Origin of the sequence: Bacteroides sp. AN502(2024) (assembly GCF_041227145.1) — a bacterium.
Classification (GTDB): Bacteria; Bacteroidota; Bacteroidia; order Bacteroidales; family Bacteroidaceae; genus Bacteroides.
Window position 1 is genome coordinate 3,460,291 of sequence record NZ_JBGFSP010000003.1, and the last position, 57,671, is coordinate 3,517,961.

The window sequence follows — 57,671 nt, forward strand, 5'->3', positions numbered from 1 at the left end:
ACGAGCATGGTTAACTCTTGATTCGCCGGTCCGGCACTTTCAGTTCGGCCGGCTTTGGAGGAGGTGCAACGGATGGTAGTCATACAGATTATACAGATAGTGGCGATAAATTTTATCATACGGACGGTTCTTATATGGATGTTACTTCTTTAATTGAGGTAGTTTTACCTCTGACACTCCTACCCGGTCACTGCCTAATACAATACGTAAATCGCTGGCGGTAGTCCCTTTGAAACGGAAGTCCAGCAGTTTGTCGTACTCTTTCACACTGCCGGAATATACCGTGAGGAACTGTCCGCCACCACCGGATAGTTGTATCTCAAAGTCTGTCTCCACTCCGTTCTCGCGGGAGAAGGCAATGGATACTCCGTCTATTTTAGCTCCGTTCTGCAAGGCAAAGGTGATGTAGTCGCCTTTATTGCCTTCCCAGGAGGTGGCTAAATTGTTATCCAGTACATTATCTGCCGTTTCGGTGTTGGTACTGGCGCTGACAGGACTGCCGGCTTTGGGGGTGCTTGTAGCGGGAGTTTGCCCCGGTTCGACAACCGTCAGCGTTCCGTTCAGGCGAATATCCGTAGAAGAGGCGCCCAGCATCAATGTGAAATCACCCGGTTCTACTACCCAATGCATATCGGCATTCAGCAGTTCCAGTGCCTTTCGGTCGATGGGGAAAGTGATTTCTTGGGTCTCGCCCGGCTTCAGATGTACCCGTTCGAATCCGGCAAGGTTCTTCTCATAGGTAGTGACGCTGCTCAGTACATCACGTACATAGAGTTGTATCACCTCGTCTCCCGCTCGTTTTCCGGTATTGGTCACTTTACAAGAGACATAAGCCTTCTGGTTGGGAGTGATCACAGCCGGAGAGATTTTCAAGTCGGAATATTCGAAAGTGGTATAACTTAGTCCGTATCCGAAAGGATATAATGCACCGTTGATGCGGGACATGTTACCGTCCGGTCCCGGATTCTTCCCGCCGTCAATCTGGGAAGAGGGTCTGCAAGGGAAGTTGAACGGGATTTGTCCTACTGTTTTCGGGAAAGTGACAGTCAGTTTCCCACCGGGATTATAATCTCCGAAGAGTACATCGGCTACGGCGATCCCACCTTTAGACCCCGGATACCATGCCTCAAGAATAGCCGGGACAAACTTGTCTGCCCAATTGATAGATAATGGGCGGCCGTTGATAAGAACCAGCACAACAGGCTTGCTGGTAGCCACTACCGCTTTTAGTAAATCGAGTTGGCGACCGGGCAGGTCGAGACTGCTGCGGGATTTGTTTTCCCCGCACGTGCGTTGTCCGCCACCTAACACTACAACCGCTACATCTGCCTGTCTGGCCTGACTGACAGCTTTGTCTATCTCCTTTTGTTCTTCATCCGTCAGCGGATGGTCGATGAGTTCCGATTCCGGCCAGTTGGCATCTACCAAGTCGCAGCCTTTCGTATACAATACATCCGCTTTGCCTTTCATCTTATCCTGAATACCTTTCAGGACGGAAGTAACCTCTACTGCCAACGGACCGTAATGGGTCAGCGCATACGAATGTTCATCCGCATTCGGTCCGCAGACTGCTATCTTTCGGATACTTGAAGCGTCCAGCGGCAACAGGTTCTTATCGTTTTTCAAGAGTACGATCGATTCACGGGAAGCTTGCAAAGCGACTTCCTCATTTTCCTTCTTTTCTACTTCTTCATCCGCCCCTTTCAAATCTGTCTGATAAGGATTGTCGAATAAGCCGACCAGAAACTTCACTCTCAGAATATCGCGTACACGGTTATTGATGACTTCTTCGCTCAACCCGCCTTCTTTCACCAACTCCCTTAACGGCAATACATACGAATCCGGCGAACGGAACGTACAACGCACATTCAATCCGGCTTCCACACTTTGGCGAACGGCCTCTTTCATATCTTTGGCAGTCCCGTGCTTGGTATAAAGATATTCTACGGCATCACTGTCCGAAACGACATACCCGCGGAATCCCATTTCACCACGCAAACGGGTAGTCAGCCAATAATAGCTGCTCTGAATCGGGAAACCGTCATAGTCGTTGTAAGAGCTCATCACACCGAGCAATCCCGCTTCACGGATCACTCTTTTAAAAGGATAGGCATGAAGCATCTCCACTTCGCGCGGTGACATCTGCGGGTCGACACGGGCCATTCCTTCGCGTGCACCTTTATTGTTGCTATAAGCGATGAAGTGCTTTCCGGTAGCTGCTACCTGGTGATTATGCTGCATGCCTTTCACCATCTCGATTCCTAATTCCGCAACCAGATAAGGAGATTCTCCATATACCTCTTCATAGCGTCCCCACCGCTGGTCGCGCCCTACGTCAAGTATCGGGGCATATACATTGGTATATCCCAGCATGCGGGCTTCCCGTCCGGTAATCAGTCCTACCCGATGAATAAGCTGCCGGTTCCAGGTATGTCCCAATCCCAGTTGGGTGGGGAAGTTGGTCGCTTTATAACTCTCCACTCCGCGAATCCCTTCGTTGGTAAAGTCGGTAGGAATCCCGAGCCGTGTCTCTTCAATAAAAAAACGTTGCACTTCATTCAGCGCCCAGGCATGTTTGGATGCCGGCCATACATATTCATTGTCCGATGGCGGAAGTCCCCATTGTTGGAAACCGTTCAGATGTTCGTCGATGGCACCGATACCGTCTTTCCAGATTCGGCTTTTCCATTCGGGAGTAGGCAAATCATCTTTCAAGACCCGTTTATATCCGTACAGAGTCACCATCTGGCAGGTTTTCTCCTCCAGTGTCATCTGGCTCAGCAAATCTTCTATGCGTGCATCGATCGGTGCTGTCGGATCTTCGTAAGTATCTTTAACGCCATTCTTATTGAAATCTATCCATCCTTTCTTGTACATTTCCGTACGGACGGGTTTGTAAACAGCAGGTATTCTGGCCGTTTTCTGTGCCGGGAGGATTGCACAACTTCCTAGAAATAAGCCGGTAAGTAAAAGTTTCTTCATGATATCTTTTGTGTTAAGAATAAAATTACCCCGTAAAGATAGTGCTTTGATATAATATTTGCTAACGTCTTCTCGTAATTTCGAAAACATTTTCTATCTTTGCGTCCTCGGAAAGCGTTTTGAACAATCGCTATTCTGCACGAATAAGAATTTGGGGTTGACTGGATTTGACAGCGGGCAGAAATGGTAGGTAAGCATGCAGTGGGTCGGTAATTTCCACTTAAATCTCAGTTATCAAAATTTTATCTGGCGAAACTAATTACGCTCTTGCTGCTTAATCGAATCATAGTAGATTAGCTTAATCCAGGCACAAGGTGCCAGGACGAGACATCACTCGGAAGCTGTTGCTCCGAAGCATTCCGGTTCAGTGGTGCAGTCACATCGGGGATAGTCAAAGGCGGCCTCGCACTTTTGATGAAACTTTAGAGGATAAGGCGGGAATTGATGGCTTTGGTTCTGTTCCCGCACGAAAATTTAGGCAAAGATAAGCATGTAGAAAGCTTATGATTTCCTCGTTTGGACGAGGGTTCGATTCCCTCCAGCTCCACAATTATTAGAAATGGAGAGGCTGTCTAACAGGTTCGGTAATTAGAAGTCACCTCTGCCAAAGCATATCCTGGCAGGGTGAAATCGTTCAATAGGACTTGTTAGACAGCCTCTCTTTTATAATCAATTCTTACAGATAAGCATAACTTGGGCTCGGTAGTAAATTAATGGCGGATAAATTTAATTTTGAAAAACATTCTATCAGATGAAAAACAAACTGTGTACCCGGTATTGTCGAATCGTGAGTTTTTTGTTCTGAAGATGAGTCGGATTACGTTACCGGCTTCCGGTCAGAAGGTGAAATGGATCTGTCTTCATCTACCTGCTTTCCCTTCTTCTGTAAGGGGGCGAAGGATGGAAACAATATGCCTGCATGATATTAATCACATATATATAGTATTGAGTTTATGAGAAAACTGCTGTTTGCTTTGTGTTATCTGTTGGTGGCAAGTTTTACCGTTTCTGCACAAGAAGCTTGTCCTAGTGTTATCCCTGCTTTGCAACAATGGAGTGGGGGGAAAGGAAAACTTTCTATGCCTACTGAAGGAAATATTGTTGTAAACCCTGACAATGAAGCGCAACTTTTGTCCGTTGCCCGGCTATTGGTTGATGATTTGAAAGACTTAATGAACTGGAACTACATCATAAAAACGGGAAAGCCACAAAAGAATGACATCTATCTCTCGTTGATAAATACCGATAAAGAGTTAGGAGAGGAAGGGTATGTATTGGCTGCCAATCACTATGCAAGCATCGAAGCACCTACTGCGAAAGGACTCTTTTGGGGAACACGCAGTCTTTTACAGATATTGTATAATCAGCAAGGTAAATTGCCGAGAGGAACAGCGCGTGATTTTCCGAAATTCCCCTGTCGTGGATTTATGCTGGATGTAGCCCGTAAATTCTTCACATTGGACTATTTGAAGCAGTATGTCAAGATCCTTTCGTTTTACAAGATGAACGAGTTTCAGATTCATTTGAATGACAACGGTTTCCCGCAATTCTTCAATAATGATTGGAACATGACTTATGCCGCTTTTCGTTTGGAAAGTGAACGCTTTCCCGGACTGACAGCTAAGGATGGCTCGTATACCAAACAGGAATTCTCGGATTTACAACGTATGGGGATGGATTATGGAGTGAATGTCATTCCCGAGATAGATATTCCTGCACATTCTCTTGCTTTTACACATTACAAACCGGAAATCGGCAGTAAAGAATACGGAATGGATCATCTTGACCTTTATAAAGAGGAGACTTATCATTTTCTCGACACCTTGTTTGATGAGTATCTTTCCGGTGAGCATCCCGTATTTGTCGGTCCTGACGTGCATATCGGTACGGATGAATACAACAAGAAGGAAGCGGAACAGTACCGTTATTTCACAGACCGTTATCTGAAATATGTTGAGAAATATGGTAAGAATCCCCGGATGTGGGGAGGTTTGAAATGGCTTCCCGGTAAGACTCCCGTCAAGGCGGAAGGGGTGACTGTCAATGCATGGTCGTACGACTGGATAGATCCCGAGGTCTCTTTAAAGGACGGATATCGGTTGATAAATACGTGTGACACCTATCTCTATATTGTGCCGGGAGCCGGTTATTATCGCGAATTTCTGGATCATAAATGGATTTATGAATCCTGGAGTCCCTGGTTGATGAACAGAAACCAGACACTTCCCGAAGGAACTCCGGGCGTATTGGGCGGGATGTTTGCTGTATGGAATGATATGTGCGGCAACGGTATTTCCGAGCAGGACGTACATTTCCGTTCTTTCCCGGCCGTTCAGGTACTGGCGGAAAAGCTTTGGAAAGGAGATACAAAGACGGTTCCTTATGAATCCTTTGAGGCTTTGTGTCAGGTGATGCCGGAAGCTCCGGGAGTAAATCTGCTGGCACGGATTCCCGGAGAGACACGTCTGACTCCTTCGGGAAAGATCTGTTCACTGAATGGTACAGATACCATTCGTACTGTTTTGCAGGAAGTAGGCTATCCCTATGCGGTATCATTCAGCATCTGTCCGGACAAGGATACTAATGTTAGCGGTATTCTATTCGAAAGCCCCCATTCGAAAGTTTATACGAATTGGGAGAATACCGGACGGATTGCTTTTAGCCGTGATGGTTATGTATTCGTTTTCGGCTCTTATCGCCTTCCGACAGAGGAATGGACCGATATCCGTATTGAAGGAGATTACAAAGGAACTTCTCTATACGTCAATGGTAAACTGCAGGAACGTTTGGAAGGACGTAAGATGAAAGCATATCATGAGAAATACAAACGCATGGATTATATGCTTTATCAGGAGACACTGTTTTTCCCTTTACGTCAAATGGGTGATCCGCTGAATGGATTCAAAGGGATGATACGGGATGTAATTGGGATACAGAAGTAAGATGACAGCAGGAGTGATACCTGTTTACCACCCCAAAATGTGGAGGATATCGTGCATGCTTTTCTTGTAAATCCCACCATTCTGAAGCTTCGATTTTCAAAAAAATATCGTAAGTTTGCTCCGCTAATTCCAAAGAATGACGCAGAGAAAGATTATACATATCGACATGGATGCCTTCTATGCCTCTGTGGAGCAGCGTGATCATCCTGAACTTCGTGGCAAACCTTTAGCGGTGGGTCATACCGAAGAGAGGGGAGTTGTAGCTACGGCCAGCTATGAGGCGCGGCGTTACGGTGTCCGTTCCGCCATGGCTTCGCAAAAGGCGAAACGCCTTTGTCCCCAACTTATTTTTGTACCCGGCAGGATGGATGTCTATAAATCTGTCTCCCGTCAGGTGCATGAGATTTTCCACGAATATACCGATAGGATCGAACCTCTGTCTTTGGATGAGGCTTTTCTGGACGTTACAGAGAATAAGAAAGGTATCTCCTTGGCCGTGGATATAGCAAAGGAGATAAAGCAGAAGATTCGTGAACAGCTCAGCCTTGTGGCATCTGCCGGAGTCTCTTATAATAAGTTTCTGGCTAAAATAGCTTCGGACTATCGCAAGCCGGACGGATTATGCACCATTCATCCGGAACAGGCTCTTGATTTTATCGCCCGTCTTCCTATCGAATCTTTCTGGGGAGTGGGTCCTGTGACCGCCAAGAAGATGCATTTGCTGGGCATCCACAATGGACTTCAACTGCGGAAATGCTCTCTTGAAATGCTGACCGCTCATTTCGGGAAAGCCGGCGCACTCTATTATGACTGTTCCCGAGGAATTGACGAACGTCCTGTGGAGGTCACTCATGTCCGTAAATCCATCGGATGCGAACGTACCTTGGAACGGGATATATCGGCCCGTTCATCAGTGATTATCGAACTATACCACGTGGCGCTGGAACTGGTCGAGCGTCTTCAACGAAAAGAGTTCAAAGGAAACACGCTGACTTTGAAAATCAAGTTTCATGATTTTACTCAGATTACCCGAAGCCTTACTCAATCGCAGGAACTGACTACCTTAGACCGGATACTCCCTCTTGCTAAAGAACTGCTTAAAAGTGTCGAATATGAGCAACATCCCATCCGGCTCATCGGACTTTCCGTTTCTAATCCCAAAGAAGAAGCCGATGAACGGCACGGTGTTTGGGAACAGTTGAGCTTTGATTTTGGCGATTGGGAGTAAGACCTGAAAAAGGAAAGAGAACAGAAGGGCAAGATAGAGTCTTTGTTTTTGCTAAAATGGAGCCTTTGCTTTGCTAAAATAGAGCCTCTGTTTTGCTAAAATGAAGCCTCTGTTTTGCTAAAATAGCACCTCTGTTTTCTTAGAACGAAATCTCTGTATTTTGAGAAGAAATCTCAGCTTAGATATAAGTGAAATCGATTATGCTATCCCCAAAAGCTTAAAACGAAGCAAGGATGAATACAAATCTTGAAGTATGTACTATTTTGTCATCAGGTTCGTATGATTTATTCACCTCATTTTTTATCGGATACCCTATCTTTGCCATACTTAAATGAATAAAAATACCATGAATCGAATGAAACATTTGCTTTGTGTTTTGGGGGTAGCGGCTTTGGGAACTCTTTCTCTCAAGGCAAACGCATCTATCGAACGCAATATGCTGCAGAAAGCGGCAGACGAAACTACGTTGAAAAACGTGTTGGTAATGAAACAGGCTTGGGTGCCTTACCCCGCTTATACAGATCGCGCTGCCTGGGATTCGTTGATGGGACCTAACAAACAGCGTCTCATCGAAGCGGGTGAAAAACTGCTCGACTATCAATGGCAACTGATACCTGCCACTGCTTATCTGGAGTACGAACGTAGCGGTAACCGGAAGGTGATGGAAGTGCCTTATGACGCCAATCGCCGGGCACTGAACACCTTGATGCTCGCCGAACTGGTCGAAGGGAAAGGACGATTCATCGACCAACTGCTGAACGGAGCATATATGAGCTGTGAAATGAATTCATGGGTCTTATCCGCACACTTGCCTCGCCAGAGCAGTAAACGTTCACTGCCCGATTTTCGCGAACAGATTATCGACCTCGGTTCAGGCGGATATGGAGCTTTAATGGCATGGGTACACTATTTCTTCCGTAAACCGTTCGACAAAATCAATCCCGTGGTATCCTTACAAATGCGTAGGGCAATCAAAGAACGTATCCTCGATCCGTATATGAACGACGATGAGATGTGGTGGATGGCTTTTAACTGGAAACCGGGGGAAATCATCAATAACTGGAATCCCTGGTGCAACTCGAATGTCCTGCAGTGTTTCTTGCTGATGGAGAACAATAAAGATAAGTTGGCAAAAGCCGTTTACCGCTCCATGCAATCAGTCGACAAATTCATCAATTTCGTGAAGTCCGACGGTGCCTGTGAAGAAGGTACATCCTACTGGGGACATGCTGCCGGAAAACTCTATGACTATCTGCAGATACTCTCCGACGGTACGGGTGGTAAACTGTCTCTGTTCGACGAACCGATGATTCGCCGGATGGGAGAGTATATGTCCCGCTCATACGTGGGCAATGGCTGGGTGGTGAACTTTGCTGATGCATCGGCACAAGGAGGAGGTGATCCCTTGTTGATCTATCGTTTCGGTAAAGCTGTGAACAGCGATGAAATGATGCATTTTGCCGCTTACTTGCTGAATGGGAGAGAGCCGTATGCCACCCTGGGCAACGATGCTTTCCGTTCTCTTCAGTCTCTGCTTTGCTGTAGTGAGCTTGCAAAAGTGGCTCCGAAACATGAGATGTCGGATGTGACCTGGTATCCTGAGACGGAGTTCTGCTATATGAAGAACAAGAATGGCATGTTCGTTGCCGCTAAAGGCGGATTTAATAACGAAAGTCATAATCACAATGATGTGGGTACCTTCTCTTTATACGTGAATACGATTCCTGTGATGATTGATGCCGGTGTGGGTACCTATACCAAACAGACGTTCGGTAAAGACCGCTATACCATCTGGACGATGCAGAGCAATTATCACAACTTGCCGATGATTAACGGGGTGCCGCAGAAATTCGGGCAGGAGTATCAGGCGACAAACACCGTTTGCAATGAGAAGAAACGGACATTCTCCACGGATATAGCTACTGCCTATCCGGCAGAGGCGAAAGTGAGAAGCTGGATTCGCTCGTACGCACTTGATAATCATAAATTAACGGTGAGTGACCGGTACACCTTGGATGAGGTGATTGCTCCGAATCAACTGAATTTCTTAACCTGGGGCAATGTGACTTTCCCGGCTGAAGGGAGAATCCGAATCGAAGTGAAGGGACAAAAGGTGGAAATGCATTATCCGTCGTCATTTAAAGCCGGACTGGAAACCATCGAGTTGGATGATCCGCGCTTGTCTAACGTATGGGGGAAGGAGATTTACCGCATCACCCTCAAGACTGAAGAAAGGAAAGCGACCGGTAAATATGAATTCGTGTTTCAACAAGTGAAGTAGGAGTAAGGAGAGCTTTTAAGCAAGAGAATTTAAGAATAAACTATAAACTATTAAATCACAGTAAGATGAAAAAAGTATTATTTGCCGGCCTTTTGCTCATTGCAGGGGTCAGCGTGAGTGCACAGAACTTGATAAAGAATGAAAAATTTGCTACTGAAGTAAAGGCTAAAGTGACGAATGCCAATAAAGCTACTGCAGGAGAGTGGTTTGTCCTGAATAACGAAGCTGATGGTGTGACCACTATTGCTTGGGAACAAACGGGAGATGCTAAATATCCCAATGCGGTGAAATTCGACAACTCCGGTGCCGATAAGAATATCTCTTGGTATAAGGCTTTCCTGGGACAACGCATGACCGATGGGTTGGAAAAAGGAATCTATGTGCTTACTTTCTATGCTAAAGCGAAAGAAGCCGGTACTCCGATAGGGGTATACATCAAACAGACTCAGGAAGAAAAGGGAGATAATGGTAAGTACAATACTACTTTTTTCATGCGTAGAGACTACGATGCAGATGCTCAACCGAAGGCTTCCGGCGCACAGTACAACTTTAAAATCAAAGATGCCGATAAATGGACTAAAGTAGTGGTTTACTACGATATGGGACAGGTGGTTAATACAATTAGCAGTAAGCAGGCAAATGCTGACTTGGAGGTCTCTGATACTGACGATGATGCCGCTATTCTGAAAGATTGTTATCTGGCTATTCTTTCACAAAACAAAGGGGGCGTGATCGAGATCAGCGACGTGACATTGAGAAAGAAATAAAGGCTAAAGGGGTTGATAATAGGTTAACAAAAAACAGGGCAATGGAGTCAGATACTTCGTTGCCCTGTTGCTTTGTTATATGGATAAAGGATGTATGAAACAATCAGCTCCCGCTTGGAGAGTAGGGATGCCGTGCGGCTTATCGAATGCCGAGTCTCTTTCTCAAATCCTTTGGCAGAGAATCTTTATGTACCATGACACAAATTGTTTTGGCACGTACATAACTTTCAGACATGTTCAGATAACCTCCGGAGGGATTGCTGTCGGCTCCCCAGGAATTCTTGGTGATATAATATTTAGTACCGTTCCGGTCTTTTGCAATGCCTGTGATGTGCATCAGGTGGTCATCGGTCGTTACAAACTGCTCGTAACCCTTCTGGCGGATTTCCGGTGTAACATCGATTTCCGGATAAGGATGCTCGAACTTGAACACTTCATCCATACGCTGATGCTTAGGCAGGGGCTCAAAGCGGGCACGATCGGTCGTTGAGTAATCTTTCATATCCTCTACTTGCGGGTTGATGGCGATTCCGTTCTTGAAAGAGAAACCTTGTTCGCTGACGTCACCATCCCAACATACGGTGTATCCCTTGTTCAATGCATGGTCGATGGCTTCGATCAGTTCGTCCAGCGGAAGATTGTACATCGGCTGATTCTCCCAGTTGTCGGGCACTTCCGGTGAGAAGGTCTCATAATAGGGCTTATGGGTGAAACTGGTCAGCTCGATATAATCCTCCATGTTCAATCCCAAACTTTCTGTGAAAGACTGAGGGGTATATTCCTTTCCTTTGTAGGTAAACTTTTCAGGAAGCTTGCCCAGATAGATATCGAACAGATGGTTGATGAGGGCATCAAACTCCGGAGTACGCTTCTTGGAAGCTATATTGGCGTCGACCAATGCTTTGAGGTAACGTGACAAGGCTCCGTGGTTATGAGCTTTGCTGCCGTTTGGCAGTCCGGTGTATGCTTCTTCCGGAACGATTCCCGTTTGCTTATAAGCATTCTTGAAGGTGTGTGCCAGACTTCCTTCCCCAATGCTTCCTTTGCCACGGCGCAGATAATTGTCTTCGATCTGATTCATGTACTTCTGGCGGACGATAAACATCTCCGAGAGATCATATTCTCCTTTTCCCATACGGAGCAGTTCCGATTCCATAAAAGAAGCGGTGGCAAAGCACCAGCAGGTTCCTGTGGAGCTCTGATCTTTGACGGGTGTTGCTTGGTGAGAGACAACGTTTGTGAATTCATAACCGGGTGTTTGTGCAAAAGAGGTTGCGGCTAGTAGAAACAGCGCAACCGACATACATAGCTTTTTCATCATGTGTGTATTATTTTTTTTCTGCAAATGTATAAAAAAAGCGGGGATACTCGAAAGTTCCTCGCTTTTTTTAGTATAATAGGGTGTTTATTTACATGGCAATCTGCTGTGACAGCAGTTTTTGAAGTTTACCGTTCAAGGTTTGACACATAGTACCATTTCCCATTGCTTGATAGCGTTTGATGCGGTACTGTAACATCATAATTTTTTCATTTACATTCTTTTTCATTGTTTGTTTCCTCTTTTTTGCTCTCCACGTTTTGAAGAGCGGTTTTATATCTTGTTTTCTTTAATAACACTGCAAAGATACGAATTGTTTTTGAATGATGTGCTATAAAACATAGAAATTTTCTTTTTATTTTAAATTTTCTTTTTATAAAGGGCCGAATACGCTCCATGTTACAAACGTGTTACAAAGTCTCTGCAATTCTCCACCGGTGATGATATTGTTCTTATCTATCACATTTTTTATGTATTTATCTAGGCTTTCAGAAAATATTCTTGTATTTTTGTCAGTCAGTAACCTTATTATTTGAATAAACCAACGATTCGTATGAAAACATTTACCCATCTTTTGTGTGTCCTGATTTTGTCAGTTGTGCTGTTTGCATGTAACAATACTCATTTTCTCAAAGAAGAAGCCTACCGGAATCAGGTGGCTCAAGACTTTGAACTGAAGAAACAGGCACTTCCTCATGGAGATTTATTTGCGATTTTTACCGATTCGGTTTTGTCACCCTACGAGCGCGAAGCATTGATGTTTCTCTATGCTTATATGCCTATCGGTGATGTGACGGACTATTCGGGCGATTATTACCTGGAGAATGTCCGGCTGTCAAAGCAGACGCGCAGCGAAATGCCTTGGGGGAAAGAGATTCCCGATGAAGTGTTTCGGCATTTTGTTTTGCCGATCCGGGTGAATAATGAGAACCTGGATGATTCCCGTCGTGTGTTTTATGGCGAACTGAAAGAGAGGGTGAAGGGACTGTCGATGAAAGAGGCTATATTAGAGGTGAATCACTGGTGTCATGAGAAAGTGATCTATCGTCCGAGTGATGCGCGTACCAGTTCGCCATTGGCTTCGGTCAAGACAGCGTATGGACGTTGTGGTGAAGAGTCTACATTTACCGTGGCTGCCCTCCGGGCGGTTGGTATTCCGGCGCGTCAGGTGTATACGCCTCGCTGGGCGCATACGGATGATAATCATGCCTGGGTGGAGGCATGGGCAGACGGACATTGGTATTTCTTCGGAGCCTGTGAGCCGGAGCCGGTTTTGAATCTGGGATGGTTCAATGCTCCTGCCAGTCGGGGAATGTTGATGCATACGAAGGTCTTCGGGCGGTATAACGGTCCGGAGGAGATTATGCTGGAAACGCCGAATTATACGGAAATCAATGTGATTGATAATTATGCGCCTATCGCTAAGGCCGTCGTGACGGTGACGGATGCCGGAGGGCAACCGGTAGAGGGCGCTAAAGTTGAATTTAAGATATACAATTATGCGGAGTTCTATACGGTAGCCACGAAGTATACGGATGCGGAGGGGAAAGCCAGCCTGACTGCCGGTAAAGGAGATATGCTGGTTTGGGCATCCCGTGACGGACGATTTGGTTATGCTAAATTATCTTTTGGAAAAGACCATGCACTGCAGCTCTCTTTAGATAAGAAAGAAGGGGAGGCTTATTCCTTGCCCATGGATCTTATTCCTCCGGTAGAAGGGGTGAATATCCCCGAAGTCACTCCCGAACAGCGGGCGGAGAACGACCGGCGAATGGCGCAAGAGGACTCGATCCGTAATGCGTATGTGGCAACAATGATGACGGAAAAACAAGCCGAAGAGTGGGTCGACAAACTATATGGGAATGCTTTGACATCGGAGAAGAAAGAAAAACTGGCAGGCTTTATGGTTGCTTCCCGAGGGAATCACCAAACATTGAAAGACTTTCTTTTGCTTGTCAGAAAAGAGAAAGAGGCTGTCTCATGGGAAGAAATGCGTGCCATGTGGATATTGGAGAGTCTCTCGGCAAAAGATCTCCTTGATGTAACGCTGGAGGTGCTGGAAGATCATTGGCAAACGAACCTTGCGGATTGGGAAAAGATAGATCTTGAACGTTTGAAAAGATTATATCTCAATCCTCCCCGCATAGCCAACGAAATGCTGACTCCTTATAAAAAGGCACTTCGCGAAGCGATTGAAAAGACGGTGTACCAGTCGGTTCCCGATAGCATGAAACGCGATCCTAAGGTATTGATAGAGTGGTGTAGAAAAGAAATTAAAATCAATAATGAATTGAATTCCCAACAGATTCCCATCTCTCCGATGGGGGTATGGAAAGCGCGGGTGGCTGATGAGAAGTCACGTGACATATTCTTTGTAGCGGCTTGCCGGAGCATGGGATGGATGCCTGCCTGGATTGATGAGGTGACCGGAAAGGTACAGATTCTAAATAAGGAGTTGGCTTTGGAAGATGTTGATTTCGAGACGGCTGCATCTGTATTGTCGCAAAAAGGTGTGTTGAAGGCTAACTACACGCCTATCCGTTCGTTGGATAACCCTAAATATTATTCGCATTTCACGCTTTCCAAGTTTAAAAACGGCACTTTCCAGTTGCTTAACTATGATGAAGGGGGAGCAGATATGGGCGAGGGGACTACCTGGCGGAATCTATTAGAATGCGGGAAAGAGCTCGATGAAGGGTATTATATGATGGTGACCGGAACCCGTCTGGCAAGCGGTGCGGTGCTTTCCAACATTACATTCTTTACGATAGAACCGGGCCGGACAACAACCATTGATCTGGTGATGCGTGAAAGCCGGGATCAGGTGCAGGTGATCGGTAATTTCAATTCGGAAGCTACTTATCGTCCGGTGGGTAACAGTGGGCTGCAAAGTATGCTGCAAACTTGCGGACGTGGTTATTTTGTAGTAGCTGTTCTTGGAGTGGGGCAGGAGCCTACCAATCATGCACTAAGAGACATCGCTGCTTTGGGCAATGACTTCGAACAGTGGGGACGCAAAATGGTCTTTCTTTTTCCTTCGGAAGAACAATATAAGAAATTTAATGCCGATGAATTCAAGGGGCTTCCGTCTACCATCACTTACGGTATCGATACTGATGATAGCATTCGGAAAGAAATTGTGCAAGCGATGAACTTGAATAACTCCATTCTGCCTGTCTTTATCATTGCCGACACATTCAATAGGGTAGTCTTTGTGTCTCAAGGATATACGATTGGTTTAGGTGAGCAATTGATGAAGGTTGTACATGGATTATAAGAAAAATCAGAAGGTATGACCGTTTTTTCGGATACCGGATACTGCTGTGGCAATGTAAAAATAACGTCCGTTCGATATAATTTTTAGTAACTGCAGAGGCTGTCTGACAAGACCTATTTTAACGATTTCGAGGGTGTGTCATAATGCCTAAATAGAAAGATTTGAGACCTGTTAGACAGCCTCACCATGCGGATGAAGTTATATCGCATTGACGTTAAAATAGAAATGGTGAACAAAAAGCTTCAAAGTTGTCTGTTCACCATTTCTTAGTATGTAGTAGGGCGATAACTTACCTCTTTTTATGTAGAGCTTCCATTGTCTCTTTGACTCTTCGGACGGAAGTCACGTTCCGTTCGTACTCGTTGATATGTACTGTTCCGCCCATTGAGACTACTTCATTTCTGAATTTCATTCCACTTTCAATGCTTTCGCGTGCCGAGAAATGAAACTCGTTGATACCGGTTCCTGCTGCAATCCGTGCAATGTTATTTTCATTGACTCCACAGCCGGCGAGTAACGTAATTCTGCCCGCAGCCAATCCTTGCAACTCTTTTAAAAGGCGGATGCCTTGTTCTGCCGTAGGTTGCTGACCGGAAGTCAGAATACGATTGCATCCCAGCTTGATGATCTCCTCCAGTGCCTTTTGCGGATTACGACATACGTCGAATGCCCGGTGGAAGGTGACTGACAACCCTTTAGAGGCTTCCATCAAAGTCTGCATGGAGGTGATGTCTACCTCGCCGTCTGCTGACAGACAACCGAATACAACTCCGTCTGCCCCCAATCTCCGTGCAATTTCGATGTCTTTCAGCATGGTACTGATTTCTATATCCGAATAAAGAAAATCTCCTCCACGTGGTCGGATGATAACGTGCAGGCGGGTATGAGTCAGCACTTCCCTTGCAATGGCTATTTCACCGTAGGAAGGGGTTGTCCCACCTTCCGGAATTCCGGCACACAGCTCTACGCGGTCTGCGCCACCTTCCTGTGCAGCCAGACAGCTCTCTACTGAATTGGTACAAATCTCAAATTGATACTTTCCCATAGTCGTGATATTAAGAAGAGGAGGTGTCATAACTCTCATTAATTAAAAATCGAGGGTGTGTCATAATGCCTAAATATAAAGATCTACCCCTGCCACAGATAGCTATAGCAGGGGTAATCTCCTCAAAAAGGGAATATTGACACACCCCCCAATTCCGATCGAAGAGGAGTTATGACACCTCCTTTATGTGAATCTTTTTTTGAATTTATGTGAATCCTCTTTTGAATTTATATGAATCTTCTTTTGAATCTGTATGAGTTTTCTTTTGAATCGTTACGTTATTTGGCGAAACTTACCGCACGTGTTTCACGGATGACGGTAATCTTCACCTGTCCCGGGTAAGTCATTTCATCCTGAATCTTTTTGGCAATTTCACCTGACAGGCTCTCTGTCTGCTTGTCGTCGATCTTATCTGCACCGACAATAACGCGGAGCTCGCGTCCTGCCTGGATGGCATAAGTCTTTGTTACACCCGGATAAGACATGGCCAGTTGTTCGAGATCGTTCAACCGTTTGATATAAGCCTCTACGATTTCGCGGCGTGCACCCGGACGTGCACCGGAGATGGCGTCACATACCTGTACGATAGGAGCCAGCAGACTGGTCATTTCCGTTTCGTCGTGGTGAGCACCGATAGCGTTGCAGATATCCGGTTTCTCTTTGTATTTCTCGGCAAGTTTCATACCCAGTAATGCGTGTGGCAATTCCGGCTCTTCATCGGGTACTTTACCGATATCATGCAGCAAACCTGCACGTTTTGCTTTCTTCGGGTTCAGTCCCAGTTCAGATGCCATCACAGCACAAAGATTGGCTGTCTCACGTGCATGCTGCAATAAGTTCTGGCCGTAAGAAGAACGATATTTCATCTTACCGATGATGCGGATCAATTCAGGGTGCAGACCGTGGATACCCAGGTCGATGGTTGTACGTTTACCGGTTTCGATAATCTCTTCCTCCACCTGTTTGCGCACTTTAGCCACCACTTCCTCGATACGGGCCGGGTGGATACGTCCGTCGGTCACGAGCTGGTGCAATGCCAAGCGGGCAATTTCACGGCGAACCGGATCGAAGGCAGAAAGAACGATTGCTTCCGGAGTGTCGTCAACCACGATTTCAACACCGGTAGCGGCTTCCAAGGCACGGATATTACGTCCTTCACGTCCGATAATACGTCCTTTGATTTCATCCGATTCAATATGGAATACCGTAACGGAGTTTTCAATGGCAGTCTCCGTAGCTACCCGTTGGATAGACTGGATGACGATCCGTTTCGCTTCTTTGCTGGCGGTTAACTTGGCATCGTCCATAATGTCGTTGATGAATGATTGTGCCTGCGTTTTGGCTTCTTCTTTCAGTGATTCTACCAATCGCTCTTTAGCCTCCTCGGCAGACAATCCGGAGATTGCTTCCAGTTTCTCGATTTCCTGTTGTTGCAGTCTATCAAGTTCGTCTTTTTTCTTATCAACAATGACAAGTTGGGCTTCCAGGTTTTCTTTAACAGCTTCGGCTTCCATCTTTTTACGTTGGATTTCCTCCTGCCGCTGGTTCAGAACCATTTCACGTTGTTTCAGTTTGTTTTCCGCCTGCTGAATCTTCTGATTCCGCAATGCTACTTCTTTCTCAAGGTCTGCTTTTTTATTCAGGAATTTCTCCTTTACTTCCAGCAGTTTGTTTTTCTTAATGACTTCCGCTTCCGTTTCCGCTTCTTTCAGGACATTGTCGTATTTGGATTTCAGTACATACCGGAATAGTATATATGAAAGGATTCCTCCTACGATGAAGCAGGCAATTGCCGTTACTATTATTGCTATCATTTTACATTTAAATTAAATATATAAATAAAAACGCACCGCTACCTATCTAAGCATATCTTTCTGCTTGGATATTGTGCAGTGCGTGGTTGTTTTATCTCTTATCAGTGAATAGCCGGTCGAAACTTATTTCTCATTAAAATAATCTTCCAGCAATTCTGTCAGTTCTTTTACCTTCTCCACATAGGGGCTAGTATCATTACGTTGCATCAATTGCAGTTTCTCTAACGAGAACTGATAGGCTACCATGGCAATAACTTTCTCAGGTTCCAGATTCTTATAAGCTTCCCGATACTTATTAAGCCTGATATTTACCTGCTTGGCGGCTTCCCGTACCATTTGTTCTTCCTCACGGTTGATGGTTAACGGATAGTTTGAATCTGCTATCTGCAGGTTTATCTTTATTTTATCGTTCATACATCTTCTTCTTATTCATTCAACAAAGCGATGCATTTATCGACTTCACGCACTAATTTTGACAATCGCAGCTTCGTCTCTTTCACGTCGCTGCCGTTAAGGCTGATTGCCGTAGCTGTTTTTAGGTTTGTATAGCTGACTTCCAATTCATTGTATTGAGCTTGTACCTTCTCATTTTTTAGCTTTTCATTATCGAGAAGCTTTCTCAACTCGGCATTTTCACGTTTTAGTTCATCGTGCAAATAAATCAAATGCCGTAGTTGCGTTTCAAAGGTATTCAATAACTTTTTTTCTTCTTCTGTCATCACTACACCAAAATTGTACACAAAAATACGATTAACTCTGATATTACAAAAACTTTTTATGAGAAAATGTTCTTTTTAGCCTAAATTAGCCATGAATAGAGAGGAAATTGGAGTAATTATGCAGGAAATAAGTGTTGTTTACAAGGAATATCGCATTACTTTAACGTCTTGAAAGAAAGAATATGGTAAGTGACTCCTGCGGCAATCAGTCCCAGGAGAATCTTTACCCATATCAAGGGAATCAGGAAGAAAATGCAGTAAAGCATCGTTCCCCACATTAATACGAGAGAAATTATTTTGGCACGGAGAGGAATCGCCTTGTTTTCGCGGAAATTGCGGATATAAGGGCCGAAGTGCCGATGATTGAGCAACCAGTTATATAATCGGGGCGAACCCTTGAAATAAAGGGCAGCGGTGAGTAATAGAAAAGGGGTAGTAGGTAGTAGCGGCAGAAAGATGCCGAGAATACCGAGTGCAAGGGAAATGCTACCTAAAACAATATACAGAGTTTTCATGCGGCAAAGATAATGCAAAAAAGGGAAAAAATAACATTCTTTGCTGGATGAACTCTTATTTTGTGTTACCTTTGCCGTTGCATCGAGGTGACATTAGATGCGTGTAACTATTAAAATACATACACCAATGTTTACAGTAATCAAACGCATGGAGATTTCGGCTTCCCATAAGCTGGTACTCCCGTATCGCAGTAAATGCACCAGTTTACACGGTCACAACTGGATCATCACCGTCTATTGTCGTTCCGTACAGCTCAACGCCGAAGGAATGGTGGTGGATTTTACCCGCATCAAAGAAGTGGTCATGGAGAAACTCGACCATCAAAATCTGAATGAAGTACTCCCCTTTAATCCCACAGCGGAGAATATCGCCCGGTGGGTATGCAATCAGATTCCTCAATGCTATAAAGTGGAAGTGCAGGAATCGGAAGGAAATATGGCTATCTATGAGAAAGATTAATGAAATCTTTTACAGTTTGCAGGGCGAAGGCTATCACACCGGAACTCCGGCTATCTTTGTCCGCTTTTCCGGCTGTAACCTGAAATGTGACTTTTGCGATACACAACACGAAGAAGGAACGATGATGACCGATGAGGAAATTATCACCGAAGTGAAAAAATATCCAGCCGTTACCGTTGTCCTTACGGGTGGCGAACCTTCCTTATGGATAGACGAACCATTGATCGACCTGTTGCACCAGGCGGGTAAATATGTGACCATCGAAACCAACGGCACACACCCCTTACCGGCAGCTATCGATTGGGTGACTTGCTCACCCAAACGAGGAACGAAACTGGCAATCAACCGGATGGATGAAGTAAAAGTTGTCTATGAAGGGCAAGATATAAGTATTTACGAACTACTTCCTGCTGAGCATTTTTTTCTCCAGCCTTGTTCTTGTAATAACATTGCTTCAACAGTGGATTGTGTAATGCGACATCCCAAATGGAGGCTCAGTCTGCAAACACACAAGTTAATCGATATCCGTTGAACCGGATGTTATTTAGTTCAGAATCGTACGGTTACTCGTGCAGGGAGTTTTCCACTTGTCCACTTAGGTCCTTCTTTAACGAGCCGGATTGCTTCTTTGTCAGCGGATTCGCACAATCCATGAATAATCGTGATATATTGTGGCTTTCCTTCTTCATTGACAAAGAAAGAAAGGACTACCTCTCCCTTGATATCCTTACAGTTATTATCTGTTGGACGAATGAGGTTCTTTTTCAGGTACTTCTGATAGTTTCGTTTACCGATGACAGGTTGCGGAGTGCTCTCTTTCTCTACTTGCTCCTTAACCGTCACAGCATTTTCGAGAGTGGTTGACTTCTTCTTCTTTTTAGCTTCGTACCCCACTACCACCACTTCGTCGAGCGTCTGTCTGTTTTCGTTCATGGCAATGAGCATCATCCGGCTGGTATCTACTCGGATTTCTACCGGATCATATCCGATATACTGCGCTGTCAACCGCTTTGTTCCTTCCTTGGGAGGTAATGAAAATTCTCCGTTCACATTTGTGACGGTTCCGATATTCGTCCCTTTATATGTCACACTGGCTCCGATCAGCGGCTCTCCTTTTTTATCGGTCACTCTCCCTTTAATCATGTCATTGGGAGGAAGGATAGCCGGTACAGCTGCTACAGGCACCCCTTGTGGCTGGGAAGTCGTTTGGCTTTTGGCAATCATTTCTTTCTTATCCGCTTGTCTCGTAGCAATTTCGGAGAACGGCGTGGGAGCTTCTGAGATCGGCGTGGGAGCTTCGGAAATCGGTGTGGTATCCGCTTTTACTTTTGTGGTAGCCAATACGATTTCCCTTTGCGGAGCTGTGGAAGTTGCAGGAGTTGTCGGAGTCACAGGAACTACTGGAGTCACAGGAACTACCGGAGTTGCAGGAGTTGTCGGAGTCACCGGAACTGCCGGAGCTGCGGGTTCAGCCAACTTGGTGGAAGCACTTTCCTTGGCGATGAACACTTCCTCCGTCATACTCTTTTTCAGGAACAGGAAATAACTGCTGATACCGAATCCGATAACCAGGCAGGCAGCTATGCTCCAGGTGATGGCACGGGTATTCTTTTTCCTTGCCGAATGAGCTACAACCTGCATTCGCAGTTTCTCGATCCGTTGTTCGTGATTTCCCTCCACCTGGCTGTAACCATCCATAGCATCGGCCAAGAAAGGATCCTGCATCGACTCTCGTTCCAGTCGGTGTGCCTCTTTTCCTTTGCGGAGTCCTCGTATGTAGTCCGATAGTTTCATAGGGCTTGTTTCTTGATACAAATTTTTAAATTTCGCTTTCCGTTCTGGATATAGCTTTTCACATTGTTCAGAGTGAATCCGGTCTGTTCCACAATGTCGGCATACGACATCTCTTCCAGGAAGAAACGCGTAATACTGGTCCGTTGTTCTTCGGGCAACTTTTCGAGACAGTGATGCAATGCCTTTAGTTGTTCCTCCGAACTATCCTCTTCACTTAATAGATGCAGAAATTCGTCAGATTCCACAATATTAACCGTATAATCCAATGGAATTTCTTTATTTTCCTTCCTTAAAAGTTGCAGGCAATGATTCTTCGCCACCCGGTAGAGCCATGGCTTGAAAACTTTTATCTCGTAATTCCCCAGTTTAGGCAATAAATCTTCAAACAACTGCATGACTGCTTCCTGTGCCCGCTCCTCATCATGCAGGTATTTCAGGCAAAGTCCGTACAGTAACGGGATATATCGGTTATATAGTTCACCGAAATATTCCGTATCGCCGGACTTCATATAATGTATCAGTAATTCTTCGTCCGATAGTTTTGATATGTTTCTTTTGAAAAGCAACATCTATTGATTGCCAAAGATAGGAATTGGAACTAAAAATAACAACTGGAAGAAGAAAAATAAAAAAAAGTTCAAGTCATTTATGGAATCAGTGTGAAATCTGCATCTCTATAGTAAAAGCGAACGAATAGTAATAGGTTAAATAGTGAAGTTATGAAAACAAATCAATTCAGAGCGATGATGCTCGTACTGCTGATGGCAGTTGTTTCTTTGGGTATGGTGAACGCGCAGGTTATTACCGTGTCGGGTAGGGTGACGGATGCAAAGGATGGAACTCCGCTTACCGGTTGTTCGGTACAGATAAAGGGTACTGCGAAGGGTACGGTGACGGACGTGAATGGCCGGTATATGATACAGGCTCAGAAAGGAGAAACCTTGTTATTCCGGTTTATCGGGTATAGGCAAGAGAAAAGGGTGGTAAAATCGACTACGCTGGATGTGAAAATGAAAGCTGACAAATTGGCGTTGGAAGAGTGTGTGGTGGTAGGCTATGACCGTGAACCCAGAGCGACAAAAGTGATGTCTGCTGCTTATCGTATGGCAGCATGTCCGGCACCGGGAGTCATGTATGATGCAGCAAATGCGGAAGAATATGGAGCGTTTCAGGAGAACGGTTTCAAGAGGGTGTCGGATGCTCCGCTTTCCACTTTCTCTATTGATGTAGACGCCGCTTCTTATAGTAATATGCGCCGTTTTATCAATAAAGGTGAACTGCCTCCGATCGATGCTATCCGTACGGAAGAGTTAGTGAACTATTTTTCCTATGACTATCCGAAGCCGGCAGGGAGTGACCCAGTGAAAATCGCGATAGAATCCGGAACCTGTCTCTGGAATACCAATCATCGTCTGGTACGGATCGGCTTGAAAGCGAAAGAGATACCGACGGATCATCTGCCTGCATCTAATCTGGTATTCCTGATTGACGTCTCCGGTTCTATGTGGGGAGCCAACCGGTTGGATTTGGTGAAATCATCTCTCAAATTATTGGTGAATAACTTACGTGATAAAGATAAAGTGGCTATCGTGACTTATGCAGGGAGTGCCGGTGTGAAACTGGAAGCTACTCCGGGCAGCGACAAGCAGAAGATTCGCGAAGCGATAGATGAATTAACGGCAGGCGGTGCTACGGCAGGTGGTGCAGGTATCTTGTTGGCGTATAGAATAGCCAAGAATAATTTGATCTCTAATGGTAATAACCGGATCATACTTTGCTCCGATGGTGATTTCAATGTGGGTGTTTCTTCGGCCGAAGGATTGGAACAATTGATTGAAAAAGAACGTAAGAGTGGAGTCGCCCTTACCGTACTGGGCTATGGCATGGGTAATTATAAGGATCAGAAGATTCAGGTGTTGGCAGAAAAGGGAAATGGCAATCATGCTTATATAGATAACTTGCAGGAAGCCAACCGTGTTCTGGTCGGTGAATTCGGTGCTACGTTGCATACGGTGGCAAAAGACGTCAAGTTGCAAGTCGAATTTAACCCTTCCCAAGTGCAGGCATATCGTTTGATTGGTTACGAAAGTCGTCTGTTGAAAGACGAGGACTTTAATAATGACGCTAAAGATGCCGGAGATATGGGCGCGGGACATACGGTGACAGCCTTTTACGAAGTGGTTCCTATCGGAGCAAAGAATGAATATGCTGGTAAAATAGACGACTTGAAATATCAGAAGAAAGAGAAAGTGTCCGTGAATCCGACAGGCTCTCATGAACTCCTGACTGTGAAGCTGCGTTATAAAGCTCCGGATAAAGATATCAGCAAGAAAATGGAACTTTCTTTCGTTGACAGTAAGAGTAATAATGTCTCTTCCGATTTCTGCTTTGCCTCTGCAGTGGCTATGTTCGGACAGTTACTCCGAGGGTCTGACTTTATAGGAAATGCCAGTTACGACCAAGTGATTGAGCTGGCCAAACAGGGACTGAATAAGGATGATAAAGGATATAGAAGAGAATTCATTCGTTTGGTTGAGGCTACTAAAGGATTGGAAAGAACGAATAAGAAATAGGAAAGCAGATGGGAGTCATTGAAAATGTACATCGTTACTGTCTTTGTCGGATGCCGTCACTATAATTAAAGTCGGATAGCGTCACTATAATTAATAGAGGAACAGTTGTAATGGGGGGACAGTTGTCATTTTCATCGTTGTGTCTATGTTATCAGTATGACTGCGAAAGAACTGACAACTGTTTCAGTATACAAATGAAAGAACCCATCTACGGATTTAGATTATAAACAAAAAGCGTCTGATTAAATCAGGAAAAGACACGGAAAACGATTTGTTTCAAGACGTTTAATTGCCTGAAACACTTGTTTTTGCGGCTCTAACTGCTTGTTTTTGCGGCTCTAACTGCTTGTTTTTGCGGCTCTAACTGCTTGTTTTTGCGGCTCTAATTGCTTGGTTTTGAGGCTCTAAACGCTTGGTTTTGCGGCTCTAAACGCTTGGTTTTGCGGTCCTAAACACTTGGTTTCAAGGCTCAAAACAAGTAGTTTCTACACGGTAAACACTTTGTTTTATCGGTTTGAAGTCGCTTTGGTTTACAATCAATCTTTCTACTGACCCATTAATCCCGTCCGAAATTCGTCTGACCTAAAATGAAAAATAGCCGTAAACTTATCGTTTACAGCTATTTGACCTTGCACGGGAGGAGAGGCTCGAACTCCCGACACCCGGTTTTGGAGACCGGTGCTCTACCAACTGAGCTACTCCCGTGTTTGCGGCTGCAAAGGTAGTAGAAACTTCTGAATCTCCAAATATTCGGGTAAATAAGTTTTGATTTATTTTAGTTTTTCCCACTCATCGGGCTTAAAACCGACCAGAACGAAGCTGTCTGTCACGACCAGTGGGCGTTTCACTAATTTACCATTGCTTGCCAAGAGTGCTATCTGTTCTTCCTCACTCATGGCAGGCAGCTTCTCACTTAGTTTCAGCTCTTTATATACCAATCCGCTGGTGTTGAAGAATTTCTTCACCGGCAGACCGCTGCGTGGAATCCATGCTTTCAATTCTTCAACCGTAGGGTTCTCTTCTACGATGAATCGGTTGGTAAACTCAATGTTGTTTTCTATTAACCACTGCTTGGCTTTCCGGCATGTGCTGCATGCCGGGTACTGCAAAAATAATGTTGTCATACTCATTTATAATTCAATTTTTACTGTGTAATACTTACTACTTGAATTTCAATCCAACAGCTGCAAATCCTGAAACATAATCCGGTAAGCGGCTGCTTTCTTGTCCAATGCCAGTGGATACGCTCTGGATGATGAAGGCATCCGGTAAAGCCGCATGGCACGTCCTTCGAACACGAACTCGGAATAATCACCCACTTTCGGCTCTTCTATGTCGAATTGCTGCCGGAGAGTGTCCGTTGCTTTTTGACCGGTAGTGACGATTGCTTTACATTCGGGAAGTTGCCGCAGTAGGGCTGCTACATCGGTAGCTTCCACTACCTCGAGAAACTTATCCGATGCGTTGTCCTGCAACCGGCGGACGGATGAAGCGGTATCGAATAGGGCAATCCCCTTTTCATTCAGAAAGTCTATGATTTGCTCTCGGCAGAATGATTTTAGTGTCGGATTCAGAAAGTGATTCTTGTCATTAAAGAATAAGATTCCGTATATGCGCCACATGTCATTGTTGAGGTTCGGATAGTAAAAATCCATCGACCAACGTTTTTTCTGTGGCGGGAAACTCCCCAACATAAGCAGCGTTGATTGGGCCGGGAGAAACGGTTCTAACGGGTGTGTTTCGATTTCCATATCATTATTCATTGAATACTTAAATTACTCATTTTATCTGTTGTGCGGAAAGAGAAATCGGGATACTCGTAAAGACTGAAACGAGGTTCGGTTTCTCCTTGGGTATAATTCCAGATGGAGGCATACTCTTCCGGGTCTTCTCCCATCTTGGCCAACTGGCGCAGATAAGCAGCCAGCGATTTATTCTCTACGATATAAATCTGCCCCATCCGGTCGATGATCGGACTATGGTGGCGCGTTCCGTCATGTTCGAAGCGCAGAATCCGTTTACCTTCTTCCGTTAATCCTACCAACCGGAACGTCATACTCTTGCCGATAGCCGGCAGATTCAGCACACTGCGGTCCGTGGCAAGGAAAGGCAAATGATGCTTTTTCATGAAGCGCCTCAGTTGCTTGGCAACATCTCCTTTCACTTCCTCTTCCCCTCCGACTTTTGTTTCTAATATCTTATATAATTCCTCTTCCTGTTCCTGCGTCATCCGGCCGTAAATCTTTTCTTCCTGTTGCTCTTGTATGGAGCGGCTATTGGGTGCAAATACTGCATAGTTCTCATTGAATCCCTTCACCGAGAATGTATAATAGCACATGACTCCCCATGAATTAAGCACTTGGCGAAGGCGGGTCGTATGCCCCCGGCGTGAAGCAGCCACCGTATATACCAGCTGATTCGTAATCATCCATCCGGCAGCAAGAATCTTCCGGATGGCTTCTTTAGCTTCAGGCGTGACCTCCAATGGCGTCTGAAAATGGGTCTGTATAATAAACTGTTTCACCCCGATAGCCGATGCCTTCTCTTTGAATTCCCGCAGAATGTCAATCAGCCCGTCGTTGATACGCATCGGCAGATAAGCCAACAGGCGTGATCCCAGCCGTACCCGCTGTAGTTCCGCATATTTCTCTCCATCCTTGCGCTTAAGATTCGCCCTTTGTTTGCGTGCTGCCATCCGATACACCGCATCCAGAATATTCTGAAGCGTTTTATTCTGACTCATCAGCGCATCGCCCCCTGTGATAAGAATATCCCTCAACTGCGTATCCTCTTCAAAATAGGTCATTAACCGGCGCAGCTTGCGGTCCCATGATTCCTTAGGGCGTAACGTCTCAAACTCGAAATTCAACCGTTCACTTTGGAAATCATACATACGCTGACAAGAGGCACAAAGTCCTCCGCAAGCCCGTCCCATCGTATCAGGGATGAGGATAGCCACCTCCGGATATCGGCGATGAATATTATGTCCGTCCGGCAAGAACCAGCCCGCGGCATTCGGTTTCCCGGCCTCTATCATATCCTCCTTCTCCCACGCGCGAATATTGCCGTACGTCTCCACCAAATGGGGAGAATACAGAATATAACTCCGGATGGTCTTGTCATTATACCCATATTCCGTTACATTAAGTAACGATAAATAATAAGGAGTCGCAAAAAACGGCATTCCCTTCTTCCGGGCACGGTGAAGTAGATACATAGTCTCCGAAGAGAGTGAATTCCCCAGGAATCGATTCAACTCACCCGGACTTTTGACAGCCATTGCCAGATGAAAGCGGAAATCATTCCACCATTCACTTACCAACCCGTACTTTTCTTCATAACTCATTCCCTCCTCAAAGTGAAAACGCACCGAAGGCTTCGATTTCCTGTTCTCAATCTTCTGAATCAGCAGGTGCAACATCCTTTCCTTATTCTCTTCCCGCATCGCACGTACCTCTTCATCCAGTCCCGTTTCCCACCGGTCATTCCGGTTTTTGATACGTTGCGGTGACGGCAACGGCACCGCTTTCCCTTTCAATCGTTTCAACATCTGGAGCATTTCAATAAACAGATCCGTCGGCATCTCCATATTTTCCAACGTCCCCGTCAGAAACTCATAAAGCAGCCTGATCGTTTGTATTGGCATCTCCTGTCCCGTAGACAGTTCATGGACATTGCGTCCATCATAATGGAGTAAGAGTCGAATTTGCTCCCTCGCTTCCTCCGCAGTTTCATTCTCGATGCTGCAAGTTTCCAGAAAACGCAGTATCCCGGCCTTGAAATCCTCGACAGTGGAGTTTTTATCCGCTATTTCCACTATCTCCGGAACTTCCTGACCGTAGATCTGTTTCAACTGTGAAAGAGTAAGTGTAAGCATTTTCTTTTGTTTCATAAGCAAGTCAATATTTAAAATTCATATTCGTATGATATCCCGATTCCGAACGATGTCACATAAGACCAAAGAGTACATAAAGATAATAAAAAAAGCGGAAGTACCCCCTTCCGCTTTTTCTATCATATAAATCTTTACGCTTTTCTAACATTTAAAGCGACTCGTCATTTCGTTTCCGTGTCGTCATTCTTCTTTTTCGTTTCCTTCTTGGCAAGGAGAACTATGTTATACACATAATCCGTCATCCACTGTTCCGAGTATCCCAGACGCTCTTTGTATTGGCGGACCGCTGCAGCTGTTTTGTGTACATCATCGGCCTTCCATACTTTCTTGGTACAAACATCATGTACCGTTTTCTGTGTCATGCCATACAAAGCCTTCTTAAAAATCGACGGCATGCGGAACTTCCACTGCATCAGATTTCCCATCAGCATCATCAGGTCATTGGAAAATCCCTGATACATGAACAGATAAGGTTGAATATCATTTTGAGTACGGCAGTTACGTTTCACGGAAGTGTCGATTTCCTTAAAGAAATTTTCATTCAACCCATAGTCCTGCATCAGCATTTTGCGTGAGGCAGACTTTTCAGCCAATCCCAGTTTACCGTTTTGGGTAGCTACTTTAAACAAACGTTTGAAGTTGGCTACATCCGGCAAGAAGCGGATATTGGTGATACCGAGGTTGGTGGCGATAACCGATTGGAAATACACCCGTGTCAGTGAAATGAAATCTTCTACATTGCCGACTTTCGTTTCATCGGATTTTTTCTTGAATAAACCAAATAAGCCCATTGTTATCTTTACAATTTTATTAGTTACAATTTACGATTTGAGCGTATGGAAGCTATATCGTATAACTACCATTTGTCAATATCCGTGCAAAGGTACAAAAACAGTTGGTTTTCACCAACATTCCGACTCCTTTTCGATGTGCCGGTATAGACTCTTTCTTAAAAACAAACCTTCGGATGCCTGTCGGTGTTGTCGGGGGTTATTCGTTTTTCATCCGGAAGTAAAATTTATGATTTTCGAATACGGGTTCCACAATGTCATACCGAACAAATTTGGCAAGCAGATGCTCGGCGGCACGTCGGGAAAGTCCGGTCTGGCGACAGTAACGGTTGAGTGAGAGGATAGTCCCGTGTTCCAGTTGGTCAAGCAGGAGCTGTTCACGTTCGGTGTATCGGATGAGTTCTCCACGGGGGCTGTCGCTCTGTTGCCATACACGGAGATGTACGGGGGTTGCCAGAATATTTTCATCCTTGATGCGGAGATAGGCCAGTGGCTTCCCTGTCTCGTCCTTGGCGTAAACCGGTTTATGTGGAGTCTCTTCGATGGTTGCCACCAGCACTTGCTTTCCTTCCACGATATATGTTTGCAGCGTATATTCCACTTCCGGCATGCAATAAAGTTGTGCGGCGGCTTCTATCATATATTTCTCCTCTTCGGAGCGTACTCCGGCAATTTTACCATTGTCTTTAACGCCAATCAGTAATCGTCCTCCGTCCGTGTTGGCAAAAGCTGAAAGTGTTTTGGCAATTTTGCGTGCATCGGATATTTCGAATTTAAAATCCTGCTGTTGGTGCTCTCCTTCGGCAATCAGTGCATGTATATAATCGGTATCAGTAAGCGGTTTCATGTCTACAAAGGTAGGTAAAAAAGGCAAAAAGCCTCTTTTTTAGATATTTTTCGAAGATTATTTTAAAAAAAATATTGATTTTATGCTTTTATTTCGGGAAACAGTGTATTTTTGTGGCACATTATTAACGAAAAAATAAAAAGGATTATGAAAGAATTGGTAGAAAAAGTAGCAGCTCTTTATGCTGACTTCTCAAAAGATGCTAACGCACAGATTGAAAACGGTAATAAAGCAGCTGGAACTCGCGCTCGTAAGGCTTCTTTGGAAATCGAAAAAGCAATGAAAGAATTCCGTAAAGCATCTTTGGAAGCTTCTAAGAAATAATAGATAGAAGACTACTTAGATATTAGAAAAAAGAGAGGGCATATCGTGTAACGATATGCCCTTTTTCTGTTTTTAACGCAGAATGACTTTGGGTCGTTTTAATGCGGACCACTTTACAAACACACTCACTTTTTACAGTTTCTTCTTCCAACATATTATTAGTAACGAGAATACTCCTATATTTATTGTCTAAATTATTAATAAATCGAGAGATGTTGAAAGTAGTAACATTTATGAAGCAAGTGGCCCGTGGGCTACAGATGGAGGGAAACTTTGGTACTGCTCATGTATACCGTAGCAGTCTCAATGCCATCATTGCGTATTGTGGGAAAGAAGATTTCACCTTTGACGAGGTGAGTTCGGAGTGGTTAAAAGGATTCGAGGTACACCTTCGCAGTCGTGGCTGTAGTTGGAATACCGTTTCCACTTATTTGCGCACGTTTCGTGCAGTTTACAATCGTGCCGTTGTTCTTCGTGAGGCAACTTATGTTCCCCACCTGTTCCGTTCAGTTTATACCGGAACTCGTGCCGACCATAAGCGTGCGTTGGATGAAGAGGATTTAAAGAAAGTATTTGCCGGATTTTCGCAATCCTTTGTCGTCTCTCCGTCCTTACGTCAGGCACAGGAGCTGTTTACCCTGATGTTTTTATTGCGCGGTTTGCCATTTGTCGACCTCGCCTATCTGCGTAAGAGTGATTTGCATGACAATGTGATCACGTATCGCAGGCGTAAAACAGGTCGTACCCTTTCTGTGACGCTGACTGCGGAAGCGATGATTCTGGTAAAGAGATATATGAACCGTGACAGTTCTTCTCCTTATCTGTTTCCTTTGTTGAAGAGCCGTGAAGGGAGTCCGGAGGCTTATCGTGAATACCAGCTGGCATTGCGCACCTTCAACCGCCAGCTGATGTTGCTGGGTGAATTGTTGGGACTGGGCGATAGATTAAGCTCCTACACCGCGCGGCATACTTGGGCTACGACAGCCTATTATTGTGAGATTCATCCGGGAATTATTTCCGAAGCGATGGGTCACTCTTCCATTACTGTGACCGAAACCTATTTGAAGCCTTTCAGGGATAAGAAAATAGATGAGGCCAATAGGCGGGTAATCGATTTTGTAAATCGTACAGTTAGCATTGCAATTTGTTGATAAATAGCCCGTTACTTTGTAGGTAACGGAATTAAATATCGGTGCAAAGATGAGTATATTTATTAAAACATCCAAACGAAATCGTACATTTTTTCCAATAAATTACTTAAAAAAGGAACAAATATAGAAGAACACGTGGATTCTTTGTCTTAGAACGGTGTCAACGTCTAAATTTTGCAATAGATTCCCCTCCCCTCTACTTTTTCAGATAAGCAGGGGTTAGAAGATTCGTTATATATCGTGGTATTTTCCAGTATAGACTACTCTCAAAGAGCAGGCACAAAGGTTTTCCCGTTACCTACAAAGTAACGGGCAGAGGATATTATCATATATACATTAAATGCACAATATGAAGGAAAAAGTCAAATGAATTAAGAAAAGGAGGTCGCATAAAGATGAAAGGAATGAAAATGAATTTTGAGATGAAGAATCTGAAAACTATATTCTTATTATTTTTTTAATTTATAAATTAAAAGTTTTTTTATTATGAACAAAAAGTATTTAAGTGTCGTCCTGTTTGGAGCACTATTAGCGGCTTCGGCGGGTACATTTACTTCTTGTAAAGACTATGATGATGACATCAAGGGGCTACAAGAACGAATTGACGGAAATCAAAGCTCCGTTGCAGCTCTTGAAAAACAGCTGGCTACTTTAGACGCTGCCGCTAAGGCTGCACAAACGGCTGCCGATAACGCTAAAACGGCTGCTGAAGCTGCTCAGGCAGAAGCAGAAGCTGCCAAAGCTGTCGGTGACCAAGCTGCTGCCGAGGCTGCGCAGGCTAAACGTGACGCTCAAGCTGCACAGGTGGCTGCTAATAATGCTAAAGTGGAAGCCATCGAAGAAGCTAAAAAGCAAGTGGAAGCGTTGAAGGTTCTGTTGCAAGAGTCTATCAACGGAAAGGTTGACGTGGAGGTCTTTGAAGCAGCCCAAACTGCAATTGGAGGTAAAATTGCAGGTATCGAAGAGAGATTGAACAACCTGGATCCGGATCAGGTGGCCGAAGACATGCGTGATGCGAAGCAGGCTATCGCAACTTTGATGGCAGCATACGAAAACTTGAAAATTCAGGAGGCTACATTAAATGAATATAAAGAAGCTTGTCTTGATTACACTGCCAATGCTGAGGCGATCAAGAAAGCCGTAGAAGATATCGGCACTGCTCAAACAGAAATTGAGAAGCTGTGGAATGAAATCAACGGTGAAGGCGGACTGAAAGAACTGATTGGCGGTAATACAACAGCTATTTCGAATCTGACGACCCAGACTGCTAAAGATATAGAGAATCTGGAAAACCGTATCAATGGTCAGCTGACAGATATTAAAGATGATATCAAAGACAATATCAAACCGGCTATTCTTGCTATTCAAAACCAAATCAGAGACGAAATCAAACCTGACTTGGATCAATTGCACATATTGGTGGTAGCCCGTTTGTCAAGTATCACATTTGCTCCGGATTATATCGTAGACGGTGTTGAAGCGATCAAGTTCAGCTCGTTGAAGTATGGTGCGATGGACAAGAGTGAAAATGCAGCAATCCCTACTACTTATAAATTCTCTACAGCTGCTTTGGCAACTGCCAGCTACCACTTCAATCCGGCTAGCTTCAAGTTGGCTAACGCAGACTATAGCTACATTGACCGCACCGTTACAGTGGTTAACACTCGTGCTGCTGCCAGCAAGTGGGTTGAAATCAGTGGCGAACCGGTGGCTAATGCTGAAAAGGGTACGGTTGACTTCAAGCTGCTTCGTCTGAACGCTCACTCAACTCAGCCGGAAAAGAGCGATGTGAACATGATAGCTTTGCAGGCTACCTTGAAAGGTGATGCTGTTGACAAAAAGGAAACAGGTGCAGTTGTAACTTCTCCATACGTATCTGTCTACGACGAAGTACTGGATGCATCGGATGTACGTATTGCCGATGATGCTACTTTGACTGAATTTGGAGCTGATGCTCATTATGCAACCACATTTGATGCATGTAAAGAAGAAGAACCTCGATACAAGATGTATTACAACGAAGTGTTTGATTTGAAAGACTTGGTGGCAACTTGTTTCGGTGACAATGAAGAAACCAATATCCATCGTAAATTCCCGATCGAAGACTATAACCTGTCGTATAGATTTGCCGTAGCAAGTTCTGAATATAAAATTTCAACAGGAGGAACTATTACCGACCAGCAGAAGAACATCCTGTGTAACGATGCTGAAGAAGGTTTGTTCCAGGCTAAAGATTTCAGCAGAGAAGCTATCGGTCGCACTCCGATCTTTAAAGTTGAACTGGTTGATGCTGACGGTAATGTAGTACGTCGTGGTTTCGTAAAAGTGGCAATCGGAGTTGCTAAGAGTGATGATATGATTCTGCCTATGAGTTGTGGAACATTGACCTACGAATGTGCATCAACGACTGCTAAATATGAGATATCAGAAGAATACATTATTGAGAACCTGTATCGTAAGATTGCAAACAGTCTTGGTGAAGTGGGTATGAGCCACGAAGAATTCTGGAATCTGTATGATGTTTCTGCAGCTACAACTATTGTAACGAAGAACGGTCAGGCTTATGCAATGTCGTCAGTACCTCAAATCGTAGACGGTCCTACTGCAGCCGGAGTTGCAACTAAGAAGATTGTTTGGTCATTCAAACATAGTGAACTTGGCAAGATCGGTAATACTTCTGCTTTCGTAGCAAGCATTACTGTGAAGAATAAACTGGCTTCTTCCGAATATCCTGCTGCTGTAACATTCAAATTCACACTTGAAGTGAAGTTGCCGGCATTTACAGAAACGCTGACTAAGAATGAAATCTATTGGACTTTAAACAATATTTCAGATGACTTTGATGTGAATGTAACTGTTCCGAATAAGATTGACGAGGCTGCTGAAAACTGTCAGTTCAGTCAAGATCTGAAAGTAGCTTATAAAACACACAAAGTAGAAGGACTGCCCGAATGTGTTACAGATTATTATCAGATAACCGAAACCAAATCTAATGGTAAAGCTACTGCGACTGTATTGTCCGGTGTTAAGATCAATGGAACTGTAATCTCTTTGGATAAGAATGATGCTGCGGTTCAGAAGGCATTGAACAGCGAAGGTGGTCTGCAGGCTGTAGTTAAACATGTTTATAGACTGGAGAGCGATGATGAACTTTCACAACATAGCTTTGTGGTTAACTTCATCCGTCCGGTTAATTTGAATATGCCGAGTGGCATGTCTTTGCAGGATGCCAAGACCGGTGGTGATATCGCTAACTTCCAGCACAATAACCTGTTGACAGACTGGAGAGGTGAAGCAATTACTGCTCCTGGATCGGAACTTGTTACAGAAAGTAAATCTTATTGGAACTACAAGTATACTCCGAAGTACGAATATGTTGACGGTCACTATGTACAGACACAAGAAGCCAAGTTGAATGTGAAAACTGAAGAAGTATCCTTCATTGCTACTAAACCTGTGACTATGTATAACGTAAAAGCAACATATACATATAGCCTATGGGTAGGTGGTACTGAGGCAACTGCAGGATATCAAGAAAAAGCGAGAGAGACTTTTGAAGGTAATGGAGAGACTATGAGTGATGCAATGATGCAGATTGAGGCTCAAGTTACCGCTAAGAAGGCGACGGATTGGAAAATGTACACTTATGCAATAGTAAAACAGGAGGGAGAGCCTGTTGTAACTACTAGCGTTGTTCCGAAAGATGAAGAGGTTAAATACACTTACGTATCAGGTATCGAGTATACTCCGGCTAAGTACGAATGGATTGATGGTACTTGGGAAGAAGTTAAACATGACCACTCTGACATGCCTGACTTCGCCGGATCAAAGGATGGAGAAACAGCCGGATGCGGATGCTATGTATGGATTACTGAAACATCCCAAACTACTCAACCGATTCCCGGACAATTCTGGGACTTCTATGGACCATTCGGCGACGTTAAATTGGATGTAACGAAAGCTACTACCGATCTGTCTGACGGTAAATTGCCTAGCGGTGCTACTTTGGTTCAGGAAGGTAATACTGTTAAGTATGTAAATGTTCATTCACCGGTAGGATCTGAATATAAGATCTTCATCCCTGCTACTGTAAATTACGGTTGGGGTACTGCTACTTCTCAGTTGACTATTGTGGTGAAACCCGTTAAGAAGTAACAATTGATACTGTGTGAATGTCTTTGAAATAATTCTTTGACAGAATAATTCTAAAAGGGGGGCCCTCCCGTAGAGCCCCCCTTTTTTTCCTAGGACTTCAAATAAAAAGATTATGAAAATAAGAAGTTTGTTATTATTATCTCTGTTGACTGTCGGTGGTACTATTGCTATGGCACAGGAGCTGCGGAAGATCAAGGAGGAAGGTCAGACCGTGTTCAAACCTCATTGGTTTATGCAGGTACAGGCGGGAGCTGCCCACACAGTAGGCGAAGCCGGTTTTACCGATCTGATTTCTCCGGCAGCTGCTCTGAATGTGGGCTATAAGTTCGCTCCGGCATTCGGTGCACGTATCGGTGTCAGCGGTTGGCAGGCAAAAGGAGGCTGGGTAACTCCGGAACAAACATACAAGTATAAATATCTGCAAGGCAATCTGGATATCATGGCAGATCTCAGTACTTTGTTTGGTGGTTTTAATCCGAAACGTGTATTCAACGGATATATTTTTGGCGGTGTAGGATTGAATCGTGGTTTTGATAATGACGAGGCGAATGCACTGGATACAAAAACTCATGAACTTGAATACCTATGGCAGGAAGGTAAAATTCTCCCTACAGGGCGTTTCGGACTGGGTTGTGACCTTCGTCTGAATGATCGTTTGTCCATCAATATCGAAGGAAATGCAAACGCTCTTTCCGATAAATTCAATTCCAAAAAGGCGGGTAACTGCGACTGGCAGTTCAATGCTTTGGTAGGTGTGAGCATCAAACTGGGTAAGAGCTACACTAAAACTGCCCCAGTTTATTACGAACCGGAACCCATCGTAGCGGAACAACCGAAGCCGGCTCCTGTAGTGGAACAGCCACAGCCAAAAGAGGAAGTGGTGGTAGCAGTACAGCCGATGAAACAAAATGTATTCTTTGCTTTAAACTCTGCAAAGATTCAGAAGGATCAGCAAGCTAAGATTCTTTCTTTGGTTGAGTACTTGGAGAAACATCCTGCAGCTAAGGTGAGCGTGACCGGTTATGCCGACGCGGAAACGGGCAATCCTAAAATCAATCATAAATTGTCCGAAAAACGTGCAAACAATGTGGCCGAAGCTTTGAAGGCAAAAGGTATTGCTGCTGATAGAATCACTGTTGATTATAAAGGTGATACAGTTCAGCCGTATCATACTCCTGAAGAAAATCGGGTAAGTATTTGTATTGCTGAGTAGGTAGGGATAAGAATAAACAATATTACCCCATTTCTCATGAGCGAGTTCTTCCCCGATACTTTATATATCTTTGTATAAGGTACTCTCGCATTGAGAAACGTTAAGAAGTACGCCCTTGTGAAAGCCCGTACTTTTGTAATCAAACCCTTTCTTCATTTAACTATGGAGATTACATTAGGGAATAGTGGGATAGGTCGTGCCTGTGAAAGTACATCTTTTCCATAAGCTATTTCCAGTTAGAGGATGCCGTCCTTTTCCCACAGGCATCCTCTTTTTTATTTATGCTGGACTGCTTCACTGTCAATCAGTTTTATAGTCTCATCAGTCTCATCTAATAGTCTCATTGGTCTCATTTATAGTCTCATTTACAGTCTCCTCTTCCATGATAGCAAGAGAGCCGTTTCCAAGACACCGAAACCCCGGGCTTTCACAAGTCCGGGGCTTCTCCATTGAAAAATTGGAATCAATAAAATAATAACTACAAAACAACAACTATAAAATGGCCAGACACAAAAGAGATTTATTCTTTATCCCAGTCCGTTTCGGCATTGAAGCAGGGGCAGGCTTTGATCCACTCTTCCGGTTCAATCTCACCGTTTCCGTTCAGATCGGGGCTAAGGTCGCGATGTCCGCAGACGCGGCACTGGGGAAAGTCTTTTAGTAAAGTCAGGATCAGGACCCGTAGCGAATGTTTCTGCCAACAGGTACGTGTGTCTTTCGGTTGTCCCTTGCAGTCCAGACCGCCTTCATAACAGATGCCGATGCTCTCCCGGTTGAAACCTTGGCTGTGTGCGCCGATCTGTTCTATCGGGCGGGTAGACTTGATATCCCCATTCTTGCGGATATAGAAATGATACCCTGGTCCCTTGAAACCGCGGCGGCGGTGGCAGACGTCCAAATCATGTTCGGTGAAGGATTTGTCTTCGCGTGTTGCCGAGCAATGGACAACAATCAGATTAACTGTTCTCATACGCTATCGGGTGTTGGGGAGGTGGATGATGATTCGGATTCGGAACCTTTGTTGCGCTGGATACACTCTTTCTTGACACATTGCAAGGTCACAGCTTCCGAGAGCTTGCCTTTGAGTGAAAAGATCTCCGAGTGCATCTCCTTCACACAATCGCTCAAATTGAAATAATCTTTTAATACCTTTTCGAGCTGTTGCATGAGAAAGCTATATTGCTCTTTCACCAGTTCGCTGAACTCTTTGACTTCCTGCAGCATTTGCTGACGCTTTTTGCGACCCCCGAGAAAGGGGAGAATCGACATGATAATATCTATGATTTTGTCTAACATCCGGATTGATTTAAAAATTAAAGACTGAAAATGAAAATGAGAAAAGGGAAAATGATGGAAGAGAGAGAACAGAAACCACATGGCAAGGAACAGGCACGAGTCAGTTCCTGAAACCATGTGGAACTGTTTTTAAGGATGCAATGTCACCCCGTCGGAGAGGGACGTGCGGGCAAAACCGTTAGGCGGTAGGATTCGGAGCCTCTTCGTCAACCGGTTTGTCTTCCGAACCATCGTCTTCGGAACCGCTGCCATCGCTCTTGCCGCTCAGGACGAAGTCTACATTGTTATCGCTTCGCGTACTCGTATGGCTCGAATTCATCAGCTTCAAAGCCTTGTCGGCAACAAAGCGTACATTGACGCGGCGGATACAGCGTACCGTACAATCTCTCATAGCCTCCGTACCGTCGCTGGTCAGCGTGATATGGAACGTACCCAATCCGTCGATTTTCACCTTGTCGCCTTGGGTGAGCGACAGACGCAACTGCTCTACAAATGCCTCGATGGTGTGTTTCACATCACCGGCGGTCAGTGCCGATTTACTCTCGATGGCGCTCGCCAATGTGTCGATGTCCATCACTCTGACATTGCCCGATTTCTTACGTATGTAATACAACAACGGAGCATCCTCCTGGTTTACATACTTTCTGCGTTGATAGCGTTCTACTAATACATCCATAATTTTGAAAAGTTAAGGTTTAAGTGAATAATCATATCTTTCTTTCTGATAATACAAATATACAAAATAAAAAGGGAAAAGTCAAGTAAAAACGGATTTATTTTCTTTTAATTTATAAAAAATATTTATTCAAAATATATTCATGAAAAGGGTATGCATTGTACTGTCATTTGTATAACAGATCCTCTTATTTGGCATGTTTTTCGAAATATTCCAATGGCGGGATATAGTCATATATTTTTGTCATAGACCGGTTGTGCCCGAAATAGACATTCCCCGTTTCTCCGTTGCGCTGTTTTGCCACGATGGCTACCCCCAGTCCCTCTGTCGGGTAGCCGCTTTCCCGATCGGTGGCGATGCGTTGCATGGCGGGGCGATAAAGCAGCATAACCACGTCCGCGTCCTGCTCAATGGCTCCGCTCTCACGCAGGTGTGCCAGTTCGGGACGTCCTCCGGGACGGTTTTCCGACTCCCGGTTGAGCTGGCTGAGCAACACGATGGGGATCTGTAGCTCCTTGGCAAGCAGCTTGGCTTTCCGGGTGGCTTGTGCCACCTCCTGTTCCCGGTTGCGGTTGCCCTGTTTGCCGGTCATGTCGCAGAGTTGCAGGTAGTCGATGATAATCATGTCACACTGCCGGCGGCTCTTCAACAGCCGGGCACTGGAACGGATGTGCTCCATGCTGACCGAAGCGTTGTCGTCCACGTAGATGGGGAGTCTGGAGAGTTCCAAGGCCGTGGTGCGTGCGTTTTCCATCTCTTCCGCGGTGGGTATGCCGTTTCTCCACCGGTAGGGGTTGATATGTCCGGTCGCTGCCAGCCATCGGTCGGCGAGTCGTTCTCCCTGCATCTCGAGGCTGTAAACGGCCACTGTGTTGCCTGCCATTGCCGCATGACGTGCCAGGTGTAGGGCAAAAGCCGTTTTCCCTACGGAGGGGCGGGCGGCGATGATGATGAGATCGCTGTTCTGCAGTCCGCCAGTTTTCTGGTCGAGGTCGGTCAGTCCGGTGGGGATGCCGGTCACCCCGTTCACGCTTTTGGCAATGCGTAGTTCGGCCTCTTTCAGGGTATCGGTCATCAGCGTATCCATACAGCGCATGTGTTCGTGGTGTCCGGACTCCCCTTCCAGGCGGTCGAGCAGGTTGTGTGCATCGATCAGCGTGTCGTAGATGTCGATTGTTTCATCCATGGCGCAGGTGAATAGCTTGTTGAAGCCGACCACCGCTTCCCGTGCCAGGTATTTCTGGTGTACGATTTGTGCATGGTATTCGATATGTGCGGAGGAGGCTACCCGGCTGCTCAGCCGGGTGATGGCATACGGTCCGCCTGCCTTTTCGAGCGTTCCTCGTCGGGTGAGCTCTTCTTTGACGGTGAGTATGTCGATCTTCTTGTTGGCCTGATACATGGCGATCAGAGCGGCAAAAATCAGTTGGTGAGACTCTTCGTAGAACATGTCGGGGCGTAGCTTGTCGGCTACGAGCGGCAGTGCTTCCTGTTCGATCAGGCAGGCACCAATGATGGCTTCTTCGAGTTCGCTGGCGTGTGGTTGCATCTTTTTTCGATTTTTTAGTTGGTATATTCGTTTAAGAAAGCCTTGTCTCTCAGGTAAGTGGAGGCAAGCGGGATGAAGCGTATGTCGTTGGTGTGGTAGTAGACCTCTTCGATCCGGTCGATGGCGAGCTGCCGCTCCTCTTGGGGCAGCTTGTCCCATTCGCGGCGGGCGCGGGCGATGTTCTGCTTGGGCTTTTGCATCGTTTCATGATACTTGTCCCAAAAGAGATAGAAGGATTCGGTATTTTTTTTCTTGTTCGCTTCGCGCGTCTCCGGAGAGAGCGTTCCGGTCCAGAAATCATAATCGATGATGTGGATATGGAAGACGTTTTTGGGGTGGGGGATGATTTTGATGAGACCCTCTTTCTCGATTGTCTGGAAAAAACGGGCGGTTTTGCTGCGGCTCCATTGAAAGAGTTCGCTCCAGCGTCGCAGGCTGATGGCGGACTCTCCACGCTGGCATACGATGTCGACCATCTGAATCTTGTACGTGATTTCCGAGTAGTTGGCACGTGTCAGGATCTGGAGGAGTGCTTTCAGTTCTTCCGAATTTTTTTCGTTGACCAGGCATTTTAACCATGCTTTGGGGAGCAGGATATACCCTTCTTTCAGGAGCTCTTTGGACGATTGTTTCATAGAGATGCATTTTTTTACGGGTTATTATTACGGGTTGGCTTTATGTGCATACCTTGTGGGATGCGGTTGCGAAGATAATGCATTTATGACCGTTTATGCAAATCTTTTTTGGCTGGCATGGAGGGATTTGGACGGTATTGCGGGATTTGGAGGAGAAGAGACGGAAATCGTGTTGTTTTTGGGGTGCCGCGGGGTGTAAAGAGAGGGGGATGGGGAGAGGACGGACCATAAACGAAGGCTCTGTTTGCTGTAAACAGAGCCTTTGTCGGTGATAAACAGAGCCTCTATCGGCCGTAAGTAGAGCCTCTGTTCCGGTGGATGCGGCTTTCGTTTCGGTCATTTTTCCTGACAGAAAAACGAGCCACCAAACGAGCCACCCCTAAAGCTGGTCTAACTGTTTGTCTTCCAATCGCTTGCAACGCTCGAAAAAAAGAGAAAGAGCCACCAAACGAGCATATATAAATACTAAAATATAATAATTATATAAATATAGTTCGATCGACACACTTTTTCTGTGCTTTCGGAGGTGCTGTTCTGCGAATATTCTTTTCATCGGTGAAGGATGTGGTAGCGTATGATGATCTTCTCCGGTCCCCAGACCATGAAGAGGATCTGCTGCTGCCGGGGACTCAGGCGGGTCGTCTCGCGTACGTAATGCGCCTCTGTCAATGCATCGAACAGCTGTTTGTCGAGTTCGATTTCGTTTCTCATTCTTCTGCTGGCTGCGTCGGCATTGGCATATTCGGGAAAATACTCATGTGCGATGATGGAGAAGGTTTTGAAACCGTTAATCACCCAGGTCCGCTCTTCTATTTCAACTTTCATGTAGTCCGTGTAGTCCATCTTTTTTGTAATTTTAAATTGGTTATTAATAAGGGTTGTTTGATGTCGACTTTGCAAAGTTAATGAAAAAATATTTGTGAGGATAAAATTATCTGTTTATTTTTGTTTGGAAACGTGTAGATGTAATGAAATATTATGTTGATTGTCCCTTTTTATAAGCGTAGCTTTGTAATTCTTTAAAATGTACAAATTTTGTATTTATATATTGGCTGAAATTTTTTTCTTCCATCCGTTTTTCAAATTAAATCGTATCTTTGTCCCAAGAATCAAGATCGGGCATGATGAACGAAAACGTCTTAGCGAAACTGAAGATACTGGCGGAATCTGCCAAGTACGATGTTTCCTGTTCTTCCAGCGGTACGGTGCGTTCCCATAAGTCGGGAACGCTGGGAAACACGGTGGGGGGATGGGGGATATGCCACAGCTTTGCCGAGGACGGGCGGTGTATCTCGCTGCTGAAAATCATGCTTACCAATTATTGCATGTACGATTGTGCCTATTGCATCAACCGGCGTAGCAACGATCTGCCCCGCGCCACCTTTTCCGTGTCGGAGCTGGTGGAGCTGACGATGGAATTCTACCGTCGTAACTATATCGAAGGGCTGTTTCTCAGCTCCGGCGTGGTCCGTAATCCGGACTATACCATGGAGCGACTGGTGCGTGTGGCGAAGGATTTGCGGGAAGTGCACCGTTTCAACGGTTATATCCATCTCAAGAGTATTCCCGGAGCCAGTCGCGAATTGGTGAACGAGGCGGGGTTGTATGCCGATCGCCTGAGTGTCAACATCGAAATTCCCAAAGAGGAGAACCTGAAGCTGCTGGCGCCGGAGAAGGATCACCGGAGCGTATTTGCTCCGATGAAATACATTCAGCAAGGCGTGCTGGAGAGCAAGGAAGAACGGCGGAAGTTCCGCTACGCACCCCGTTTCGCACCTGCGGGACAGAGTACGCAGGTGATTGTGGGGGCTACCTCCGAATCGGATAAGGATATCCTGTCGCTCTCGTCGGCACTTTACCGGCACCCCACCATGAAACGGGTCTATTACTCGGGCTATGTCTCCGTGAATACGTATGATAAACGCCTCCCGGCATTGAAACAGCCCCCTTTGGTGCGTGAGAACCGGCTCTATCAGGCGGACTGGCTACTGCGCTTTTATCAGTTCAAGGTGGATGAGATTGTGGATGACGCCTATCCGGATCTCGACCTCGAGATAGACCCGAAGCTCTCGTGGGCCTTGCGCCATCCCGAACTGTTTCCCGTCGATATCAATCAGGCGGACTACGAGATGTTGCTCCGTGTGCCGGGGGTAGGGGTGAAGTCGGCGAGACTGGTGGTGGCTTCCCGCCGGTTCTCGAGGCTGGGATTTTATGAACTGAAGAAGATGGGGGTGGTGATGAAGAAGGCGCAATATTTCATCACTTGCAAAGAACTGCCGCTCCGGATGCAGACGGTGAACGAACTTTCTCCGCAACGGGTACGCAGCTTATTGCTGCCGAAGCCGAAGAAGAGAGTGGACGAGCGGCAGTTGGTGCTTGATTTTGGCGAATAAATAACAATGGTTTCTGAGCGGACAATTTAGTGGGTAGGTGGTCCGGTTCGGGTGAATGTTTGTTTGGGGTGAATGACCGGTGGTAACAGTTATTGGGTGGTAATGATAGAGGATGTGTGATGAATGTTTATGTGTACGATAAAACCTTTGACGGTCTGCTGACGGCAGTGTTCGACGCCTATTTCCGCAAGACCTTTCCCGATGCCTTGTTGTCGGAAGGAGATGCTTTGCCTCTGTTTTGTGAGGAGCTGCATACGGTAGTCACCGATGAGGAGAAGGCCGGTCGTGTGTGGCGGGGATTGCAGAAGAAAGTTTCCTCTTCCGCTTTGGGGTGCCTCACACAAAGTTGGCTGTCGGAACTTCCTGAGATCGGCATACTGATTTTCCGGTATATCCGTAAGGCAATCGATGCCCCCCGTTCTATCGAAACCAACTTCGGCGATCCGGACGTCTTGCGATTGGCGCAGATCTGGAAGAAGGTGGATGGAGAGCGTCTGCGCCTGATGCAGTTTGTCCGTTTCCAGAAAGCTGCCGACGGTACCTACTTTGCCGCTTTCGAACCGCTCTACAATGCACTCCCGCTGACCGTCCATCATTTCAAGGACCGTTTTGCCGATCAGAAATGGATGATTTACGACATGAAACGCCGTTACGGCTTTTATTACGACTTGCAGCAGGTGACGACCGTCTCGTTTGACGACGACAGTCGCGAGTCACATCTGATTACGGGGATGCTGGACGAAAGCCTGATGGACCGCGATGAGAAGCTTTTCCAACAGCTCTGGAAGAGCTATTTCAAGGCTATCTGCATCAAAGAACGTCTGAATCCGAGAAAGCACCGACAGGATATGCCTGTACGGTATTGGAAGTATCTGACGGAAAAGCAATAAATTACCTTCTTCAAACATGAGATTCCGCATTTAAAAGATTAGCTGTCTGCCGTGTATTCAAACTCTCGCTATAATCCTCTGCTGCACAATCAGACATTGCTTCTGCAAAGTTGATCTGCTGGTCAGAATGATTGCATTCGTGTTTAACAGGCAATATATACAATCGCATTACCCAGCTTCTGTTTGGTAGATTCAGGGAATTTGCACATAATTTATGTATTTGGGTTACAACGATAACCTTTTACCTGCTAATGTACAAAGAGAACAGGCAATGAACTCTATGATTACAGTCGGATAAAGACTGGCAGGCATGGAAATAAAAGCAAAACATGTTCCAGAATAAAAAACAGTCTTCAGACATCTGTAATTCATTAATTATTCCTTATCTTTGTCTATTGGAAAAGAACAACATTATCATGAAGGAGTCCATAATCATAAAGAACTTAGGCCCACTTAAAGAAGTGGAAATAAGCGATATTAAGCCATTAATCGTATTCATCGGCAAGTCGGCCAGCGGTAAGAGTACCATCATGAAGATTATCGTGCTCATGCGCTACATCTATAAAATGGTCAATATCCGCTCGTATCTTAAGAATGCAAAGATTACCCGTTCGCCGTTCAAATTACGTTTCAACTCTCTGCTTCAAGACGGCTTGGAAAGCATGATAACGACAGAGACTGAGATACACTATACCGTGGAAATAAACGGCAATCAATATACTCTGTCGTATGCAGATAGAAGTTTGCAGTCGGACATCCATATACCTAACAGCGATCTGGTATTCTTCAAGGAGTCGTATGTTTCTGAAACACGAAGCGTACTTCCTATATGGGCGTCCAAAGTGGCCACGCTCAAAGGAGCCAGTCTGGGCTTCTTCTTTCATGAGACATTCAATGACTTCAACGATGCAACTGATGTAATCAAAGAGCAGCAACTAAACTATCTGAACCTGAAGATGAAAGTCCAAAAATCCGGTAACAAACCCAAGCAGTTCATTATAGAGTCATTGCAGGAAGGTACGAAGCCTGTGGAATTGAGGTATGCTTCTTCCGGTATTCAGACATCTGCTCCTTTGGTTGCCATTGTTCATTATTTTGCAAAAGAGTTTTCATTCAAGGACGCTTTCCAGCGTTCTGTACTGAACTACCTGTACAAACAAGACAGACTTGAGAAATTTACTCCCCAAATCAGCCAAAGTGATTTGGAAAAGTATGTACATATCCATATAGAAGAAGCCGAATTGAGCCTTGACCCGGAGGCACAAAGAGCCCTCATGAGCAACCTTATCGATGAAGCGTTCCACAAGAACAATGACGACCGCAAGCTGGGACTGATGGTAGCAACACATAGCCCTTATATCGTTAATCATCTGAATGTTCTGCTACGTGCTGGATATGTTGAAAAGGCAAGGGAAAACTATCCGTTTCTGGAAAAGGATGATATCGCCGTATATCGTGTTCATGAAGGCACTCTGACATCACTGATGGCAACGGACAATGATACGGGAGAATATGTAATCAACACTTACGACATGTCCGACACGATGGAGAGAATCTTCAACGAATACGAAAGCATGCAGGAATAAGGTATGGACAGCGCACTGATTGATTTCCTCCAAAAGGATTATCCCTCCCATTTCGGACTGGAATGGAAGGAAGGCACGATGCAAGTCCGGAAAGAGCAGTGACCGAGAGGCAAGTTCGAAATACGTGACGGACAACCGCAGATTGTACAATATACCGGTTATGGTGTTTCCGTCATCAACAACAATTCGGAAATAGATGTAGAGATCATAGATTTTGAGCACTATATAAATATCTTCCACGATACTGATGCCGGTATGGGACGAAAGTGCGACTTTATCATCAACCCGATAGCCGGATATGATTTCATCATATTCAACGAGCTGACTGAAAGCGGGAAACAGTACGTTATGCCTTTCACTTCTCCGAAAACAGGGGAAGAAAAAGAAGGCAAGCTGGTATACGCAAAGAAGCAACTGGAAATCTCCATTGACAAATTCTATGACGTAAGTAATTTCTTGGACAACTACAAAAAGAGAGTCGCCCTCTTTTCATGTCGACTGACGGACGGAAAACCGGAACACTATATGACACGGTCAGTCAACGCTTTCAGAAAACCACAGAGGATTTTATCCAACATACGTGCTCATGAGCCTTTAGCACATGGATTCGTATTTGAACAAAGAATCTATAACAAAGAATACAAGACAATAGGATGAACAGTAAATCATCCAATGAAAACATAACCCCAATATGGCAAACAACGAACATAATCCGATAGCCGCAAGAATAGGTCAGATACGGGACTTATGGATGAAGAAAAGAATTTTTATATCATCAGCTTTCTGTCGATCTGCTGTATCGAGGTGCTGATAGCTTTGTATGTGCGCGACCGTTTCAATTCATAGCAATGAGGCGCATGTTTTTCGTATCTCGTTTAATCGGTTTGAAAGAGCTTTCTTTTCACATGCCAGATTCATATTATATCGTGCTTGCATATTGATGAGTAGTTCCGGATTAATGTTTAGAGCAGCTTCTACCATTAATGCAAAATCACAGGTAATAGGTCTTTTCCCATTTAAAATTTCATTAAGCATTGTATAGGGAACTCCAAGAATTTCCGAGAATTTCTTTTGAGAGATTCTGCGACATTCCAATTCTTCTTTCAAGACATCACCCGGGTGTGTTGGTAATCTTTTTATTGTGTCCATAATTTACGTGATCCACGAAAATAGTGAATACCTTTTCATGTTAAATAAAAATAGATATGGGTTAGTCATTATTCAATTTGTGTCCGCAATATTTGCAAAACTCTGCATTATCTTCGTGTCCGGAGCGATGGCAGTGGGGACATTCTTTGTCTCTTTTGCGTTTGTACTCTTTCATCATGGAGGCGGATACGATACCTGTCGGCACGGCGAGAATTGTGTAACCGATCAGCATGACGCAGGCGGAAAGGAATCTTCCCAGACCGGTGACAGGGGTAATATCTCCATATCCTACGGTAGTCATGGTGACGATGGCCCAATAGATGCTGTTCGGGATATTGTCGAACCGGGAGTTGGGGTGGGTCCCTTCAATCATATACATTAACGTTCCGATGGAAATCACCAGAATGACGACAAACAAGAAAAACACCGCAATCTTCTTGCTGCTTTCGCGTAAGGCGGTGAGCAGTCGTTCGCCCTCCTTCAGAAAGTTGAAGAGCTTGAAGACACGGAATACCCGTATCAGGCGGAAAGTACGGATGATGAGCAGATAGCGTGCACCGGGAAAGAGCAGACCGATGTAGAACGGAAGGGTAGCCAGTAAGTCTACGATTCCGAAGAAGCTGAATATGTATTTTCGCGGGTAGGGCGAGCAGTAGACCCTTGTCAGGTATTCAAAAGTGAAGAAAGCGGTGAAGAGGTACTCCATAATGACGAACGGAGTCGTCAGAAAGGTGGGAAGGCCTTTCAGGCTCTCGATGATGACGAGCAGTACGCTGACCAGGATACAGCCGATCAGAGTCACGTCGAACAATTTCCCGGCAGGGGTGTCCGATTCGAAGATGATGACGTACAACTTTCGCTTCAGTTGCTCGTCATGTAAGAAACGGTGGATTTTTTCTTTCAGTTTCATATCGATAGTGTTTGGTTGGAATGAGAGAAGTTGTCTTTTTAGTCGATGACCCACTGTTTATGGTGGGCAACGGTCTTTTGCGGGTTGTAATACATGCCCTCCCGGGTAGGGATCAGGAGAGTGTATCTCTTTCCGGTCTTGTTTTTCAATGAAGTGTCGCGCAGCCAGGGATTGGCATCACGGAGTTGGGCATAGGTGATTCCCTGTGACTTTGCGTAGTCGTTCAGGTCGTCGATGGAAGTGCTGACGGTTACCTCTTTATAAGGAATGGGCGGATACAGGTGTTCCCGTTTCAAGAGGAATCCGTAACGTTGCGGGTTATTGAATATCTCTTTGACTGCCAGCAGTCGGAACATGTAGCGGGAAGTTTCCTCCACCAGCCATAAGTCCATGGCATGATTGGCCAACTGCTTCTCGAGTTGGGAGGAGATACGTCCCTGTCCGGCGTTATAGGCAGCGGAGACAGCCATCCAGTCGCCATATTTGGCATACGCTTGTTTGAAGTATTTGCAGGCGGCAACGGTTGCTTTCTCAATGTGGTAGCGCTCGTCTACGTTATCGTTCACTTCCAGTCCGAATTCCCGTCCGGTGGCAGGCATGAATTGCCACAGACCGGCTGCTCCTGCCGGAGAGCGTGCAATGTTGTTCAGGTTGCTTTCGATGACCATCAGGTATTTGAAGTCATCGGGGATGCCGTTCGCTTTCAGTATCGGTTCCACGATAGGAAAGTAACGGTTGGCGCGCTTTATCGATAGCATGGTGGTGGAGTGCATATAGGTGAAGGACATCATCTCGCGGTCCATCCGTTCGCGACGGTCGTAGCGCCGGAGGTCGATCGTCTCCCCGTCGAAGGTGACTTGTGCGGGAACGGTAGGGGGAGTGACGCAATAGGGCACTTCCGATTGGGCGGAATGTGGTTCGTTCACTTGGCTGCTGCCTGTCAGTACCGGGATGGCTGCGCCGATGCAAAATACGGATATCAGTGTAAGGATATGGTTGGTTTTAGTCTGTCTCTTCATTTCATAATCAGCGATTCGTGATAAATTTTTATTTCCCAATTACTCTCTCCACCTCTTCAACTGTGGAAAGTACTCTTTCATCGCTTTCCGTGCTTCCTCCACCGTGTATTTGACTTCCGAATCTTTATTGAACTCGTTCAGAAAATTTAGATTATGTTCGATCATCTCGTCCATGGTGCACTCTTTCGTGAAGTGTCCGTCCGCATAGCAATAGTGGCAATACTCTTCGTTTTTGTTGCCATTGGCTTCTTTTCCAAAAGTCGACTCGTCTATCGGCATGCCGCAACTTTGACAAAATTTCTGTTCCATCCTTTTTTAGTTAGATTATACGTTTATGTTACTTTTTAGTAAGTTATAGGTTCAATAAATGCCGTATGGCCTGCCAGGGTGCATGAAGCAACATCCGCGGTCCGGAGAAACGCATCACCTGTCGCATTCGTTCGCGCATGACGGGCTTGTAACAATGTACGGTACATTCCTTGCATGCACTCTTACTCTCTCCAAACAGACAATGGTCGAGACGGGCACGGGCATAGCGGAGCAATTCTTCACAGTCGGCACAAAGAACTGTGTTTTTTTCTTTTTTCCGGCAATAGAGGCGGATCATCAACTCTACCGTTTTCTTTTCCTGCGCAATACGTGATGCTTTCATCTCTTTCTTTTTACACTTTGGTTCTGACAAAGGTACGAATAAAAAGTGAAACGCGGAAGAATGGAGTAAAGGTTTTGGCAGACAGGCGATTGGAGCAGAGGTTGCTGCTGAACGTATTTCACCACTAACCAATCTCGCCAATTTAATTTGTCAGCAACTTGCCAGCAAGTTAAATTACCGGGATAATGCATTGAAAATCAATACCTCAAAAGTAAATCCGATGAGGTTGGCAAGTTGCCGGCAAGTTAAATCAGGCCCATATAGGAATGTATCTCATATAGCGAGGAGCTGTCGTGGAATCTACAGGTCTGATTATCTGTTTATTCAATGCTTCTTTAATCAATCGGGAGATGCTCCCTGAAGATGATTCCGCAACACCAAATCGCTCTCTCAAAGAACTGTTAGTTAAAGCATTACCTTCTATGAATTTAACGCAAGCATGAAGATAGGTTGCCCAAATCTTATCTTCCATCGGAATATTTGTAAAATTCAAATGAGAGAATAAAGATACTTTGGTCGATTCTTGATATATCTGAATCCGTGGAGCAGGTAATTTCTGTAGTTCGCAGCTGATGACCATTCTATCCCATCCTCGTCCCAATTCTTCGCACATACTCAATCGCCGCATTAAGGATGCTAATTTTTCATTACGGGACTTGGGAGGATTATCCACAATCCGCATTATATCGACTAATGGTGTCCCGGGATTTGTAATCTCAACACGATTTTCAAATATCTCAATAAGCGGTCCTGTGCCGGTGAGGAAAAAATCTTGATGAATCAGCGAGTTTGCAATAGCCTCTCTTATAGCCGGAATAGGGAATGCGTTTATCGTTTTTCTTCGGACAGAATCAATATCCTCTTTTGTCGGGAGTAAAGTAGTTACAAATTTTACCGCGTTCTCAAAGCTGATAGCATATCCTTCTGTCGTGTTCTCTTCTTTTAAAATTGATAGTCTATTGTTCCCTTCATATTGCACAATTCTTATTGCTTTTCTTCCCACACGCGGAAAATCTGAAAGTTTCTTTGCAAACAGAATTGCTCCAAGATTTGTAATAGCATACAAGCCATTATCTTGTTTGGCAATAATACCTTCTTCCATCAAGTAATGAGCATATTTTTCAATACTTGTAGGATGTGGCATATTAAGAATATCAAAATAGACTTCACAATTCAAGTAGTGGGGGATCTCCTCTAATTGTATGTCTGATAAGGCATAAATATCCTCAAATTGTTCATGTCGCAATTTGTCCCACAACTGAGCCTGTAAAGTAGGGAACTCTATTATTTTCTTCGTATAACTGCCAACACGAATATAATCAATCTTCTCAAATGTAACAGGAACGCCCATAGCTTTTGAGATAACTAACATTTCGACATGCTTTCCATCAATATCGGCCGAATGAATTTCAAAATCGGCATTTTTAGAAAGCATATAGCGTAACCAGTTTTCAAGTTCTTGATTGCCTTTCTTTTCCTGTTTAAGTCTGACCTTTGTACCAACCGGTTCATGAGTTTTGTCATCAACGCCCCATATCATATAAGCATGGCTTCTATCTGCTATAACGGCACTATTGGCTAAGGCACTGATATCTTCCCCAACCATCTTAGGGTCGCAATTGTTATGCTTAAACTCCACCCAGCCTGTTTCTTGAGGCAGTTTGCATAACTCTAATATAAGTTTGTCTAAATTCTCCATATGCTTATAATATATGTTTTTTGATAGACAAAGATAGCAAAGATTAAGCAGAATTGGTATCTTTGCGGCATGAAAAAGTTATTGTGTCCGCAATGTAAGATTGCAGCTATGTATGTGAAGAATGAGCAGGGTGACAGGCGGCTGGTTTATGTGTCCGAAGATGGTGAAGTCGTTCCCAAATATCCGGAAGATTCGATGGAGGGGTTCGATTTGACGGAAGTCTTCTGCCTGGGATGCTCGTGGCATGGTTCACCTAAGCGGTTGGTGAAACGATAGACCGGGGGGATTTATCTACGTTTATCGCAGGTTGAAGAAGCTGGTGTCTACAAGCACGGTTGCAGTTTAGAAGTCGGCCTCTTTCTGTATGCGTAGAATCTTCCCGCTGATGGGATGGCGGAACTCTATGTATTCGGCGTGGAGGTATAGCCTGTCTGCTTTTCTTCCATAAAGTTCATCCCCCAGAATGGGGCAACCCAATCCCTCCGGATGGGCAGCGTGTATCCGTAATTGGTGTGTTCGTCCGGTCAACGGATAGAAGGCAATCCGGGTGTGTTTTTCGGATTCACCGATGATCCGGTATTCCGTAATCGCTTCTTTCCCATGTTCCCTGCTGACGATTTGCCGGGGACGGTCAAGGGGATTCAAACAGAGAGGAAGATCGATTCTTCCTGTTCTTCCAAATGGTAGTGTTGCTTTTTCCATGGTTGTTGTCTTTTCCGCTCCTGTTATGACCCCATCCAACACGGCTGTATAGCGCTTCTTGATACTTCTGGCAGCAAATTGTGCCTGTAAATGTTGATGTACCTCTTTCGTTTTCGCTACGAGCAATAATCCGGAAGTAGCCATATCGAGGCGATGTACAATCATAGGTCCGGTAGCATCGGGATACTTCTTTTTCAGGCGATGATAGACGGAATCTCTCTCCTCCGCCTTTCCCGGAACGGACAACATTCCTGCCGGCTTATTGACTACCACCAACCATTCGTCTTCATATACAATTTCCGGCTCTTCCTCCTGATGGGTGGAGCTCAGCAACGGATTCTCGTCTACTTCCACTCCTTGCAACATGTGCTGCAAGATAGGTTCGCACTTTCCTTTGCAGGAAGGATAATAATATCCGTGATGCCGGATTTCGTTTTTAGGAGAGTTTCCCCACCAGAATTCGGCCATCGCCAATGGCTTTAATTGATGAAGATACGCATATTGCAACAGTTTAGGCAAAGCACATTCACCCGCACCGGCGGGAGGGACTTTCCGAACGGTTTCTTCGAAGATAGTGTAGAGGTCTTTCACTTCTCCTTTGGCATTCAGCATCCGAAACTCTCCGAACAGCTTTTGCTGCAAAGCCGCCGAACGTTCTTTCCGTTCTGCTTTCCACTGTTCTATTTCATCCTTGAAACGATTCACTTCCGCTTCGCGCTCTTCCAACCGCTTTTTCCAATACTTCTCTTTTCGCTTGTATTCAGCTTTCTGATATTGGCTTTCCCGAATCAAGGCAACTTGTTCTTCTTCGGAGATCCCGCTTGGAGACCGGCGTCGAATCTCTCTGGACTCTTTCGCGGCTTTTAGTTCCTTCTTGGCTTGACTCAACTCCGCCTGCGCCTGTTCGGTTTCTACCTCCCGTTTTTCTTTCGCCTCCAGGTAGGAGGTGCTATGCTCCAATTCATTGATGCGGATATTGATAGCGGAAATCCGTTCTTCCTCCATCTTGAAGAATCCTTGAGGTTGCAGCAGGTCGTAGACAGGAGGGACGAAATAAGGATGCCGATTCTTTCCTGCCAAATTGCCGGAAAAGGCGGCTAAATAACCTATCCTGCTTTTTGCTTCCGTACTTTCTTCTTTGGCTTTATCCGTAGCGTCGCTCGTCTCCTGCAGTACAACCAGTACCCCGAACATCTTTCCAAGAGCTAATTCTTCCTGCCATTCCTCTCGGCTTGCGATATACTTTTTCACTTCCTCTGCCGCCAATACGCACAACGGATGGGGCGTATAATGGAACGGATAAGTGAATTTCGCCGGTAGCGCAATGTGGGAAACGGGCTTCTTGAAAAAATGTATCATCGGTTTATATCTGAATGTGATTACGGGTGCAAAAGTAAGGCAAATCCGCGAATCTTGTTCTATGTTTGTCGGGGAGTTTGAATGATTGTTTCTTGTTTTTATTGATAAATTGGGTGGGTATATCAGTTTATTTTGCGTATTTTTGTCCCCAATTAATAAATAACCCCCATAAAAACGATAAGACTATGGAAAAAGTAATTATCAATTCGTACGAAGAATTTGAAAAACTGGTAGGCAAACAGATAGGCGTCTCTGATTATGTGGAACTCTCGCAGGAACGTATCCGGCTTTTTGCAGATGCGACACTGGACTACCAATGGATTCACGTGGATACGGAACGTGCCAAAGTGGACAGCCCTTATCATAGCACAATCGCTCATGGTTATCTGACATTATCCATGCTGCCGTATCTGTGGAACCAGATTATCCAGGTGAACAACCTGAAGATGATGATTAACTATGGCATGGATAAGATGAAATTCGGTCAGGCTGTGTTGGCAGGACAGAGCATCCGCCTGGTGACTACGCTTCATTCATTGACGAATTTGCGTGGTGTGGCAAAAGCTGAAATCAAGTTTTCCATCGAAATAAAAGACCAACCGAAGAAGGCGCTGGAAGGAATTGCCGTATTCTTGTACTATTTCAATTGATTGGTACATAAAAAAGTAGACTATTCCTGGAAACTATCTGATATTCTTATTGTTTTGATAGGACGATGAGAAAATTATAAGTATCTTTGTGAACTGATAAAATAGGAAGAAAGGAGAAAAAATATGGCAATGCCAATAAAAGAAACCCCGATACTGTTCGGGGAAGACGCCCGTAGGTTTGAAGAACGGATGAAGCATCCCCGTAAGGAAACACCGGAGGAAAGAAAGAGGCGACTAGAAGTTTATGAGAGGATAATGAAGCGCTCTAAACTATAGTTCGTGAGAAATGATGAAAATAATACCGGAGGATTGTCATATAGTGTTCGTCGGTTAAATAAAGAAGAAAAGATAGAATCGTTCAATTGCGGTGATACCGACTTGAACGATTTTATTATGAATGAATGCTCACTTTATCGCAATGCTTTGTTGGCGGTAAGCTATGTTGCAGAGACAGACGGCGGGAAGATACTCGCTTATTTCAGCCTAGCCAATGATAAAGTCTCACTTTCCGATTTTGAGAGTAAAACAGAGTTCAACCGCTTCCGTCGCCCTCGTTTTGTGAACGATAAACGTTTGAAAAGCTATCCTGCTGTAAAAATCTGTCGTTTAGGTACTGATATATCCACTAGAGGATGTGGCTTAGGGTCCGAATTGCTCTATTTCATAAAGAGTTATTTTATTGAAAACAACAAAACTGGATGCCGTTTCGTCACAGTAGATGCTTATGCAGACGCTGTTCCATTCTATCTCAAGAATGGTTTTGTACCACTTACAGACTATGACAAGGATGACTCGACGCGTCTACTTTATTTTGATTTAGGAGATATAGTTGATTTTTTATAACGATGTTGAGTTCTGTTTTTGCATTTTTACTTCTTAGCCTTCATAGCCTTTAGTGTATTTCTACGTACAGCACGGATGGCAGGACTCAATAATTCGGGTTCCATCATTTCCAGCATTGTGCGCAGCTCTTGTTGCAACTCCGGAATGGAGCAGGTCAGTCGATAGGCAAGTTTGATGCAAAGAGACTGCACTCCGTCCGGTTCCCGCCGGGTGATGACACGCTCCAGACAGAAATCGAGGAAATCCATTCGGGGCGGGTTAGCCGGCTGTTGCTGGCTGAGCAGGTTCAGGAGTAGCCTTCGTTTTCCCGAATGCGGACAGGACATCGCTGCGTCAATCAGCTCGTCCTGTCTTTGGCTCAACCATTCTACATCTTCCTTTGAGAAATGCGTACAAACCCATAATGCCTGATAAGAGACAATCTCATCCTCGTCAAAGATGAGTAGATAGACTTCCTCTCTGAGTTGTTCGTCATCTTGTATAAAGTGAAGGATCTCTCTGATATCTTCGATATGTACACGTTCGGATAATCTTGCACGCAGGTTCATGTGACTTTTGTTTTGGGGTTAACCTTTACTTTCTTCGATATTGGCTTCTTTCAACTGTAAATGCAGAATCGGGTAAGGTTTGCCCATACCGTCTGTTTCGTCTCTTCCGATGATTTGGAATCTCATGCGAAGATAGAAACCGAGTGCTTTTTCATTCTGCTCGTTTACGTCCACTTTGTCCATCTGTTTTTGCTGGATAGCGTATTCCAGTAACCGCTTGCCGTATCCTTTTCCCTGTTCACCGGGATTTACGAATAACATCTCGATTCGTTCGTCGCTCAGTCCCATGAAAGCTACAATCTTTCTATCGGCATTCCGGACCATGTATAGTTCTACCGCCGGTAAATAGTGATTGCGCACCAGCGGTTTGTAAAACCGGATATGTTCTTCCGTGAGGAAATGATGCGTGTGACGCACCGATGCTTCCCAAACTTCCAGAATCTCGTCGTAATCTTGGGGAGTGGGCTGGCATATATTGGGAAGATAATAACACAGATGGTCGAATATATTCCCGTTGTAAGTCAGTTCCGCCTGATGCAGCATGCCTTCATAGATAAAACCATTCCGTTCGAGCACTTGCCGCGACCGCTTGTTGTGCGGGTAGCAATTGGCGGTGATGAGGCTGAGTTGCAGTTCGTTGAACCCGTAATGGAGTACAGCCTGCACCGCTTCCGTCATATATCCTTTGCCCCAATGCGCTTCGTCAAGCCAGTATCCCAACATGCGGATCTGCGGGTTCTCCCGTTTCGGGTCGGGGACGATTCCGATGGAACCGATAAGCTGCCGCGTATCTTTCAGGGTTATCGCCCAAATATTCTCCTGACCGATAAACACTTTCTGAAGAATCTCCCGCGATTCCTCTAACGTCTTATGTGGCGCCCATCCGGCATTATTACCCAAGTTCGGGTTCTGGCAACAGGCGAAAAATGCTTCCGCGTCCTCTTTTTGAAAAGGACGGATTAGCAGACGTTCCGTTTCAAGGATGCATGCTGCTATTGCTTCTTCTGTTTCACTCTTCTTCTCCATCTTTTTTAGTTAGCTGACTGCGTCACATATTCATAAACGATACGTGAAATCTCAGCGATCATCTTACTGTTGTCCGCAAAACTCTCTTCAGAGTCTTTCACGAAAACAGCTATACTGCAAGTGCGTCCGTCTGATTTCTCTATCGAACTCACAAAGGTATGAATAGTAATTTGAAAAAGTGGGGATAATATCCTAAATTCTTTTATAACAAAATTGTAAACAAAGAAATTAGGTTTCGTATGCTTTTTCCGTTATATTTGTAGAATCTTGTTACTTGACAGATTATAGTAACGGAAATCTATACAAGTAATCGTTGTTAAAAGACAAAACTGATATGAGTACTTTTCGTTCCATAGAAGAACTGGTCAAAAGTCTCGACAGGGAGAAAGAGCTCCTGAAAGAAATGTTTGCCAAACGGAAGTCTCTTTCGTTCCGCTATGATTATGCGCTTGAGATGACCGAGTACAAGGAAGAGCGTATCCGTTATTTGATTGATTACGGAGTGATCCGGGATACCGGTGATTTCCTCGAGATGGAGGATATCTATCTGAAATTCTTTGAAGATGTGCTCGAAGTGAATGAAGAAATCAATGTCTCTTTTGTGCAGGACTATCTGACACGCCTGAACGAAAATATTGATTATTATCTGAAAGAGAATAATGAGCAACGCAAATACAACTACCAGCGGGAAGTGAAACGCTGCCTGAAGAATATAGCTCTGACCACTGTCCGTAACGTGATGGACCTGAAGCGGAATATGGATAATACTTATAAGAACGAGCCTAATTACAAGATCAAGAAAACCAAACTCGTCCGGCTTGACGAGAAACGGAACAATATCGCTCTGTTGATTCGTAAAAGCGAGGAATTGATAGACTATGGGCAGCCTATCTTCTTCCGGGTGGCGATGGATGTGCAGATGCGGAATGTAGTGAGTGATGTAAAACTTCAACTGAATGATTCATACCATAACCTGATTGAAATTCAGAAGCAAATCATCCATTATCTGAATCTGATAGATTATCAGAACCGTATCCTTGAAAAAGTAAAGAAGCTGAAGTACCTGAAAGACCAGTTCCTGCTGGAGGAACATACAAATATCCGTTCGGTTGCTGCACAAAAGAATCCCCTCTGGATGGAACCGCAGGTCGGTTATCGTATTAAGCTTTCCGTCGATTATCTACGGACTTCCGATGAGGCTTTTCAGATATTGAAGAAACTTGCTGCACGGCAGAAAAACTCTTCGAAAGGAATGAAACAACTGGCAGATGCCATTCCGGAAGGCTACTTGGACGGACAGTCGCAAATGATAGATACAGTCAATTTGCAGGAGGTGCATAATTCATTTATGGCGTCGGGTACCCATCTGTTCGCTTTTGTGATGAACTATCGCTACCGGAAAGAGGTGACGCGTGGAGAGAAATTGATCTTTTTCTGCCAACTGGCGTCGCAATATGCCGATGAACTTCGCTTTACGGATACTTATGAAATCTCCGATGAAGTGGAATACCCTTTAATCTATGCCAAATGATGTATGCTGAATCAATATTGTCCTAAATAAATTTTGAGCATGAGCTAACTGACTATACTGTTAAGTATAGCCTCGAGAGTTCAAAATCAATCCCCCCTAATCGTTTTCGATGGTTTCGGGAGGTGGTGTAAATGGTTGATCAAGCCATTTTTGGAGGTCGATTTTGGTAAATGTGTTCAGCCGGAGCGTGACCACAAGGTTAGCCAATGCCCATTTGTATCTTGCGATGTGCTTTAGCCATGTCAGAATCAGCATTGTAGTCATAGCAGTCCATATTTGGGTCTCTACGGCATTGCGGGATGTGCCGATAAAGCTCTTGATGCGTAGCAGTTGCTTGAGGTTGCGAAAGAAGATTTCTATGTTCCACCGAGCCTTGTACAGAGCCGCTATGCTTGATGCTGCCAATGTGAAGTTGTTTGTGAGTAACTCAATTTCAAAACCGTGTTCATCGTTCCATACTGCGATGC

Annotated in this window: 51 protein-coding genes, 1 tRNA gene, 1 other RNA gene and 3 pseudogenes (2 of these 56 only partly in view); 22 read left to right on the forward strand and 34 right to left on the reverse strand. The window is 44.9% G+C overall.

The window, feature by feature from the left end; all coding sequences use genetic code 11:
* Together AB9N12_RS13530 and AB9N12_RS13535 are read right to left on the reverse strand one after the other, a co-directional pair.
* A protein-coding gene (locus AB9N12_RS13530) for a lactonase family protein (protein ID WP_369892546.1) crosses the window boundary here: on the reverse strand, positions 1 to 119 show its start. It extends 1,039 nt beyond the left edge of the window; only the first 119 of its 1,158 coding nucleotides appear in the window; it begins with the start codon at positions 117 to 119; its stop codon lies off the left edge, out of view.
* 22 nt (positions 120 to 141) lie between these two features.
* Positions 142 to 2,982, reverse strand: a complete 2,841-nt coding sequence (locus AB9N12_RS13535; protein WP_369892547.1) for a glycoside hydrolase family 3 N-terminal domain-containing protein — start codon at positions 2,980 to 2,982, stop codon at positions 142 to 144.
* A 153-nt stretch (positions 2,983 to 3,135) separates the two neighbouring features.
* Here AB9N12_RS13535 and ssrA point away from each other — a divergent pair.
* From ssrA to AB9N12_RS13560, 5 genes are all read left to right on the forward strand, one after another.
* Positions 3,136 to 3,532: a transfer-messenger RNA gene (ssrA, locus tag AB9N12_RS13540) on the forward strand.
* 403 nt (positions 3,533 to 3,935) lie between these two features.
* The gene (locus AB9N12_RS13545; protein ID WP_369892548.1) at positions 3,936 to 5,924 is read left to right on the forward strand and encodes a family 20 glycosylhydrolase; all 1,989 of its coding nucleotides are present in this window, start codon (positions 3,936 to 3,938) and stop codon (positions 5,922 to 5,924) included.
* A gap of 136 nt (positions 5,925 to 6,060) precedes the next feature.
* Positions 6,061 to 7,152, forward strand: coding sequence for a DNA polymerase IV (gene dinB / locus AB9N12_RS13550; protein WP_369892549.1), 1,092 nt, complete (start codon positions 6,061 to 6,063; stop codon positions 7,150 to 7,152).
* Positions 7,153 to 7,498: 346 nt separating this feature from the next.
* Complete coding sequence (locus tag AB9N12_RS13555) at positions 7,499 to 9,433, forward strand: heparinase II/III family protein (RefSeq protein WP_369892550.1); 1,935 nt, start codon at positions 7,499 to 7,501, stop codon at positions 9,431 to 9,433.
* Positions 9,434 to 9,498: 65 nt separating this feature from the next.
* A complete protein-coding gene (locus tag AB9N12_RS13560) occupies positions 9,499 to 10,200 on the forward strand; it encodes a DUF4627 domain-containing protein (protein ID WP_369892551.1) in 702 nt (233 codons plus the stop codon).
* A gap of 139 nt (positions 10,201 to 10,339) precedes the next feature.
* Here the strand turns inward: AB9N12_RS13560 and AB9N12_RS13565 are convergent, their stop codons facing one another.
* The gene (locus tag AB9N12_RS13565; protein ID WP_369892892.1) at positions 10,340 to 11,518 is read right to left on the reverse strand and encodes a C1 family peptidase; all 1,179 of its coding nucleotides are present in this window, start codon (positions 11,516 to 11,518) and stop codon (positions 10,340 to 10,342) included.
* Between the two features lie 91 nt (positions 11,519 to 11,609).
* Positions 11,610 to 11,747, reverse strand: coding sequence for a hypothetical protein (locus tag AB9N12_RS13570; protein WP_369892552.1), 138 nt, complete (start codon positions 11,745 to 11,747; stop codon positions 11,610 to 11,612).
* A gap of 324 nt (positions 11,748 to 12,071) precedes the next feature.
* On the opposite strand from AB9N12_RS13570, the gene AB9N12_RS13575 reads away from it, so the two are divergent.
* On the forward strand, positions 12,072 to 14,795 hold the full coding sequence (locus AB9N12_RS13575) for a transglutaminase domain-containing protein (protein WP_369892553.1): 2,724 nt from the start codon (positions 12,072 to 12,074) through the stop codon (positions 14,793 to 14,795).
* A 289-nt stretch (positions 14,796 to 15,084) separates the two neighbouring features.
* On the opposite strand, the gene AB9N12_RS13580 is transcribed toward AB9N12_RS13575, so the two are convergent.
* From AB9N12_RS13580 to AB9N12_RS13600, 5 genes are all read right to left on the reverse strand, one after another.
* On the reverse strand, positions 15,085 to 15,840 hold the full coding sequence (locus AB9N12_RS13580; protein WP_369892555.1) for a copper homeostasis protein CutC: 756 nt from the start codon (positions 15,838 to 15,840) through the stop codon (positions 15,085 to 15,087).
* Between the two features lie 278 nt (positions 15,841 to 16,118).
* Positions 16,119 to 17,654 carry a ribonuclease Y gene (rny, locus tag AB9N12_RS13585; RefSeq protein ID WP_369892556.1) on the reverse strand — a complete coding sequence of 512 codons (1,536 nt, stop codon included), beginning with the start codon at positions 17,652 to 17,654 and terminating at the stop codon, positions 16,119 to 16,121.
* Between the two features lie 123 nt (positions 17,655 to 17,777).
* Positions 17,778 to 18,068 carry a cell division protein ZapA gene (locus AB9N12_RS13590; RefSeq protein ID WP_369892557.1) on the reverse strand — a complete coding sequence of 97 codons (291 nt, stop codon included), beginning with the start codon at positions 18,066 to 18,068 and terminating at the stop codon, positions 17,778 to 17,780.
* An 11-nt stretch (positions 18,069 to 18,079) separates the two neighbouring features.
* Complete coding sequence (locus AB9N12_RS13595) at positions 18,080 to 18,373, reverse strand: hypothetical protein (protein WP_369892559.1); 294 nt, start codon at positions 18,371 to 18,373, stop codon at positions 18,080 to 18,082.
* Between the two features lie 155 nt (positions 18,374 to 18,528).
* Positions 18,529 to 18,888 carry a YbaN family protein gene (locus AB9N12_RS13600; protein WP_369892561.1) on the reverse strand — a complete coding sequence of 120 codons (360 nt, stop codon included), beginning with the start codon at positions 18,886 to 18,888 and terminating at the stop codon, positions 18,529 to 18,531.
* Positions 18,889 to 19,015: 127 nt separating this feature from the next.
* Here AB9N12_RS13600 and AB9N12_RS13605 point away from each other — a divergent pair, with 127 nt between their 5' ends.
* Together AB9N12_RS13605 and AB9N12_RS13610 are read left to right on the forward strand one after the other, a co-directional pair.
* The gene (locus AB9N12_RS13605; RefSeq protein WP_369892562.1) at positions 19,016 to 19,348 is read left to right on the forward strand and encodes a 6-pyruvoyl tetrahydropterin synthase family protein; all 333 of its coding nucleotides are present in this window, start codon (positions 19,016 to 19,018) and stop codon (positions 19,346 to 19,348) included.
* Positions 19,335 to 19,880 carry a 7-carboxy-7-deazaguanine synthase QueE gene (locus AB9N12_RS13610; RefSeq protein WP_369892563.1) on the forward strand — a complete coding sequence of 182 codons (546 nt, stop codon included), beginning with the start codon at positions 19,335 to 19,337 and terminating at the stop codon, positions 19,878 to 19,880. Before AB9N12_RS13605 ends, AB9N12_RS13610 begins: the two co-directional genes overlap by 14 nt.
* 17 nt (positions 19,881 to 19,897) lie before the next feature.
* Here the strand turns inward: AB9N12_RS13610 and AB9N12_RS13615 are convergent, their stop codons facing one another.
* Both AB9N12_RS13615 and AB9N12_RS13620 read right to left on the reverse strand, forming a co-directional pair.
* Entirely contained in the window at positions 19,898 to 21,142 is a 1,245-nt protein-coding gene (locus tag AB9N12_RS13615) for a carboxypeptidase-like regulatory domain-containing protein (protein ID WP_369892565.1), read from the reverse strand.
* Positions 21,139 to 21,711 (reverse strand): RNA polymerase sigma factor, encoded by a 573-nt coding sequence (locus tag AB9N12_RS13620; protein WP_369892566.1) that lies wholly within the window; start codon positions 21,709 to 21,711, stop codon positions 21,139 to 21,141. The genes AB9N12_RS13615 and AB9N12_RS13620 overlap by 4 nt, the downstream gene beginning before the upstream one ends.
* A 150-nt stretch (positions 21,712 to 21,861) precedes the next feature.
* On the opposite strand from AB9N12_RS13620, the gene AB9N12_RS13625 reads away from it, so the two are divergent.
* Complete coding sequence (locus AB9N12_RS13625) at positions 21,862 to 23,715, forward strand: von Willebrand factor type A domain-containing protein (RefSeq protein ID WP_369892567.1); 1,854 nt, start codon at positions 21,862 to 21,864, stop codon at positions 23,713 to 23,715.
* Positions 23,716 to 24,347: 632 nt separating this feature from the next.
* Here the strand turns inward: AB9N12_RS13625 and AB9N12_RS13630 are convergent.
* The 6 genes from AB9N12_RS13630 to AB9N12_RS13655 all read right to left on the reverse strand — a co-directional run bounded on the left by AB9N12_RS13630 (position 24,348) and on the right by AB9N12_RS13655 (position 29,248).
* Positions 24,348 to 24,420, reverse strand: a tRNA-Trp gene (locus AB9N12_RS13630).
* Positions 24,421 to 24,485: 65 nt separating this feature from the next.
* Positions 24,486 to 24,839, reverse strand: coding sequence for an arsenate reductase family protein (locus AB9N12_RS13635; RefSeq protein ID WP_369892568.1), 354 nt, complete (start codon positions 24,837 to 24,839; stop codon positions 24,486 to 24,488).
* A 48-nt stretch (positions 24,840 to 24,887) separates the two neighbouring features.
* On the reverse strand, positions 24,888 to 25,466 hold the full coding sequence (locus AB9N12_RS13640) for a uracil-DNA glycosylase family protein (protein ID WP_369892569.1): 579 nt from the start codon (positions 25,464 to 25,466) through the stop codon (positions 24,888 to 24,890).
* Positions 25,467 to 25,474: 8 nt separating this feature from the next.
* A complete protein-coding gene (locus tag AB9N12_RS13645; protein WP_369892570.1) occupies positions 25,475 to 27,607 on the reverse strand; it encodes a KamA family radical SAM protein in 2,133 nt (710 codons plus the stop codon).
* Positions 27,608 to 27,771: 164 nt separating this feature from the next.
* Positions 27,772 to 28,401, reverse strand: coding sequence for a hypothetical protein (locus AB9N12_RS13650; protein ID WP_369892571.1), 630 nt, complete (start codon positions 28,399 to 28,401; stop codon positions 27,772 to 27,774).
* Positions 28,402 to 28,600: 199 nt separating this feature from the next.
* Positions 28,601 to 29,248, reverse strand: a complete 648-nt coding sequence (locus AB9N12_RS13655; RefSeq protein WP_369892572.1) for a helix-turn-helix domain-containing protein — start codon at positions 29,246 to 29,248, stop codon at positions 28,601 to 28,603.
* Between the two features lie 147 nt (positions 29,249 to 29,395).
* Here AB9N12_RS13655 and AB9N12_RS13660 point away from each other — a divergent pair, with 147 nt between their 5' ends.
* From AB9N12_RS13660 to AB9N12_RS13675, 4 genes are all read left to right on the forward strand, one after another.
* The gene (locus AB9N12_RS13660; protein ID WP_004301965.1) at positions 29,396 to 29,572 is read left to right on the forward strand and encodes a histone H1; all 177 of its coding nucleotides are present in this window, start codon (positions 29,396 to 29,398) and stop codon (positions 29,570 to 29,572) included.
* 212 nt (positions 29,573 to 29,784) lie between these two features.
* Positions 29,785 to 30,723, forward strand: coding sequence for a tyrosine-type recombinase/integrase (locus AB9N12_RS13665; protein ID WP_369892574.1), 939 nt, complete (start codon positions 29,785 to 29,787; stop codon positions 30,721 to 30,723).
* A gap of 486 nt (positions 30,724 to 31,209) precedes the next feature.
* Complete coding sequence (locus AB9N12_RS13670) at positions 31,210 to 34,878, forward strand: cell surface protein (RefSeq protein ID WP_369892575.1); 3,669 nt, start codon at positions 31,210 to 31,212, stop codon at positions 34,876 to 34,878.
* 112 nt (positions 34,879 to 34,990) lie between these two features.
* A complete protein-coding gene (locus tag AB9N12_RS13675) occupies positions 34,991 to 36,091 on the forward strand; it encodes an OmpA family protein (protein WP_369892576.1) in 1,101 nt (366 codons plus the stop codon).
* 520 nt (positions 36,092 to 36,611) lie between these two features.
* On the opposite strand, the gene AB9N12_RS13680 is transcribed toward AB9N12_RS13675, so the two are convergent.
* From AB9N12_RS13680 to AB9N12_RS13705, 6 genes are all read right to left on the reverse strand, one after another.
* The gene (locus AB9N12_RS13680; RefSeq protein ID WP_369892577.1) at positions 36,612 to 37,061 is read right to left on the reverse strand and encodes an N-acetylmuramoyl-L-alanine amidase; all 450 of its coding nucleotides are present in this window, start codon (positions 37,059 to 37,061) and stop codon (positions 36,612 to 36,614) included.
* A complete protein-coding gene (locus tag AB9N12_RS13685) occupies positions 37,058 to 37,387 on the reverse strand; it encodes a hypothetical protein (RefSeq protein ID WP_369892578.1) in 330 nt (109 codons plus the stop codon). Before AB9N12_RS13685 ends, AB9N12_RS13680 begins: the two co-directional genes overlap by 4 nt.
* Positions 37,388 to 37,565: 178 nt before the next feature.
* Positions 37,566 to 38,063 carry an HU family DNA-binding protein gene (locus AB9N12_RS13690; RefSeq protein WP_369892579.1) on the reverse strand — a complete coding sequence of 166 codons (498 nt, stop codon included), beginning with the start codon at positions 38,061 to 38,063 and terminating at the stop codon, positions 37,566 to 37,568.
* 187 nt (positions 38,064 to 38,250) lie between these two features.
* Complete coding sequence (gene dnaB, locus AB9N12_RS13695) at positions 38,251 to 39,612, reverse strand: replicative DNA helicase (RefSeq protein ID WP_369892580.1); 1,362 nt, start codon at positions 39,610 to 39,612, stop codon at positions 38,251 to 38,253.
* 14 nt (positions 39,613 to 39,626) lie between these two features.
* Entirely contained in the window at positions 39,627 to 40,247 is a 621-nt protein-coding gene (locus AB9N12_RS13700) for a hypothetical protein (protein WP_369892582.1), read from the reverse strand.
* Positions 40,248 to 40,796: 549 nt separating this feature from the next.
* Positions 40,797 to 41,147 (reverse strand): DUF4248 domain-containing protein, encoded by a 351-nt coding sequence (locus tag AB9N12_RS13705; RefSeq protein WP_369892583.1) that lies wholly within the window; start codon positions 41,145 to 41,147, stop codon positions 40,797 to 40,799.
* Positions 41,148 to 41,371: 224 nt separating this feature from the next.
* Between AB9N12_RS13705 and AB9N12_RS13710 the strand changes: the two genes are divergently transcribed.
* The 5 genes and pseudogenes from AB9N12_RS13710 to AB9N12_RS13730 all read left to right on the forward strand — a co-directional run.
* Positions 41,372 to 42,640, forward strand: a complete 1,269-nt coding sequence (locus tag AB9N12_RS13710) for a putative DNA modification/repair radical SAM protein (protein WP_369892893.1) — start codon at positions 41,372 to 41,374, stop codon at positions 42,638 to 42,640.
* A 119-nt stretch (positions 42,641 to 42,759) separates the two neighbouring features.
* Entirely contained in the window at positions 42,760 to 43,530 is a 771-nt protein-coding gene (locus tag AB9N12_RS13715) for a TIGR03915 family putative DNA repair protein (protein ID WP_369892585.1), read from the forward strand.
* A gap of 329 nt (positions 43,531 to 43,859) precedes the next feature.
* Positions 43,860 to 45,116 (forward strand): AAA family ATPase, encoded by a 1,257-nt coding sequence (locus AB9N12_RS13720; RefSeq protein WP_369892586.1) that lies wholly within the window; start codon positions 43,860 to 43,862, stop codon positions 45,114 to 45,116.
* A 255-nt stretch (positions 45,117 to 45,371) separates the two neighbouring features.
* Complete coding sequence (locus tag AB9N12_RS13725; protein ID WP_369892587.1) at positions 45,372 to 45,773, forward strand: hypothetical protein; 402 nt, start codon at positions 45,372 to 45,374, stop codon at positions 45,771 to 45,773.
* Positions 45,774 to 45,863: 90 nt separating this feature from the next.
* Positions 45,864 to 45,953, forward strand: a pseudogene (locus AB9N12_RS13730) (DUF2809 domain-containing protein); the annotation flags it as partial.
* A 3-nt stretch (positions 45,954 to 45,956) separates the two neighbouring features.
* Here the strand turns inward: AB9N12_RS13730 and AB9N12_RS13735 are convergent.
* The 6 genes from AB9N12_RS13735 to AB9N12_RS13760 all read right to left on the reverse strand — a co-directional run bounded on the left by AB9N12_RS13735 (position 45,957) and on the right by AB9N12_RS13760 (position 50,545).
* Positions 45,957 to 46,265 (reverse strand): HigA family addiction module antitoxin, encoded by a 309-nt coding sequence (locus AB9N12_RS13735; RefSeq protein WP_369892588.1) that lies wholly within the window; start codon positions 46,263 to 46,265, stop codon positions 45,957 to 45,959.
* A 61-nt stretch (positions 46,266 to 46,326) separates the two neighbouring features.
* Positions 46,327 to 47,175, reverse strand: a complete 849-nt coding sequence (locus AB9N12_RS13740) for an ion transporter (RefSeq protein WP_369892589.1) — start codon at positions 47,173 to 47,175, stop codon at positions 46,327 to 46,329.
* Between the two features lie 38 nt (positions 47,176 to 47,213).
* Entirely contained in the window at positions 47,214 to 48,194 is a 981-nt protein-coding gene (locus AB9N12_RS13745; RefSeq protein ID WP_369892590.1) for a lytic transglycosylase domain-containing protein, read from the reverse strand.
* A gap of 39 nt (positions 48,195 to 48,233) precedes the next feature.
* Positions 48,234 to 48,503: a zinc ribbon domain-containing protein gene (locus AB9N12_RS13750; protein WP_369892591.1), complete on the reverse strand. Its 270-nt coding sequence runs from the start codon at positions 48,501 to 48,503 to the stop codon at positions 48,234 to 48,236.
* A 43-nt stretch (positions 48,504 to 48,546) separates the two neighbouring features.
* Positions 48,547 to 48,846: a nitrous oxide-stimulated promoter family protein gene (locus AB9N12_RS13755; RefSeq protein WP_369892592.1), complete on the reverse strand. Its 300-nt coding sequence runs from the start codon at positions 48,844 to 48,846 to the stop codon at positions 48,547 to 48,549.
* 250 nt (positions 48,847 to 49,096) lie between these two features.
* Positions 49,097 to 50,545: an ATP-binding protein gene (locus tag AB9N12_RS13760; protein ID WP_369892593.1), complete on the reverse strand. Its 1,449-nt coding sequence runs from the start codon at positions 50,543 to 50,545 to the stop codon at positions 49,097 to 49,099.
* Positions 50,546 to 50,614: 69 nt separating this feature from the next.
* On the opposite strand from AB9N12_RS13760, the gene AB9N12_RS13765 reads away from it, so the two are divergent.
* Positions 50,615 to 50,821 carry a hypothetical protein gene (locus AB9N12_RS13765; RefSeq protein WP_369892594.1) on the forward strand — a complete coding sequence of 69 codons (207 nt, stop codon included), beginning with the start codon at positions 50,615 to 50,617 and terminating at the stop codon, positions 50,819 to 50,821.
* Between the two features lie 66 nt (positions 50,822 to 50,887).
* Here AB9N12_RS13765 and AB9N12_RS13770 read toward each other — a convergent pair whose 3' ends face one another.
* Entirely contained in the window at positions 50,888 to 52,606 is a 1,719-nt protein-coding gene (locus tag AB9N12_RS13770) for a pseudouridine synthase (protein WP_369892595.1), read from the reverse strand.
* 185 nt (positions 52,607 to 52,791) lie between these two features.
* On the opposite strand from AB9N12_RS13770, the gene AB9N12_RS13775 reads away from it, so the two are divergent.
* Positions 52,792 to 53,256: a MaoC family dehydratase gene (locus tag AB9N12_RS13775; protein ID WP_369892596.1), complete on the forward strand. Its 465-nt coding sequence runs from the start codon at positions 52,792 to 52,794 to the stop codon at positions 53,254 to 53,256.
* Between the two features lie 279 nt (positions 53,257 to 53,535).
* Positions 53,536 to 54,099: a GNAT family N-acetyltransferase gene (locus tag AB9N12_RS13780; RefSeq protein ID WP_369892597.1), complete on the forward strand. Its 564-nt coding sequence runs from the start codon at positions 53,536 to 53,538 to the stop codon at positions 54,097 to 54,099.
* A gap of 26 nt (positions 54,100 to 54,125) precedes the next feature.
* Here AB9N12_RS13780 and AB9N12_RS13785 read toward each other — a convergent pair whose 3' ends face one another.
* From AB9N12_RS13785 to AB9N12_RS13795, 3 genes and pseudogenes are all read right to left on the reverse strand, one after another.
* Positions 54,126 to 54,647, reverse strand: coding sequence for a hypothetical protein (locus tag AB9N12_RS13785; RefSeq protein WP_369892598.1), 522 nt, complete (start codon positions 54,645 to 54,647; stop codon positions 54,126 to 54,128).
* 18 nt (positions 54,648 to 54,665) lie between these two features.
* Positions 54,666 to 55,634: pseudogene (locus AB9N12_RS13790) on the reverse strand (GNAT family N-acetyltransferase); the annotation flags it as partial.
* A 44-nt stretch (positions 55,635 to 55,678) separates the two neighbouring features.
* Positions 55,679 to 55,804, reverse strand: a pseudogene (locus AB9N12_RS13795) (class A beta-lactamase); the annotation flags it as partial.
* A gap of 203 nt (positions 55,805 to 56,007) precedes the next feature.
* On the opposite strand from AB9N12_RS13795, the gene AB9N12_RS13800 reads away from it, so the two are divergent.
* Positions 56,008 to 57,204 carry a hypothetical protein gene (locus AB9N12_RS13800; protein WP_369892599.1) on the forward strand — a complete coding sequence of 399 codons (1,197 nt, stop codon included), beginning with the start codon at positions 56,008 to 56,010 and terminating at the stop codon, positions 57,202 to 57,204.
* Positions 57,205 to 57,300: 96 nt separating this feature from the next.
* Here the strand turns inward: AB9N12_RS13800 and AB9N12_RS13805 are convergent, their stop codons facing one another.
* A protein-coding gene (locus AB9N12_RS13805; protein ID WP_369888970.1) for an IS4 family transposase crosses the window boundary here: on the reverse strand, positions 57,301 to 57,671 show its end. The gene runs 781 nt beyond the window's last position; only the last 371 of its 1,152 coding nucleotides appear in the window; its start codon lies off the right edge, out of view — the gene reads right to left on this strand; it ends in the stop codon at positions 57,301 to 57,303.

Excerpts from the sequence above, each read along its gene's own strand:
- AB9N12_RS13775 (WP_369892596.1), top strand. The coding sequence starts at position 52,792 with ATGGAAAAAGTAATTATCAATTCGTACGAAGAATTTGAAAAACTGGTA.
- AB9N12_RS13665 (WP_369892574.1), top strand. The coding sequence starts at position 29,785 with ATGTTGAAAGTAGTAACATTTATGAAGCAAGTGGCCCGTGGGCTACAG.
- AB9N12_RS13590 (WP_369892557.1), bottom strand. The coding sequence starts at position 18,068 with ATGAACGATAAAATAAAGATAAACCTGCAGATAGCAGATTCAAACTAT.
- AB9N12_RS13575 (WP_369892553.1), top strand. The coding sequence starts at position 12,072 with ATGAAAACATTTACCCATCTTTTGTGTGTCCTGATTTTGTCAGTTGTG.
- AB9N12_RS13670 (WP_369892575.1), top strand. The coding sequence starts at position 31,210 with ATGAACAAAAAGTATTTAAGTGTCGTCCTGTTTGGAGCACTATTAGCG.
- AB9N12_RS13720 (WP_369892586.1), top strand. The coding sequence starts at position 43,860 with ATGTTCCAGAATAAAAAACAGTCTTCAGACATCTGTAATTCATTAATT.
- AB9N12_RS13750 (WP_369892591.1), bottom strand. The coding sequence starts at position 48,503 with ATGGAACAGAAATTTTGTCAAAGTTGCGGCATGCCGATAGACGAGTCG.
- AB9N12_RS13610 (WP_369892563.1), top strand. The coding sequence starts at position 19,335 with ATGAGAAAGATTAATGAAATCTTTTACAGTTTGCAGGGCGAAGGCTAT.
- AB9N12_RS13605 (WP_369892562.1), top strand. The coding sequence starts at position 19,016 with ATGTTTACAGTAATCAAACGCATGGAGATTTCGGCTTCCCATAAGCTG.
- AB9N12_RS13800 (WP_369892599.1), top strand. The coding sequence starts at position 56,008 with ATGAGTACTTTTCGTTCCATAGAAGAACTGGTCAAAAGTCTCGACAGG.
- dinB (WP_369892549.1), top strand. The coding sequence starts at position 6,061 with ATGACGCAGAGAAAGATTATACATATCGACATGGATGCCTTCTATGCC.
- AB9N12_RS13560 (WP_369892551.1), top strand. The coding sequence starts at position 9,499 with ATGAAAAAAGTATTATTTGCCGGCCTTTTGCTCATTGCAGGGGTCAGC.
- AB9N12_RS13555 (WP_369892550.1), top strand. The coding sequence starts at position 7,499 with ATGAATCGAATGAAACATTTGCTTTGTGTTTTGGGGGTAGCGGCTTTG.
- AB9N12_RS13760 (WP_369892593.1), bottom strand. The coding sequence starts at position 50,545 with ATGGAGAATTTAGACAAACTTATATTAGAGTTATGCAAACTGCCTCAA.
- AB9N12_RS13770 (WP_369892595.1), bottom strand. The coding sequence starts at position 52,606 with ATGATACATTTTTTCAAGAAGCCCGTTTCCCACATTGCGCTACCGGCG.
- AB9N12_RS13685 (WP_369892578.1), bottom strand. The coding sequence starts at position 37,387 with ATGTTAGACAAAATCATAGATATTATCATGTCGATTCTCCCCTTTCTC.
- AB9N12_RS13700 (WP_369892582.1), bottom strand. The coding sequence starts at position 40,247 with ATGAAACAATCGTCCAAAGAGCTCCTGAAAGAAGGGTATATCCTGCTC.
- AB9N12_RS13725 (WP_369892587.1), top strand. The coding sequence starts at position 45,372 with ATGGGACGAAAGTGCGACTTTATCATCAACCCGATAGCCGGATATGAT.
- AB9N12_RS13735 (WP_369892588.1), bottom strand. The coding sequence starts at position 46,265 with ATGGACACAATAAAAAGATTACCAACACACCCGGGTGATGTCTTGAAA.
- AB9N12_RS13545 (WP_369892548.1), top strand. The coding sequence starts at position 3,936 with ATGAGAAAACTGCTGTTTGCTTTGTGTTATCTGTTGGTGGCAAGTTTT.
- AB9N12_RS13740 (WP_369892589.1), bottom strand. The coding sequence starts at position 47,175 with ATGAAACTGAAAGAAAAAATCCACCGTTTCTTACATGACGAGCAACTG.
- AB9N12_RS13650 (WP_369892571.1), bottom strand. The coding sequence starts at position 28,401 with ATGGGCTTATTTGGTTTATTCAAGAAAAAATCCGATGAAACGAAAGTC.
- AB9N12_RS13635 (WP_369892568.1), bottom strand. The coding sequence starts at position 24,839 with ATGACAACATTATTTTTGCAGTACCCGGCATGCAGCACATGCCGGAAA.
- AB9N12_RS13620 (WP_369892566.1), bottom strand. The coding sequence starts at position 21,711 with ATGTTGCTTTTCAAAAGAAACATATCAAAACTATCGGACGAAGAATTA.
- AB9N12_RS13625 (WP_369892567.1), top strand. The coding sequence starts at position 21,862 with ATGAAAACAAATCAATTCAGAGCGATGATGCTCGTACTGCTGATGGCA.
- AB9N12_RS13615 (WP_369892565.1), bottom strand. The coding sequence starts at position 21,142 with ATGAAACTATCGGACTACATACGAGGACTCCGCAAAGGAAAAGAGGCA.
- AB9N12_RS13710 (WP_369892893.1), top strand. The coding sequence starts at position 41,372 with ATGAACGAAAACGTCTTAGCGAAACTGAAGATACTGGCGGAATCTGCC.
- AB9N12_RS13690 (WP_369892579.1), bottom strand. The coding sequence starts at position 38,063 with ATGGATGTATTAGTAGAACGCTATCAACGCAGAAAGTATGTAAACCAG.
- AB9N12_RS13600 (WP_369892561.1), bottom strand. The coding sequence starts at position 18,888 with ATGAAAACTCTGTATATTGTTTTAGGTAGCATTTCCCTTGCACTCGGT.
- AB9N12_RS13570 (WP_369892552.1), bottom strand. The coding sequence starts at position 11,747 with ATGAAAAAGAATGTAAATGAAAAAATTATGATGTTACAGTACCGCATC.
- AB9N12_RS13655 (WP_369892572.1), bottom strand. The coding sequence starts at position 29,248 with ATGAAACCGCTTACTGATACCGATTATATACATGCACTGATTGCCGAA.
- AB9N12_RS13660 (WP_004301965.1), top strand. The coding sequence starts at position 29,396 with ATGAAAGAATTGGTAGAAAAAGTAGCAGCTCTTTATGCTGACTTCTCA.
- AB9N12_RS13535 (WP_369892547.1), bottom strand. The coding sequence starts at position 2,982 with ATGAAGAAACTTTTACTTACCGGCTTATTTCTAGGAAGTTGTGCAATC.
- AB9N12_RS13715 (WP_369892585.1), top strand. The coding sequence starts at position 42,760 with ATGAATGTTTATGTGTACGATAAAACCTTTGACGGTCTGCTGACGGCA.
- AB9N12_RS13675 (WP_369892576.1), top strand. The coding sequence starts at position 34,991 with ATGAAAATAAGAAGTTTGTTATTATTATCTCTGTTGACTGTCGGTGGT.
- AB9N12_RS13645 (WP_369892570.1), bottom strand. The coding sequence starts at position 27,607 with ATGAAACAAAAGAAAATGCTTACACTTACTCTTTCACAGTTGAAACAG.
- AB9N12_RS13565 (WP_369892892.1), bottom strand. The coding sequence starts at position 11,518 with ATGAAAAAGCTATGTATGTCGGTTGCGCTGTTTCTACTAGCCGCAACC.
- rny (WP_369892556.1), bottom strand. The coding sequence starts at position 17,654 with ATGATAGCAATAATAGTAACGGCAATTGCCTGCTTCATCGTAGGAGGA.
- AB9N12_RS13680 (WP_369892577.1), bottom strand. The coding sequence starts at position 37,061 with ATGAGAACAGTTAATCTGATTGTTGTCCATTGCTCGGCAACACGCGAA.
- AB9N12_RS13640 (WP_369892569.1), bottom strand. The coding sequence starts at position 25,466 with ATGGAAATCGAAACACACCCGTTAGAACCGTTTCTCCCGGCCCAATCA.
- AB9N12_RS13745 (WP_369892590.1), bottom strand. The coding sequence starts at position 48,194 with ATGAAGAGACAGACTAAAACCAACCATATCCTTACACTGATATCCGTA.
- AB9N12_RS13755 (WP_369892592.1), bottom strand. The coding sequence starts at position 48,846 with ATGAAAGCATCACGTATTGCGCAGGAAAAGAAAACGGTAGAGTTGATG.
- AB9N12_RS13580 (WP_369892555.1), bottom strand. The coding sequence starts at position 15,840 with ATGGGAAAGTATCAATTTGAGATTTGTACCAATTCAGTAGAGAGCTGT.
- AB9N12_RS13595 (WP_369892559.1), bottom strand. The coding sequence starts at position 18,373 with ATGACAGAAGAAGAAAAAAAGTTATTGAATACCTTTGAAACGCAACTA.
- dnaB (WP_369892580.1), bottom strand. The coding sequence starts at position 39,612 with ATGCAACCACACGCCAGCGAACTCGAAGAAGCCATCATTGGTGCCTGC.
- AB9N12_RS13785 (WP_369892598.1), bottom strand. The coding sequence starts at position 54,647 with ATGAACCTGCGTGCAAGATTATCCGAACGTGTACATATCGAAGATATC.
- AB9N12_RS13765 (WP_369892594.1), top strand. The coding sequence starts at position 50,615 with ATGAAAAAGTTATTGTGTCCGCAATGTAAGATTGCAGCTATGTATGTG.